Source organism: Corynebacterium pseudokroppenstedtii (assembly GCF_019754945.1).
Classification (GTDB): domain Bacteria; phylum Actinomycetota; class Actinomycetes; order Mycobacteriales; family Mycobacteriaceae; genus Corynebacterium; species Corynebacterium pseudokroppenstedtii.
This window is the reverse complement of sequence record NZ_JAEUWU010000002.1, coordinates 461,373-515,291: the sequence shown is the minus strand read 5'-3', so window position 1 is coordinate 515,291 and position 53,919 is coordinate 461,373. Positions and strand designations below refer to the sequence as shown.

Genomic DNA, 53,919 nt, shown 5'->3' with positions numbered 1-53,919 from the left:
CCACCAACACAACCAACAACCGGCTACAAATCTTTCCAGCTGCCGGGCGGCTGCCTCGGCGACGACAAAAAACACTACACACCCCACCCACACACCACAAACCCCCAGCACACACCCACAAAACACAACAACAAACACCCCCGATGGACATGGTTCATCACAAAAGAACACCGAACACTCACCAAGCGAAACCACCGTCGAAAATAAAACGACAAGTCCACGGGTTCAGGCGGTGAGCTAAAGCAGGAGGGCTACCAACAAAATGCAGATAACTGGCAAAGTGGCAAAAACAGTTACCCCGCGATCGACACCGCGGTGATGGAGAAGAGGACAGCTATCCACACTGCCTGACCGACGGCGAGGACTGAGTTCTTTCTCCACATGATGGCTCGCGGGATACCGAAGCTACTGGCGTTCCGGGCGATGGAAACAAGAGCGAAGCCCACAAGTGCGCAGGTCACAAGCAGGCCGACAACTAGAACAATCATTGATTCAGTCACGAAACTGACGCCACATAGGAGCAGGGCTACAGCGAAAACTCCCCACCAGGTTTCGCGGGTAGGTAGGAAGTGCCAGGTCAAGTTGTGCTGTTCTTCCTCTGTACGCGGCGTTTCTGCCGAGGATCTTCCACCGCACAGCTCCACCATCAGATCCGACAAGCCGGCGCCTTCGCCTACAAATGCTGATTCTGCATAGTGGTCGCCATCGAACTTTTGGGCGCTACCGAGTCCCGAATACTGCCGCACCGACATCGACCGCGACCCCGCAAAGGCGTTAAAACCGAGCCCCAAAACGACGCCGGCAAACGCCACGACCAGCAGGTACATGATAAATGGAGTCACAGATTCCGCACGGGAAGAGCCCAGAAAAGGCGGCAAACTCCACCCTGCGATGCCACGTCGGACAAGGACACCGATCAGACCCCCAACCGCGACCAACGCCACTGAACGAGCCACGGCAACCAGCACATAATCGCGAACATAGCGGACAATGGTCAGGCCGAACGCTCGATAAGCCAACAAGCGTGGATTTCCGTACGGCGTGAGGATGCACCACACCATTGCCGTCGTCGCACCGAACACGGGCTGCGACGCATCCATCCACAATGCCAGGACAACCATCAGGTCCACTAACCAGCGACTACCGGTTGACACATCGGCCAAGGACAGACGGTCACGAACTGGCATCACACACCCCCTACGCGTCATCCGTCGGAAAGTCCCCGACAACCGTGCTGCCAGAGACGACGAAGAGACGATCCGCGGAAGCATGCACCAGCTTGTCGGCGCAACGATCAGCCTGATTCATCACCACAGTCCTCGGGTGTGCAGCACAATCAGCCACGAGAGTCTGCATCACTAACTTTCGACGTTCCGGGCTCAGCCCCTCGCACGGCCTATCCCATAACGTCAAGGGTGCGCGTGCCGCCACGGCTACCACCGCCGATAACAGCGTCCTGGCCTGCGTCGATAGTTGGTTAACCTTTGTGGAGAGATCCAGCTGGAAAGCGCGAGACACCATTTCCGCGTAATCGTCGTCCCAGTTTGGGTAACGACGGGCGGCAGTGCGAAGCACCCGGTCAGCACGCCACTGAGCAGGGTACCGAACCGACACCCCGGCCAGAACGGTGCTGTCCATTGTGCGGGCGTTGTCATAGGGGGACTCGCCAAACACAGAGACGATTCCGCCCGAGATGCGCTCTTGACCAGCGAGAACCTGCAAAATTCTGGCCGCCGACGCCGACGGGCTAGAAGTAGCCACGTTCGGAGTGGCGGTGGTAGGGGTGGAGGTAGCAGCAGTGGTAGCGGTCCGGCTACCAGTGGATTCAGGCGCTGATTCCCCCACAAATGAATAAATCAAGCCCTCGTGCAGCGCTAAGTTGCAATCGCGGACGAGAATCGAAGCATCCTTGCGGCGCCGACTCCCCCACGGCACGGACCACACACGGCGAGCCTCCGCCACCGTAGCCTTCCGCATCCACGCGATCGGAGCGTCGGCGGGATCCCATTCCCGCCACTCTTCAGCAGAGCGGTCGCGCGCAGCAGCAGAACGATCACGCGGGTCCGCCGTCGGATCCGTCGAATGCAAGTCCATACCCTCTATTCTTTACCACCTTGTCCTCTACGAGCGCGCGGTGAAACCCCGACATTGAGCGTCGACAAGCCCCCGTTAAGGTTATACATAGCGAACTACTCTTGGATAGTTGGGGGAACCAATACAGTGGGGGCTCCCCGCAAAATGCACTAGAATGCGGGCGCGTGAGTCGGCGTTAGTGACTAGAAATCGCTAACCTGAACCCCAGAACCTTTTACAAAAAGTTAGATAAATTTTAGTTAGGAAACCGTGAACGATGCTCGAACGCACCTTAGTTTTCGTCGATACCTCTTATCTTCTAGCAAGCTTTTACAACTCATGGGAAGAAGGTGCCCGAACACAGCTCGAAATTGATCTACCCGAAGTCTGTTCAGTGCTCGACCGAATGATTACGCAACATGTTGGCCAGCCTGTACAGCGACAAAACTGGTACGACGGCATCCCGGATTCCGGGCCTCACCGGTACCAACGCGCACTCCGGACAGTCGACGGGGTTCAACTGCGCGCGGGGTTGCTAATCGAGACTGGGCAACGGCGCACACAAAAAGCGGTCGATACCAGGCTCGTTGCCGATATGATTCTGGCGGCGGTCCGCCAACAGTGCTCCGACATGGTGCTCGTGTCCGGCGACCAAGACATGATCCCCGGTGTTGTCGAAGCGTCCGCGATGGGAGTGCGGGTTCACCTCTACGGGTTCAGCTGGGACTCGATGTCCAACGCCCTCCGGCACAAATGCGACTCGATCACCGTGCTAGATCCACGCGAAGACTTCGCCGATACCATGCAGATCCAGCCACTTGAGGGGCCCATTCCGCCGTCCATTCCCCCGCGTCCGCTGGAGGCACAGGATCCCATTGTCGACGGCCAAGCAGGCGACAATGTGGCCTCCGGTGACGCACCGACTGGGGATGTTTCATCTGACAAGACCGCCCCGGGCGATGGCGACTCTGATGCTGGTAAATCCGGTGGTGATGGTTCCGAGGGTGGCGCTTCGGGCGCTTCCGTTGGTGGAACCGGCGTGGCTGATTCCCCCGCCTCATCGGCTGACAAGCGGACAGCGTCCCCAGCTGGAGACAGCGTCGACAACGATCAGCCGACGCAAAATAAGGGTGGCGACGACCATTCCTCACGTGCGGATTCCGCCCATGCCCATGAGGCGAACGCTCATGAGGCGGATCGGCATGGAGCGGCCAGCCAACCCGGGAACACCAGCGAAGACACGTGGGCATCCCGGCGTGTCCGCGGGAACAACAATGCCGCCGATGGTGAGCATGGCGGGCAATCAACGTCCGCCCACGAATCTCACTCAGCGGAGTCAACTCCATCACGCCCTACGCCGGCCGACATGATGGCCTGCGCCCGACGGAGCGCTAACGCAGCGGATCGTCGGCACAGTGGGGATCGCGATGGGAACCGAGATGGGAGTCGCGGACCCGAGGCCAGCACCACGACAGCGCAGACCCGTCCCGCCGATGCTGACCAGGCGGTACCAGGGCAGACGGAGCATTCGCCGTCGGGAGGATCACCCGCGACACGAATTCCGGAGTCCAGCGTCGGCAAGCAACGAGCCACTCAACCGGCTGAAGCAGTCGGAGGAGCTCTGGCGGCAAATGAAGGCTCCACGACGGAGGCGGCCGATAACCCGGCACCGAAGGACGACAGCAAGCCCGAGGACCCACGCTCGGCGGATCGGCCGACCACTGTGGCGACCCCGAGGAATGTTGCGGCGCGCCATCAAGCAGCGCAACTGGCGGCATCACAGCAGGCATCGGATGGGGGTTCCGACGAGACCGCGTCGGGCGATGACTCGAGCGATAACAACGCCCCCGAGGCTGTAACGCCCACGCCACAACCCAAACCCGCGCCCAAGCCATCAATGATGGCGCCACGGCGGAAGCTCCGGTCTCGGTACGTGCCCCTGCCCAACGAGATTTGGACTACCACGGGATTCCAAACCCCGTTTGACGTCGGCCAACAGTATGCGACCTGGTGGTTCCATCACGTCGCGACCGAGGAACAACGTGACAGCGCGCACGTTCTCTCCGGCGGAGGGCTCCCGCCGAATGTGGATCGTCCGCTCCTGCAATTCGCGTGCGAATCGTTGCACGAATACACACTGAACGAATCGCAGCGCGTCAGTCTGCGCGACGGATTCCACACCGGGATCCGCGCGATCCTGATCACTGGCGACGAGTAATCGCCGACGAGGAGGGGGCATGGCGATGTCCCCTCTGTCCCACCGATATGCCATGATCTACCCCATGGCATCGAACAAGGGGAGCGATACGTCGCACAAGGATCCAGCATCCACACCGGTTGCGGATTCCATCACGACAACCCATGACGCGAGCAGTGTCGATAATGCTGACGCAGCCGCATCCGCAGATCCCGTCCTGCCTTCCCTGGGTCGCACCGGAGACCACATTGGACTCAGGCGAACCATCGTGAACATGGTCCTGGCGGTGGTCGGGGGCGGAATCATGGCGTTGGTCTTCTGGCGCCTCATGAAGGCCACGCACTTTCCGGCTTTTAGCAACTCCAACGTTCTCAAGGCGCTCTCCACGCTGACGTCGGCCATTCTCATTGTGGTCGTGGCTGCACTCCTTATTTGGTGGGTTCACGACGGGAAACAAGCCGGATATGGCAGCGTCGGAAAGAACAGCGGTGCGAAGAACTCCGATGCAAAAAAGGAAGCCGCCGCCCCCGCTGTTCGTCGTCCCCGATGGCGAGTCTGGTTGACATACATCGTCACCTACATGTCCCCCGCCGGACTAGTAGGCACAGTGCTCACCATCCCCCTGTCCGCCACTCGCCTGTACCTCGACGGAATCTCGGTAGACCAGGCATTTCGGACGCAATTCCTCACTCGGATGACCGCGCAATTTGGCCTCCATGACATGGCCTACCCGGACATCCCCACCTTCTACCCCGCCGGCTGGTTCATCACCGGCGGGCGATTCGCCCACTACACGGGACTCGCGGGATGGGCCGCATTCCAACCGTGGGCCATCATCACACTCAGCGCAGCAGCGTGCATGCTCGTGCCCGTATGGCAACGCATCACCGGCAGTCTGCCGCTCGCTACCACCATTGCGCTCACCACCACGGCCATCATGTTGTCTATGTCGTCGTTCGAGCCCTACGCGGCCATCGTCGGCATGGGGATCCCCGCTGCAGCTGTGTTCGCGTGGCGTGCCATCAACGGAGCCCGCTGGTCGGCACTCGCAACAGCGATCTTCCTCGGCGCATCGGCAACCCTTTACACCCTGTTCACCGGTGTTAATGCTCTCGCCATTGTCGTCATTGGGCTCGTCATAGCCATCCGTCGGAAATCGTTCTTACCGATCATCCGGCTCGCGGGCATTGGTATCGGCTCCCTCCTGATCGCAGCGACTGTCTGGGCTCCCTATATCAAGGACCTGCTGACCAAGCCACATGGAAGCACGGATACAGCGCAGCACTACCTACCTGCCGACGGGACACAAATCCCGACACCCATGTTCCACATGACCGTCCTCGGGTTCCTCTGCCTCGTCGGTGTTATCTGGCTCATTGTGCGGTTCACGCATCCCATCGCGATGCCGATCGCCATCGCTGTGCTGACCTACTACGCCTGGGTGCTACTCTCCATGGCCGCCACACTCCACGGGACAACGCTGCTGGGGTTCCGCCTGGAACCGCCGATCACCATGCTGCTCGCCACCGCCGGTGTGCTCGGACTGCGTGATGCCCTCGCGCACGGGATACCTGCCCTGTACCCCGAGAGGTTTGCCACGGCGGCACCCACGATCACACTGGTCATCGGCGTACTCGTTGGGATTGCGGCCACCGAATTCGCGGCGACAATCCCCTGGTCCATCTCCCACTCGATCAATTCCGCTTACTCCGACACCGACGGCGACGGACATCGCAACGACGGAGTCCCCGCAGATTCTGGCACCTATTACCAGAAAGTCGCCGACACCATCGGGCGCGAACCCACTGACACTGTTCTTCTTGCCGACGAACAGGCCTTCATGGCGTACCGTCCCTACCTCGAGTTCCAGGCGCTGACCGCCCACTACGCCAACCCGCTCGGCAAATTTGTGCAACGGAACGCCGCCATCGAGAAGTGGTCAGAGGCGGAAACCCCCGAGGAACTCAACTCCGCTATGGACGACATGCCCTGGCGGAAACCCGACGCCATCCTCTTCCGTGGCTCCGTCGACGATGACGACTGGGCCCTGAACGTCGCTGATGATGTGTACCCCAGCGACCCGAATGTGCATTTCCGTTCCATCCGCTTCAACCCCGAAGCATTCAGCGACTGGACAGTGACGCAGGTTGGACCATTTATTGTCGCTGTTAGACCCCAATAGATGTCAGGTGATGTAACCAGAATGGTCTCCTCACAGGAACGTGACGTAGACTCCCAACACGTGTCACGGGTGAAAACTGACGGCAATAAAGGAAGCAGTCCCGCCCCGCAACAGCCCCACAATGAAGGCTCGGGCGGAGACTCCCGCATTCGACGTACCAAAATAGTGGCGGCAGTCACCGGTATTGCCGCCTTCTTGCTGTTCATTCTCACCCCCCTCTTGCCCGTCAAACAGACACAATCGTCCATTGACTGGCCGCAAAACGACAACATCAATTCCGTTGTCGCACCCCTGATTTCTTATTCCCCCGAGTCACTCGACTTCACGGTCCCGCTATCCCTGGCTGACAACCTCAACGACAACCAGACGGACCTTCTTTCCACCCTCCCGCACGATTCACGGTTCGTCGCATCCCGAGGGCTCATTGTTCGTGCCACTGACGACGGTGTCGACGTCATTAACCGCAGCCAGGTCATTCTGCAGATCACGAACTCGACGCTTGACTCACTGCCGGACGGCGCCACACTCAAGGTTCACTCCGACGCAACGTCGACCACCATTGATGTACCTGGTCAGACCGACAAGAGTGGGAAAAAACTCTCGGCCACTGTCGAAGGAGACAGGCGCCCGCAGATGACCGGTGTCTACACCGAGGTCGCGTCGAGCGCCAAGGACGACGCGATTAATGCCGGCTTTCAGGCGCACGCAACTATCGACTCGCGGTTTACGTCGCGGCCAACCCTGGTGAAGTATGTCGTGATGATCGCCGGGCTCATCTTGGCGGTGGTCTCCCTTGTCGCGCTCTGGAGATTAGACAAGGTTGGCACCCGCCAACGTGTGCCGCTGCTGCCGAAGAACTGGAAGAAGTTCACCGTCCTCGACGGCATCGTCAGCACTGTACTGATCTACTGGTATTTCTTCGGCGCGAACACGTCGGACGATGGCTACCTGCTTACGATGGCGAGGGCCTCCAAACACTCCGGCTACATGGCCAACTACTACCGGTGGTTCGGCGTACCCGAATCTCCTTTCGGTGCCCCCTACTATGACCTCCTCGGCCTCATGGCCCGGGTTGGGACGACATCCACGTGGATGCGTCTGCCCGAAATCATCGCCGCATTCCTCACTTGGTTCTTGCTTTCACGGTGTGTCATCCCACGCTTTGGCCCAGAAATCGCGAGACGAAAAGTCCCTTACTGGACCGCGGGCTTCGTGTTCCTCGCCGTCTGGATGGCCTACAACAACGGCCTGCGCCCCGAACCAGTTATCGCCCTCGGCGCGATCTTGACATGGGTCCTTCTGGAACGGGCCATTTGCACGGACCGACTGGCCCCGGCAGCCCTCGCAGTCATCGTGGCGTCGATATCGCTCGCGGCGGGACCAACCGGACTCATGGCTGTGGCTGCACTCCTAGCAGCGCTGTCCGGCATTTTCCGGATTGTCATCCACCGCCTCGACGCATTGGGCACCCCGAAATCATCAAGCAAGAAAGCGGTTGTTGGGGGTGTTACTGCACTACTAGCACCATTCCTCGCAGTGGGCACCGCAATCCTCGTCGCGGTCTTCGGAGATCAAACTCTCTCCACTGTGATGCAGTCGATCAAACTGCGCGGATTTATCGGCCCATCACTCCACTGGTATGAGGAGTCGGTTCGCTACGAAGCGCTCTTCTCCGCGACAGAAAACGGGTCCTTCGCGCGTCGATTCCCCATCTTCATGGTGATTCTGGCCCTGGGCACCGTGCTCGCCGCGATGCTGCGCCATAAAACTGTGCTGGGCGCTCGACCTGGGCCGACGCAGCGACTCGTGCTCGTCGTTATCGGAACGGCGTTCTTCATGGCATTCACGCCGACGAAGTGGACCCACCACTTCGGCGTCTACGCAGGTGTGGGAGCTGCTGTTGCTGCTCTAGCCTCGGTTGCCGCGTCGCAGTTTGCCGCGCGATCCGTCCGTAACCGGTTCCTCTACCTCGGTATCACCATCTTCCTGGGAGCTTTAGCGCTGGCAGGGATTAACGGCTGGTGGTACGTCTCCTCGCTGGGCGTCCCGTGGTATGACAAACCCATCTCGATCAAAGACACCCAAGTGTCCACCATTGTGTTGGTCATCGCGCTGCTCATCATGGTGTGGGGAGTTATCCAATCCTTCCGGTTGGACATTCAAGAGACGCTGGCCGAAACCAACTCAGAGAGCGAAGCGCTGGAAAAACGTGAACGCGCGCGAGCACAACGGTTCGCTGCTTTGACGTCATCGCCCATTGCTGTTCTCTGCGCGCTCGTCGTCGTCTTTAACTGTGCAGCCATGGGGAAAGCGTTTATTAAGCAATACCCCGCGTACTCCGTCGGGCTGGGAAATATCCGCACCCTAGCAGGGAAAACCTGCCAGATGGCGGATTATGTTGAGGTAGAAAAACACCCGTCGAGCAACATGCTCTCTACTGCCGACGGCAGCAAGTTCAAGGATTCATTGACCGCCGATAACAACCAAAACTTCGGCGCGAATAATATCCCAGCAGCCATCTACCCTGACATCGACTTCAACACGGTCGACACTGTTGATGCTGCGGAACAAGAAAGGGCGGAGAACAACAAGTCACGGAACTCGACTAACAACTCGTCCGATACTGACAGCTCCGATCAAAGCACGAACAACTCGACCAGCGGGCCACAAACATCAGGGACGAACCGCGGGGAAGCCGGGGCCGGTGACTCTGAAAAAGCGAATGCCCGGGGAACGAGCAATTCGAGTTCGAGCTCCACGAGCTCCGCTGGAACAAAGGGTGGTACCCAGCACACGCGCGGGATTAACGATTCTGCGGCTGCGCTTCCGTTCGGGCTTAACCCCAAGAAAGTGCCGGTTGTCGGCTCATACAGCAGCGGCATTCAGGTACCTGCTGAGACTAAAACGTCGTGGTACAAGCTGGACCAGCGCACATCGCCGCTGATCGTGGTGTCGGCTGCGGGATCTATTAAACACATCGACAGCAATGGAGTTGTCCAGCCGGGTCTCGACTTGGTGCTGGAGTACGGCCATAGAGATGACAGTGGCAAAGTCACCAACACGGGTGAACTTCTCCCCATTGATCCCGGCCCCGCACCCATGTGGCGAAACCTCCGGTTCCTCACTTCAGACATTCCCGACGACGCTAACGTGCTCCGCCTGCACGCTAAAGATAAAGAGCTAGCGCGGCGGGACTGGTTAGCGTTCACGCCGCCACGGATGCCACAACTTGAGACCCTCAATTCCTATGTGGGCCGCAAGGACCCGGTATTCCTCGAGTGGGAGACGCCGCTGCAGTTCCCCTGCCAGCGTCAATACGATCACTGGGCCGGAGTTGCAGAGCTGCCGAAGTACCGAATAGCGCCCAGCTATGACTCGCAACGCGCCAATAGCGGATGGATGGACTACAGCGGCGGCGGATCCCTCGGCCTGGTCGAAACGACCACCGTCCCCATGGCTCTGCCCACCTACTTCAGGGATGACTGGGGACGTGACTGGGGTGAACTCGACTTACTCCTGCCCCCTGCTAACTCGAAGAAGAAAGAGATTAAACCCGGGCATATTACCGAAAAGACCGAAACTCGTTCCGGTCTATGGAACCCTGGCCCAATGAATTACAAAGACCAGGGGTCGTCCGCCTAGGCCGGTTGGGGCTAGGCCGGGTGCGTCTCGCCTGACTGGAACCGTCGGACAAGCTTTTCGGTAGCACCTTCGACATACTCGGCGGCGTGCTGAATGGTGTCATCCTTGTCACCCGCTCGGTCTGACACCTCAGCGAGCCCAATGACATCCGATATTCCGGCGTCCCCGAGCTCGTCATTCTGAACGTTGACTGCTCCTGCAACAGCCACGGCCGGAATGCCACGAGTCCCAGCCCGGCGCGCTGCTGCGACGGGTACCTTCCCGGACAACGTCTGTTGATCTAAAGAGCCTTCGCCGACGATCAGCAGATCGGCTCCGGCTTCTAAAGCTTCGTCAAAGCCGTTGAGCTGGGCAACGGCATCAAAGCCGGGAACGGTCACAGCGGAACACGTCGCCGTCAAGCCAGAGGCGAAACCGCCCGCTGCGCCCATTCCTCCATTGCCTGGATCAAAGTCTGCGTTGAGACGAGATAAACACGCTGCCCATTGGGATAGTCCTTTCTCCAGTACGTCTATTTCCTGGAGACCTGCACCTTTTTGAGGTGCATAAACGGCGGCCGCGCCGTCTGATCCGAGGAGGGGGTTGGAAACATCCGTGGCGATGATGATGCGGGCACAATCAGATTCGGAGTCAGAATGATGGAGACGAAGGGAGGGCATGAGATCCGACGTGTCAATCGCGCGGGCGTGGCACAGGCCTTTGCCTCCGGGCGCAACGTCATTGCCATCGGCGTCGAGGATGCGGGCTCCGAGTGCGCGAAGTGCCCCACTTCCGCCATCGGTGCAGGCAGAACCGCCAATCCCGCAGATAATAGTTGTTGCGCCGGCGTCCACCGCCGCCCGAATTAATTGCCCCGTACCGTAGCTGTCCGCTCGCAGGGACGCGTCTGGCCCCGGGGTGATCCACGCCAACCCACTGGCTTCCGCCATTTCGATGACGGCAATGGAATCGTGGTCCTCGTCCCTGTTGTGGCCATCAGAGCGCTTAGTGAATTCATCCATTCGACTCGTGTGAGAGCCACTGGGGTCGCGGGCCTTCATGAGGACCCACCGTGCGTCATGGTCGTCGCCAAGGGGGCCGCATACCCTCGTTACACGCAGGTCAGCATCATAATCCCCACCAATACGACGACCTCGACGGGACGCTGACAAAGCAACCTCGACAAGGCCTTCGCCACCGTCGGACACGGGAATTGTCATGCATTCGGCGCGCGGGAGAGCACGCTTCACACCACGCTCCATAGCCTCCGCTGCCTCCGCGGCGGTGAGCGATCCCTTGAACTTGTCCGGGGCTATCAGTACGCGCATAAGTGCCGTCCCTGTGTTAACCGGGTGCTACCGAGTATCGGGTGCTACCGGGTTCTACCGAATGCTGCTGGTGCGGCTATGAATTCGAATCTGGAACGGACTGAACCTGCTGTCCCTGGTCAAGCTGGGTCGAACCAGTCGATCCGCTCGCGCTACCCGAGCTGGAGCTTTGGCTGCTCCCCGAAGCGTTTGTACTTCCCGCGCTCGAACCGTTGGAACTCGTTCCCGCACTTCCCGAAGCATCCGCACTTCCCGACGATCCCGACGGTACCGCATCGGAACCGTCACTACCAGGCGCTCCACCACTGCCCAGAGCAACCATCGCATCTGACAGTGCCTTTTCCAGCTGCCCTAAGGTGGTCCCAGCGTTCTCACCCAAAAGCCCTTGGAGCTGGTCTTTCGGAAGCCCGCCGTTCTGAGACACTTCGCTCACGGCCCGGACAAGCTGGTCAGCCAATTGACCACCGAAGCCCTCTTCACGGATCGTGTCCCACAGCTGAGACAGCGACACCGTTCCGGCCGCCACGCCCAACGTCGCCACCAGAACCGAATCCGGAATGGGGACGTTGAACGAATTCCCAATGGTCTTGAGAACAGGGTTTGAGCTAGTCTGCAGCTGATGCTGGATGTCGTTGGACACGCTTGCCGACGCCACATCAGCGTCCACGGCTGGTTTCACCGTGGTGGCCACACCGCCAACCGGGGTGTCTTCCTTCATGCTCTTCGCCAGCGAGGCGAGCTCGGAGTCCGATCCGTCGTACTTGTTCAAGTCGACTTCGGTGTTAACACCGTCAACGGACCCTGAACCGGAGTGCTGCCAGAATGTGACGTGGTTCCAGCCACCGGGGATGGTCGATGGCAAGGAATCCTCGTAATACGCCAGCCACAGCGGCATGTCGGAGAACTCCGTGGTGTTCCCCATGTTGTTAATCCAGAAGCTGTAGTAGGTGTACATGATCGGCGTGCGGCCGGTCTGCTTCTCGACCTCATCAACCCAGTCACGGACCCACTTTTGCAACTGGGATGGGCTTAAACCGCCGGTCTCCTCCAGGTCCAGAGCTGGGGGTAGCGACGGCTGCGGCTGGTTGGCTAGTTCTTTCGTGTAGAACTGTGCCTCTTGGCGCGGATCTCCACCGGGCCGGGCGTAGTGATACGAACCAATCGTCAGGCCAGCGGCTTTGGCTTTCTTCGAATCGGATGAGAAGTATGGGTTGGTGTAACTCGTACCTTCCGTGGCCTTAATGAACGCGAACGACTGGTTGTCGTTGGCCACTGAATCCCAGTCGATCGCCTGCCCACCGAAGTGGTTGTTGCTCGAGACGTCGATGCCGTTGAGGGCATCGGCTGGCGTAAACCCGGTCGCCGTGGACACGAGGGCGGCCGTCGTCAGTAATGAGCCTGTCATAAGGGCTGCGCCGGCGAATTTCCGGTGTTTCATCGTTTTCGGGAACGGATTGAGCCCCGGGATGATTCGACGGAACCGGGTACGCGAACGTGCGGCGGAGGGCTTACGCAAGTCAGACATGGCCACACTTTAACTCATTAGACACATAAACAACAGGCGAAACACGCTACTCATGCGATTACTTGTGTATCATCGCTTTCTCTACCTGGCACAGCGGGGGTCGACATGACATGACAATTGCCGACGAAAGCACTGCACGGGACAAGATGGCCGCCTCATTGCGCAGCGGTCGTCGGCACTGATGGATACTGAGTGTCACGCACGGGGATCAGATCCCAGGCTTCTTTATGGCTAGGCAGGGGACGTTTCTTATCTCTCTTCGCCTTCGACCAGTTTTTAACCAGAAGGACGATGGTCACAGCGAGCAGAGCAAGCCAGTCGACGATGACGGCAACCAGCTGGAGTGAACTCGGCCATTGGAAATTCCACCATCCATGGAACACAATCGCGCCGAGCACGCTACCGATGCCCACCATCAACCGCCACAGCATAGATTTGTTGGTCAGCATGAGGGCGCTGGCAATTCCGAAACCGGCCAGACCTGCACACATGGGATGTAAACCGAACCCCAACCCGGTGCGGAGGATCCACATTTCGGTGGCCCCTTGCACGTCTGAGGTGGCGTTATAAAGGGCGCCACCACCGCTGTACACAAAGTTCTCCATGACCTCGAACCCCATGCCGACGGAAAGACCGGCCAACAGCCCGTGCCACGGCCTATCCCACACGCGTCGCGCCATGAACAAGATGACAAAAATGCCGAGCGCCTTGGCGAGCTCCTCCGGAATCGCGCCCGTTGCGGAGGCTTCGAACCGCCCCAAGCCCGCTTCCTTCAGGATGTCGGAGAACGCGAGCTCCGTGATCATGACCGTAGAGATGACCATGAATGCCCCCCAGTAGAGGCTCACGATCACCCAGATCAGGCTGCCTTTTCTCCAGATCGGCAGGAATCGCATGATGGCGAAGAACACGGTGAGGTAGATCACGGCACCCACCACGCCTACTGCAACAGCGTCGGGTGTTTCCGCAAGAGTCATGGCAGACATGAGACCGCCAACGACCAGGCATACCACCGCCAGAACGATGTATGTCCAGGTGAATACGTCTTTTCGCATTACGCCTCCCCCGTGTTTGGTAGGTGTTCGTCGGACTCTCCGCGAGAGTCATTGTCACTGGTGGCCGACTTCGTCAGGGCCATGCGCACGGCATCGGTTTTCAGGCCACGCGCGGAAACAATTTTGCTCATTGTGGTAGCTAGGGCGTCATCGTCGGTGCTGCTCACGGTGGCGATAATGGTTGTTGACTTATCGTCCTTCTTGGTGAAAGCCGCCGACACCACTTTCTTCGCGTCCGGTTTGGTGACGGATTCCTTCGGTTCCAGGGCCGTCACAAGCGCGTCCCATTCACCATTGGATGCCTCCGTGGTGGGCAGGTCACCGTTGATTTTGACGTGGGCGGTAGCCCGGATGCCACGACGGAACACGTGGTCGACATCGTCGTTGCCTGTCATCGTGGCCGTATCGATCTTGACATTGCCGCACTTGTAGGTGGATCCGTACGGGTTGTCGTCCGACTGGTCGTAGCATTCTCCCAGGTTAGGCCCGGTAAAGTTCGTGCTATCTTTCATTCCGACGGTGATATCCCCGCCGTGTTTATCGCCGGGATAGTCGCCCGGCGCGCCCTTATCGACAATGACCGGTGCGGCTAGTAGGCCTCCAACGACGATTAACGACGTGGCCCAAATCGCGGTTTTCTTTGACCCTTGCGGAAGGGGTTGATAACGGGATGCGTCGGCGTCGAGTTCCCGAGCCGTGTTAAGGTCGCCGGCTGCGTCAGGATTTTGACCTCCCCCGACGCCTCCGTCGACGCCTGCGACGGTGCTGTGCGTGGGTGGCTGCCCCTCTTGTGGTGCGTCCCCCCACGGCGGTATGTCGTGTGTTTTCTCGCCACTCATGACGAAGGACAATAGCAGCACAGTGAGACATCAGGCTGCCTGCGCGCGTAGTTTTTGTATGGAAAGCACCACAGAATGACGACCGGTGGGTAGTATCTGGGTGATGACCTGCCCATTTACCCGCTTCTTATAGCTAATAAAATTCTATTTTGTAACCAAAATCACCTGGGCTGTGCAGCCCACACATCACCACAAGCGCGTGCCCGCAACCCCAAACCGGCCCCGCTACCCACTATGGTTGCGTGACTACATGTCCCACCCGCCCGCTATCATTCCTCACACATGAAAGGAAGGTCATAACCGTGAACAATCCCGAGCCCACCACACCATCGGATGACAAATCATCACAGAACACGCCAGCGCAGAACAATCACTCAGGCGAAACTTCAATCCCTGACAATATTTCCGAGGCCCCAGCTACTCGCCCTTCACCCAGCGACGATCTCTACCGGTACGTGTCCGGATCGTGGCTATCGCACCACCCCATCCCCGACGATCGCCCCGTCGACGGCACCTTCCACACACTCCGCGACCAAGCAGAAGAGGATGTCAACGCGATTATCAAAGACGCCGACCCCACCACACGGATCGGCGCGGGTTTCGCAAGCTTCATGGACGTCGACGGCGACAAGGGTGTCAACCAGGCCGGTTTTGCTCCGCTGAAGGACGATCTCGCACGCATCAACGTCGATAATCTTGAGGATTTTGCGCGGGCGCTCGGCGCGTTAGACGTCGTCGGGATTGGCGGTTTGGCCGGTTATTACGTGGCGAAGGCGTCGGATTCCCCCATCGACGCGGCCTATTTGAATCAGGGCGGGCTCAGCCTTCCCGATGAGGCCTACTACCGCGAAGAGGCTCACCGGCCCATCGTCGAGAAGCTCAAAGAGCACATTGCGACGATGTTCACGATGGCTCGCGATGCCACCAGCGGCCCGGAGTGGCAGGACTCTCCCCTGGTCCCGGCAGAATTCGCCGACGCGTCGAATGAGAAGTTGGCGGAGGCCATCATTGAGTTCGAAACGCGCCTCGCGAAGGGCCACTGGAATGTGGAGGACACTCGCGACGCGCTCAAGACGTATAACCCCACCTCCGTGGACGATCTGCCCACCGGTTTCCCGTGGAAAACATGGCTGGAAGCGACTGAGTTGTCGACGGACACGATCGTGGTTAGCGAACCGAGTTACCTGGAGCATGTGGCGACGCTGGCCCAGGAAACGGATCTGTCCGTGCTGAAACTGTGGGCGGGGTGGCAGATCTTGACGCAGCGTGCGTCCTTGCTGGCCGAGGACGTGAGCCGCGAGTCGTTTAACTTCTACGGGCGCGTGTTGTCGGGCTCGACCGAGCAGCGTGCCTGCTGGAAACGCGCGGTGTCGTTCCTTGATGGCAGCATTTCCGACGATATCGGCCGGGAGTTCGTGGCACGCCATTTCCCGCCAGAGCACAAGCAGAAAATGCTGTCCCTCGTGGACTACCTGCTGAAGGCATACCGCCAGCGGATTAGCAACCTCGATTGGATGACGCCAGATACGCGGGATCGCGCGCTGGAGAAGCTCGGCACTTTCCGCGCCAAAATTGCCTACCCGGATCAGTGGAAGACCTACGACGGCCTGGAGTTTTCCCCTCATGGCGAGGATCTAGTAGCTAATTCCCGACGTGCGGCGGCGTGGCGGCACCGGTATGAGATCGCCAAGGTGGGGAACCCGACGGACCGGTCCGAATGGGTGGCTCCAGCCCAAATGGTCAACGCTTTCTATAACCCGGTAGTCAATGACATCACTTTCCCCGCCGCGATCCTTCGCCCCCCATTCTTTAATCCTGACGCGGATATGGCCCAGAACTTCGGTGGCATTGGTGCGGTGATCGGCCATGAGATTGGCCATGGTTTCGATGATCAAGGCTCCCAGTTCGACGGCGAGGGCAATTTGAACTCGTGGTGGACGTCGGAGGATCGAGAAGCCTTTGAGAAACTAACGGGTAAGTTGGTGGATCAATTCAACCCGCTCATCCCGAAGGGCCTCGAGCAACGCGGGTTGACTGCCCAGCACGTCAATGGCCGTTTTACCCTCGGCGAGAACATCGGCGATCTCGGTGGCTTAGGCATCGCTGTGGTTGCCTACCGCCTGTACCTCGAGGACCAAGGGCTTACCCCCGAGACATCCCCGGAGATGCCGTTCCTTCTTACCGACGGCACCGCCTTGGCACCGCTGGGTAAAGAGTCGGACGCGGACACTGGCATGAGCTATGACGACGCGCCCACGTTTACGGCCATGCAGCGATTGTTCTTGGCCTGGGCAAATGTGTGGCGTACAGCAATCCGCCCGCAGCTCAGTGCTCAGTTTTTGGCGATCGATCCGCATTCGCCCTCAGAGTTCCGGTGTAATGTGATCGCCCGAAATATCAACGAATTTGCTGAGGCTTTTGACGTCCGCCCAGGTGATGGAATGTGGCTGGAACCGAAAGACCGTGTTCAGATTTGGTAGCCGTACCACTGTGAGCTCACTCGTTGTCGATGGTGAGTGAAGAAATAATGAGGTGACAGATGGGGAACGCCTTTGAGCGTCTTCGGCGACTATATTCACGCTTCGGCCCAGCCCTGATCGGCCAGGCGCTGAACTTTGTGGCCATGGTGATACCGGTGGTGGCAAAACAGCCGGGGATGGTGGCGTACATGCTGTTTCCGGTCTCCTTAGGCATGATTGTGTCCCGCACGATGACGTTGAGTTACCACAGTGTGTATCTCCGGCTTCCCGACGAACGCCTGTCTTTTTCGACGGCGGCGTCGGGTTTTATGGCTTTGGTGGGCACCGCCGCGCTGGCTGTTGTCGGTGTTGCACTGATATGGATCCATCCTGCGTGGTCAGCGCGGGTGCTGTGGGCAATGCTCGCGACAGTGGCGATCACTGTGTACAACATGTACGTGGCGATCACGATCCGCGAGGACAGAATGGATGTGTATTCGCGGGTTCGTTTTCTCTATGGCGTGGTGAACATTGTGGCAACGTGCGTGGTTGTGTTTGCCATCCCCGTCCGTGAGGGCCTCATTTATGTCGCTGCGCTGAACTACGTCGTGGGTGCGATGTTGTTGGCCCGGGCAACGAGCCAGCGGGTAGGGACAGCCATCAAGCAGGAATGGTCGTCATTAGTGTCGTTTCCGGCGGTCTTTGCGTCCCCGTTGCGTTCCTACATCCGAGAGCACAAGGAAGCGACGACGGGCACATTTTTCGGCGATATTGGCTTCCAGATTCAAGGAATGGTCACCCCGGTCCTGGGCTCCTATGCCAACGCATGGGCAATTGTCGTTCGTCTCTACGGTGGTTTTTTGACTCTGGCACAGCAGGTGGTGTCCCCCAGCTTTGAGGCTCCTGCCTCAAAGGCAATCCGTAACGACGATCTAGATGGTTACCGCGTACAGCTGCGCATTGCGACGATTGTAGCTGTGATCCTCGGAGTGGGAACGGCATTGATCCAGTATGCGGCGATTGTGTGGAACGATCGTGCGTATATTGGGGCGGAATACCTTCCGCTGTTTGTTGCGCTCTCGCTCTACGCGACCACGGGTATGGTCTCCGCGATGCTCTCGAAATACCCGGTCATTGTGGGCAAACAGCGGGGGTACATGGTGTGGAGTGGCGCCCGCGCATTGCTATTCATGCTCGTCCCGCTCGTTTTCCATGGGGGACCAGTCGTGTACCTGTTCTGTGCGATTATGACGGTGAGCATTGTTGCGGTGCCATACCTATGTTCCCCAGTTTCGACACAGGGACGGCACGCTAAGGTCTGACGGGTGGCGGCACGCCCAGGTCTGGTTGGACGCGTACCATGCCGTGCGTAGGTACGCGGGCTGATCCTGCACCACGTCTTTAACTGCGCGTATATCCTGCGTCTTTCACAACACGATCCAGCGCCTCTACCCCAGCGTGGTGTACTCTCTGGGACACGAATCCGGAAATAATGACGCGGTACGTACGGCCTTCTTCGAAACTGCCAACTAGTAAGGTTCCTAACCCTTGTGTTCCAACGGCGATTTCTTGGGGTTCATCAGCATCTAGGCGGTTATAGGTCCACATGGTGGTGATAGAGGAAGGGCTAGTGGCGGATCGGATAGCCATCGTAGGCAGAGGAACGGCGCGTGGCAGGTGAAGGAGTTGCTTTACCAATTGCGGCGCGGCGCTCAGAGCTGCACGTGTTACCGCGAATGGTGATTTTAAGCGTTCTTTTGTCGCGGCGATGTCGGATTCACGCGAGCCCCCAACGGTAATGCGCGACCTCACGAGAAGATTTCCGCCACGGTTGGCCACGATTTTACTGTTGCGACGCAGTCCGACAATGAGCCAAAAACCATTAGGGTCTAGATAACCAGTGCCGTCATCAAGCCGGCTGTTGAGCTCATTCCACCAATCCCACGCCAAAGGAATAGCCCGTGGCTTCTTTTCCTCCGGGCCTTCCCATGTGTACATCATGGTTGTGGTGAGTAACTCAGCCGGGGCAGTTTCCATGGGCTGCCGGTGGTCTATGTGATGATCCGGGGACACTTTTTCAGCGCTGAGAACATCTTTTACACTGCACAGAGTTGCTCGTGGGTGCCTGATGAGCGTTTCTACCCAGGCACCGAACTGCATGAGGAATGTGGCGTCGCTACGGGCGAGTTTTCGCGGCGCGACTGTGGTTCGACCGTTTTCTTGCTTGTCGTAAGCATCGTCGGCGAACCGTCCACATGGCCACGTGGATCCCATGTATGCGTACACGCTTCCGAGGCGATCTCGCATCGTGGGACCGTCGCCCCACATGTGATGAATAGCGAATCCCCGCCACGCTCCACGTTGATAAATAAAAATATGTGTTAGTGGCCGTTTATCCTTGTTGGCTAGATCGTGACACATCAGAGTGATGAGACGAGCTGGGGCTGCTGGGTCATCAGAAGCGTTCCACTCCGTGACTGAATTGTCTAAGTTGACAAAGTGGACTTCACTTCCCGGAAAGCCTTCCGCAAGCATGTCGACGATGATGCGACGGTGGCGTTGACACTGCGTGTCATCACTGCCGAATAAGGGTGCACGTCCGTCGGTGGGAATCGTACGCAAGGACCATGTCCCATCCCAGCGCCAGTCCTGAAATAGACCCTTTAGGCGACGGCGAAATGTCGTTCTATCTGGGAGAATGGTCATTTTTATCCGTTTCTTTGACTCAGCTCCGGGCATAACTTATGCAGCTTTAGCTACTGCTGTCATTGTGTCGCACCGCTCTACTTTTCCTGCCGTTTCCCGTGTCGACGCTGGACTAGTCCACTTTCCCTCGACTGGCAGCTACTACTTTAGAGATAACCCTAGGTGCCTTATTTTCCAAAGTCAGTACAGCCGGTGATAACCCCGCATTCTCCCGGCGGTGCCCCCACACCGTGCACGGAGCGTTTTGGTGTACGGGACTGGTGTGAATGTGTTGTACGGCTACTTCTGCACCGGATCCCGGCGGCCAAGCCGTACCTTCTTGACTTCACGACCATTCTCGACATCGCTGTCTTTGAAGCCAAAGAAATACGTGAGCACAAAGGATACGACGAGGGCTGTGGCCGAGGCGATGAGGTAGCCCCAGAAGTTAGCGCCGATCCCCACTCCTGACGGGAGGAACGACGGGAAACCAACGAGCGAGCCGGTGAATGCGTACATGGTGACGTTAAATGCTCCAGTGAGGATTCCGCCTGCTGCTCCACCTATTGATGCCATGATGAACACGCGCCCGTATTTGAGGTTGATACCGTACATGGCTGGCTCGGTGATGCCACAGAATGCGGAGATCGCTGCGGGACCTGCGAGCTCTTTGATCTTGAGAAGTTTGGTCTTCAGGAAGATGGCTAGCACAGCACCGCCCTGGGCAACCATGGTCGCGGAGATGATCGCATTGATGGGGGAATCTCCACCGGGGCCGGATACTTGGTCCGTAACAATAGGGATAACAGCCCAGTGCAGGCCGAAAATAACGAGGCACTGGTAGAAACCACCGATAATGAGCCCTGAGATTGTGGGTGAGATGTGGTAGATCCACATCAGGCTGGACGCAATACCTTCCGAGACAAACATGACGGCTGGCCCCAGGACCAGCATGATGGCCAGCGATACGATGACGACTTCACACAGCGGGACGAAAATCATGCGGAGCACCGTGGGGATGACTTTCTTCAGCCACGGTTCCACAACGGATGCTAGCCACGCAGCCACGATCATCGGGAAAATGGAGTAGCTATACGACGCCATGTGGAATGGCAAACCGAAGAATTCGGCGTTAAGCGACATGCCAAGCAACGACTTGTCCCCCGATTTTGAGGCCATGTCAACCAAAGTGGGGTAGGCCAAGACTCCACCGACAATCGAGACAATAATAGGATCGGATCCGAGTCTTCGGGCGGCCGTGAATCCGACAAAGATGGGCAGGAAGTAAAAGACAGCGTCACCCATGGCGGCAATGATGATGTAGGTCTGGGTGCTATCATCTACCCATCCTGCCTGCACTAATAGGGCGAGGATTCCTTTTAAGATACCGGCGGCGGCCAGCAGGCCGATAACGGGGATCATCGACCCTGTAATCACGCCGATCAGAGAGCTAAATCCCAGTTTGGCCCAGCCCCACAGAGTAGTAGGACGTTCTTTAGGTTCCGCATCAGCTGCATCTGTTGTGTCGACGTCGCCGAGCTGTTTAGTCACGGCGTCGTACACATCTTCGACGGCGGGGCCGATGACAACTTGGTACTGCCCACCTGCTTTGACAACGTCGATCACACCGTCGGTGTCACGGACAGCCTCATCGTTGGCTTTGGATTCGTCTTTGAGGTAGAAGCGCACGCGGGTGATGCAATGTGTGAGCGAACTGATGTTGTCTTTGCCACCGATGTTGTTGATGACGTCCCATGCGGTGGCGTCGTAACCAGAAAGATCGGCTGGACGTTCGGCAGCGCCACTTCCCTGATCAGTAGCGTTGCCTTGTCCTGCGTTGGCGCCCTCGTCAGAGGCTACGGGTACGGACGCCGGTGTGGACCCCGCCGTAGCTCCCCCGGTTACACCGGCCGCACTACCCCCCTGTGCACTGCTCGTCGTCGATTTCTCTGCGGACTTGGGCTTTTTCAGAGTGGCAGCCGCTACGGGGTCACCCGATGTGACGGCCTTGTGCGTAACTTTGAGGTTGTCGAGCTTCTTCGCCGTGTTGGTAATCGCGACAATGACTGTGGTGCCTTTGCCCGCCGATTTAATGACGTCGACGTCCATGATGCCGACTTTGTCCCCGGCGTGGATCTGGTCTCCGCGGGAAATCGTCATGTCGAAGGGCTCACCTTTGAGCTCGACGGTGTCGATCCCTAGGTGGACCAGGACTTCAAGCCCGTTTTCGGTTTTGAGCGCGAATGCGTGGCCGGTTTTGGCGACCATCATGACTTTGCCCGATACCGGCGCTAGGATCTTCCCGCTTTTTGGTTTAGATATTCCTAGTCCGTCTCCAACGACTTTTTCGGAGAACATGGGATCGGGGACGTCTTCAATGGGGATGACCCGTCCGGACACGGGAGCGACGATTTCAACGACATTGTCTTTCCCCGTCGCGGTTTTATGCGGCGCGGTCTGCGATGTCGTGACGTCCTCGGAGGGGCGCTCGGAAGGAGTATCGGTCATGTGTCTACTTCCTGAATAAGTGAGCCTTCTTAGACTTGTCTCTGTCAGCTTACCCATAGACAACGTGGCACTATGACCTCGCATCCGGTCTTGGGGCGACATCGGGCGGGATCAGTGCGGCATCGGTTCAGCATCGGTGCAGTATCGATCGTGCAACCACGGCGCGGTAAGCACAGCAGTGTGCCGTCGTCACACATTCTGGCGGTGTCCATCAGCGCGCATTAGCACCCTCGTTGGACAAGCACTTTCGCGACGCCCCCGGTTTGATATGCCCATTCCCATATCGTGTCTTTCCAGCTCAGCGGGGTTTTATGATATCCGACGTCAAGATCGCCGCTGTAGCAGCGTCCGATGATCATCCGGGCGCGGGCGACGTGATATTTCCCGGTCGCGTACACCATGATGTGTGACCATCCGTGTTCCTCGGCGAGCTTTCCGATGGCCTGCGCTTCGCCTCGCGTCGTGCTTGGGTCGGGGTGGATGCAGTACACGGCGACGCCGGGTTCGGGTGCGCAGATCCGTGCGCCGAGTTCAGGTTTCTCGGTGTAGGGGTCTGAAATGACGAGGTTTGTGGTGTGGTCGCTCGCTAGACTTCGTGTTGCCTCGTAAGTATCGACGCCACCATGGGGGCCACCGAGTTGCACGATGGCGTCCACGTGGGCGGGTTGTTTATCGACGTGGGGAAACCATAAAAAGCGCGCTGCAAAAATGCACCATGCGAGGACAACGATCGCAGCGATAACCGCGATAGCGCGGCGTACAGGGTGGTGCCGTCGTATGTGGGAACGGTGAGACGGGCGCATTCAACCTCGGCTTGGTGTTTGGGCGGGCATGAAACGGCTGGCGTGAAACAGCGGGCGTGGAACTAGGCATCCTGGGCATTAATAATGGCCTTGACCAGTGCTTTAACGTTGTCGCGGACTTCACGGCTGATGCGCATGAAGTCGTCATCGTTTTCTGTCACTGGGTCGGGGATGTCCGGGCCGTGGGCGTCGAGTATTTCTTTGCCGGCACGGGTAGCGCGAAGGTGCGCAATGTCGTCCGGGAAGTGGACTGAATCGATCGTTGACCAGGCTGCGAGTTGCCTTAGTGTGGCTGCTTTCTTGAGGAGGGCGGGTGCGATGCGGAGTGCCTGTTCGACGTGGGCGGTTTCCATACCGACGACGATGTCCGCGCCCGCGAGGGCTGCCCTGTTGAGGCGTGTTGAGGAGAAGCCGTCGGCGTTTATGCCCTCTTCGGCGAGGAAGCGCAATGCCCGTGGGTCCATGGGTGTTCCGCGGTGAGCGTGTGTTCCTGCGCTGGAGAATTCGAGTGCCGGGGAGGACGAATTGGCTGCTTGTTGGCCTTTTGTCTTCGCCTGGGCGGCGAGTTCATTGGCATACGAACGCGCGACATATTCGGCCACGGGCGACCGGCATTGGTTGCCGGTGCAGACGAAGACGATCTTCATAGGCCTCTACCCTAGTCAGTCGTCCTTCTCGTCGCCCTTTTTAGCTTCCTCGGTGTCATCCGTGGCTGTGCTCTCGTCGGTGTCGGCAGGCGTTGTGTCCTCGACAGCATCGCTCCCGGTGGCTTCGGCCTCTGCGGTGTCCTCACTGGTGTTCTCGTCGACATCGGTACTCGTGGAATCTCCGGTCGCGTCGTCCTCGGAGGTACTGACCTCGTCGACATCCTTCTGCTCATCGACGTCGGCCTTGTTCAGACCGGCATCATCCTGCCCAGACTTATCCTTTTCAGTCTTCTCTTCATCACCGACGCTCGTCGTCGAACCCGCGCTCGTCGCCGAAGATGCAGGAGCCGCAGCCACAGCCGCAGCCTTATGTTCGCTTTCCGATTCATACCTGGAGTAGGACCCCACGTATCGCCCTTCGTCGGACTTTTGTGGCACGGCCGTCAGAACAGTACCGATGATCGGCGCGTGCACCGCCCGCAGTGATGCAAGCGTGCGGGTGACGTCATCGTAGTTACGCTTCCCGTATCGAACAGCAACGATAACGGCGTCGACAGTGGTAGCGACCAACGCACCGTCAGTCACGGGCAGGATCGGTGGCGTATCCACGATCACCCAGTCGTAGCGCTCTTGGAGTTCGTCGAGAATGTGGCGGAATGCTTGGCTTCCCAGGAGCTCACCAGGGTTCGGGGGTGTCACACCTGCAGCAAGGACGTCCAGCCCTGCGATCTCGGTTTCCTGCAGAACATCGGCCACGTCGGCGTCGCCAGCCAGCGCTGTCGACAGGCCCACGGAACTGTGGATGGCACCGCCAAAGTAGGTCGTCATCTTGGACCGCCGCATGTCCGCATCGACCAGGCACACGGTGTCGCCGTCGGCGGCCAGGGCTCCGGCGAGGTTCAGACTGGTCATGGACTTGCCGTCAGCGATCCGCGCACTCGTCACGGAAATAACGCGCGGGGGGTTATCCACGTTGACGAAGCGCAGGTTAACGCGCAGCTCGCGGAATGCCTCGGCCGGCCGGACGCGGTCATCGTTAAAGTCCAGGGGCTTGGTGCGCTGAACCTCCGGTATCACCGGCACGCTCCCCAGCTTCGGCAGCCCCGTGCGCCGCTCAAGTTCCTCACTCGACCGCACCGAGCGATCCAAGAAGAACCGCAGCGCAACAAGCATGCACGCCACCAAGAACCCGAGCACACCACCGAGAATCAGATTCATCGCCATTTTTGGCGACGACGGCTCCGCCGCTTTTTCCGGGCTATTGATCAAAGAAATCCTGGGGGCCGTCGTGGACTGCTGGTTCGAAGTCGTGCGCGACCTCGAGTTGCCGTTGTCGTTGTTGTCGGTGCGCGCTTCTAGTTGCTCGGCCTGGTTGGAAAGAACCTTCACAGCATCCGACGCTATTTTTTGCGCCTGAGCAGCGTCGGTATCCGTGGCGGAAATCTCCATGACCACGGTGTCTTGAACGACGGTCGCCTCAAGTTCCTTCGTGAGATCCCGCGGCGTCATGTCTAAGTTGAGGTCTTTGATGACCTGCTCGGCAAGGACGTCGCCGCTGACGAGCTGCGCATAGGACTGCATCCTTTGCTCAGCGAACTGGGTGCTTTGGTAGGCGTCGGAAATAGATCCGTCGCTTTCTACTGAGACGAAAACCGACGCTGTCGACGTGTATTTCGTCGGCATCAGCATGGAGACACCCCATGCGCCGGCGACACCCAGAACGATAAACAGCGCAAGGATCCACGCGTTACGGCGGATTACTGCCCAAATTCGTCGGACAATCTGAGTCCGATCCTCTTCAGGAGGCATAGCGATACCCGCGGGGTGTGGGTAGGCATCGACGTTGTCACTGTACTGCGGGTAAGTCATTTAGCTCTCACTTTGACGGGCTGAAGGGTGGTCACTCGGTCGGTTGGATGCTGAAGGAGGATGGGATGGTGGCGATAGCTGAGTTGGCGTCGGCAATGGTGGACTTGCCACACCGCGCCCGGCACCACTTCCCCCTGCCACACCGCGCTCTGCCGCACGTTCAGCACCTCGCTCCCCTGCCGCAACAATGAAGAACAACGGGATCAGCGGCGTGAGGTGGCGAAGCGCGGACCCGTAGTCTGGTTCGAAAAGTCCTTGTACAACAGCAAATGCAGCGATCAAGCATATTGCTCGCGCCACGAGCGGGGGTCGATGGTCGCTGCGCAGCCACTGCCGGACCGCGTGGAAGTAGCTCGCCCAAAAACTGGCGATCACTACGAAAATCACCAGGTAATAGGGCGATAGTTTGGCGGCCAGGGTGACGGGGAACATCAGCATGACCGTCGAGAGCACAACATTGACTATTCCCGCGATCGGTTCGGGGTGCTCGACAAAACGGCCGATCAGGGACCCCGTGTCGGCTCCTCGGCCCGCGTTGACCAAGGTGCGGTAGTGGTCCGCGGGGAAACCACGGGCCACGATAACTAACGACGCCACCAACGAACACGCCAGCATCAGCAGGATGAACCGGCGGGTCGTGATCCACTGACGGGACAGCGCGGTGTTAGAGACGAAGAGTCGGAGCCCAAAGAAAAAGACGGCGATGAGCACCCAATACGGGCGGAAATAATGGCCCAATGCAGCCATGACGACCGCGAGAACACAGTCCCATATCCACGCTGATTGCATCCCCGTCGGCACGGCCGCGACGACGATGACCACGGCGCTGATAATGATTTCCTTGGTATAAACCCCCTGGTAGACGCCTACAAGGAGCGAGTAGAGAACGAGCGCGCCGACGCTAAAGGCGGTCACGCGGATTGGTCTCATTCGCCAGAGAACGACGGCTAAAGCGCAGTGCGCAATAATGACGCCGAAGAATCCGGCCAGCGTCGGAGAGTGCGCTAACCCGAGCGCGTGATACACCGACGTGATGGTGGCGAACGATCCGTAGTCTTCGTATCTCACGAGGCCTGGTTTCGCCAGAAGATTCTGAATGACTTGTGCGTCGCGGTCGAATTTCGGCGGTAATAAATGTGAATGCAAACCACTGATGGCCAAGGAGCACAAAAGCCCGAGGAACCAGAACACAATGATGTCCTCGGGCGAAAAAAACGTGTGATTGTCGCGAACCTGACTTCGGGGCGTAGAGCTGCGGCGACCACTTGCATTAGTGGAGGGAGCAGCCCGCATTCTCGTGTCCTTCGGTTATTAGTGAATATCTATTAGTGGGTATCGCGCGTCGTACTCGTGCGTAGGTTCGGATCGCGGCGGATATTGGGGGTGAATTGGGTCGGTAGCGTCGGTACGCGGTAATTAATAAGTTTTATTTACCTGAAAACCGACGGTAATTCTATCCTTATTCTCCCCCCGCTTTCGAATAGCACTCATGGAGCGCATCCGTGAGAGTCGCCACGCTGTGATTGTCCTGGACCTTTTCCCACGCATTCCGAAGTGCCTCGGGTTCGTCGATCGCCCTGATAACTTTGCGCGCAGCGTCGTCAACCCCATCGAAACGCGCCTCCGCCGGACACTCCCGAAGAGCAGGGATGTTTTGGACCAGCACAGGCACGCCGATGTCGTTCATCTCGAGCACGGCCATGGGGTACCCGTCCCACAAAGCCGTATGAAGACCGACGTTAACCCCCGCCAAGCGCGAATACAGATCGTTTTTGTCCAGCCAGCCCGTGACGTGAACCCCGGCGCGCTGCAGCGACGCGGTGAGGTCAGCGTCCCCACCACCAAGCCACTGGAACTCGACGTCGGGCCGCTCCCGATGCACCCGGCGCGCAATGGCAGCGAAGAGTTCCGGGCTGCGCTGAGGGGTGACTCGCCCTGAAATCGCAACGCTGGGCGGTTCGGTAGGGTTCCATGTCACCCCGGTCGACATCGTGGCGTTGGGTATCACTACCTGCGGTATTCGACGGTTGAGCCGTCGGAGAACGTCGCCTTCCCACTGTCCACATGGCGCGAAGACGGAGGTTCCCCACGACAATGCCCATTCGGCGGAATAGAACACCGCACGGTGTAGCGCCGAGATGTCTTTCCGCGCAAAGGCCACACCGTGGGGTGTGTACACCGTGGGTGTGCGGCGCTTACTCCCACGCAAACGAGCGAGGCGTACGTACGCGCCAGCAAAGCTGGAATGGGCGTGGATCACATCCGGTGCGACCTCGTCGCGCACGCGGCGGACAGTGTCGATGGCTGCCCGGTGGTGGTCCGGAAGGCGCCACGACTGACTGAATAGTTCGGGGTCGGGTTCATCTGGGGAATTCGCGCGCCGGGCGGTGTAGAGCACCATGTGTTCGTGTTCGGGCACGAGTGAGGCGTACATATTGATGGCCGTGGCAACGCCTCCGGCGAAGCACTCTGTGACGTGGAGTATTTTCATGTTCTCTGGTTCGTGGGGGTCTCGTTACGGTCTCGGCAGCTGGCGGGGGTGGTTCCCGCGTTCATGGCGGGGGTTGATGTCAGTATTAATTGTTGCGGTTGTGTGGTGCGTACTCAGTATGATCCTCGATATGTTCATCTTCCAGGATGCGCCAGCACGCAGGGCCGAAAATGGGTTGCACGGCCTGCTCAATGTCGGTTTTCTTGCCGTCGTGATATTTCGGCTTTCTCAGATTGCGGGGAAGCGTCTGCCTCTTTTGGGGTCTTTGGTTAAGCAAGTTAATCATGTAGTGACAGGGGCTGATCTGGCGTGGGAGGTGTCCGTCGGACCTGGTTTTATGTTGTACCACCCCACCGGCGTTGTGATGGGGCGTCGGGTGAAGGCTGGTGCCAATGTGAAGGTGCAGTCCTCGGTGACTATCTCCGAGGCACCACGCGGGCAAGAGACGATACTGGGCAATAATGTTCGTTTAGGTGCAGGTTGTCGGATTATTAAGCCTCTTTCACTTGCCGACGATGTGTCCGTCGGAGCAAATGCTGTGGTGACAAAGTCATGCGAGCGGCCTGGTGCTGTGCTGGTGGGCATTCCCGCGCGCGAGTTACCTGCGAAGTAAATCCAGCAAGTAGGAACCATACCCGGATTTAACTAGAGCTTCTCCCCGGTGGCGGAGTTGATCGTCGGTCAGGTGACCCATGCGCCACGAGACTTCTTCTGGGCTGCCGATCTTCAAGCCCTGTCGAGATTCAATGGTGCGCACAAAGTTTCCCGCGTCCAAGAGTGAATCGTGCGTTCCCGTGTCGAGCCACGCCGTTCCTCGGGGGAGGACTTCCACCGTGAGTTTCCCACTATCTAGGTAGCGCTGGTTGATATCGCTGATCTCAAGCTCACCACGGGTGGACGGAGAAAGGTCTTTGGCCATGTCAACAACGTCGTTGTCATAGAAATAGAGGCCGGGGACGGCATAATGAGATTTCGGATGTGCTGGTTTTTCTTCGATTCCAAGGGCGCGGAATTGCGTGGCAGACGGCTTCTGGTGGCGTGCGGTACCTTGGTGCTCGAATTCGACAACGCCGTATGCGGTGGGGTCTTTTACCCAATAGGCGAAGATAACGCCACCGTCCGGTGCGGTGTGGCGCCGGAGTTGAGTGCCCATACCAGGCCCGTAAAAGATGTTATCTCCCAAAATGAGGCAGACGGGCTCATTTCCGATGTGCTTTTCTCCTAGCACAAATGCTTGGGCAATTCCTTCTGGAGAGGGTTGTACCGCATAGGAAATCGAGATACCGAAGGCGGATCCATCGCCCAAGAGTCGGTGAAACGCAGTGACGTCATGGGGGGTAGTGATGACAAGGACATCGGTAATACCCGCCAGAATAAGGGTGGATAGCGGGTAGTAGATCATAGGTTTGTCGTAGACGGGGGTCAGCTGTTTGCTGGTACCCAATGTAATTGGATGTAAGCGGGTTCCGGTCCCGCCCGCCAAAATGATGCCCTTCACGCTTACCAGCGTACCTAGCTTCCGGCTATCTATCCGATAACACCCTGGGCCCGTCTGCCCAATGGGGCTCATCGGTGTGATGTCGTCGGCAGGATACTGCGATGATCTTCGTAGATTCTGGTGCCATTGCGGCGAAGTAGTGGATGTTTCACGTACATCCCACGTAGACAAAACGCAGAGTGCTCAATTTCACAAAAGCGTGATTAGAATTTATAGAAATATCCTAACAAAGCTTCGGAGGGCTTATACGACTCGCTGAATTGCATCTAAAAATTAACGCTAGCAGCACCAATCACACAAGACACAACGTCGCAAAAACAGCCCTCGACATGCACTTGAACCGTGAAACTCGCTATTCCTTGTTTCCTATGTAACGGGCTGGTTAAAAACAGCACCAGTCACATGAAAACTCAACCAACAGGTCTTATTATATGGGCGTTATCAAATTGTTATGAGGATCAAACGTCCGCCCCATAGCAGTTAACTTGACCCCTACTCTCCCTATCGGCGGTGCCCATGAGCCTGTTACATATCACTGGCCTTCGTCTAGCGGAATTACCCAACCGCAACGGAGAACACCACACTGAAGAGCATCCCGTTAGCCCTGCGCTACATGATGTAAGCCAACAAGAAATTCCAGTTTCTAGCACCGATACTCCTGTCGAGCGAGCGTCGATACGTTGTGCGCATGCGTCCCGGATCCGCACATTTATCCTGGTGAGCGAAGCGGTCGCTATGGCATTGCTTATCCTGGCAGCCGATTACCTGCCTGTTGCAGCTCACGGTGCACGCACTTTCACTCTCGGGACGTATAGCGGCGTTGCCTCCATGTTCGTACCTGGGCTCATCCTTTTCGTGCTGTGGACAGTCGTTATGCGCGTCATGCGCACAACGGACTCAGCGATTCTTGGCCAAGGCGCATTGGAGTATTCCCGGATAGCACGGGCTACGACATTCGCATTCGGCCTCTTCGCCATCATCTGCGAGTTAACTCAATATACCTGTGGTTTTAGGTATTTAATCTTTACCTATCCCGTCGGCTTAGTAACGCTATTATTAATCCGTTATGGGTGGCGTCGGTTTTACTGCTGGCAATTGGATACCAAAAAATTAAGTCAGCGCGCCATCTTCATCGGCGATCCTCATTCCATTTCGGAGGTGTATGGCGCACTTCACCAACAATTAGACAATCAGTTCGATATTGTCGGCTTCTGCAGCACACAGACGGATAACCACAGTGAAGAGCAGCTTGCGGAACTCAAGCGTCGTTTCCCCGAGGCGGAAATTCACGACAACTGGCACCAAATCGATATCATGGTGTCATTACTCCAGGCAGATGCAGTTATCGTCACGGTGAGTAACCAGATCGGTATGAACGATATGCGTGAACTCATTTGGCGTTTGGACGGACTCCACGTTGAGCTACTTGTAGCCCCCTCTGTTGCCAATGTGACCGGACGTCGGGTTCAGATGTTGCCTATCGCCGGAATCCCACTCTTAAAATTGGAACAACCGCAGCACGCACGAACCCACTGCATCTCTAAAGTTGTGTTTGATCGTGTGGTCGCGTCTCTGCTCATTCTCCTGGCGTCGCCCTTGCTGTTGGTCTGTGCGTTAGCTATCAAGCTTGACGACGGAGGCCCTGTCTTTTACACCGCAGAACGGATGGGTAAGAACAATAAACCGTTCGGGATGATTAAATTCCGGTCGATGGTCAAAGACGCGGATCAAATGGTTGCACAACTGAAAGACCAAAGTGATGGCAACGGCGTGTTATTCAAGATGAAGGACGATCCTCGCGTCACACGGATCGGTTCGTTTTTGCGCTGCTACAGCATCGACGAATTACCACAGTTGTTTAACGTGGTGAAGGGCAATATGAGCCTCGTAGGGCCTCGCCCTCCACTGCGTCACGAAGTCGAACAGTATACCGGGCTAGTAGGTAACCGTATGCTCGTTCTTCCTGGTATGACTGGTCTATGGCAGGTCTCGGGACGCTCTAACCTCTCATGGGAAGAATCTGTTTCTCTGGATCTCAATTACGTGGAGAACTGGAGCTTCATGGCCGACCTCATGATCTTATGGAAGACAGGCCGCGCAGTGCTGACCTCTGACGGGGCATATTAAGAAACAACTAAGTTTCGTCCATGAGGCGGCGGCGACGTGAGAGCACTATCACCGCTGCCTCTGACTTGAGTCTCAGCACGGCGTCTTTTTAGCTAAAAATGTTGTCTCCTTCATGCGGTTCCTCAACGTGTTCCGGGGCTTCGCATACCGTGACCGGAGCACCAGTAGGGTCAGCAAGAATCGCGATCCGGCCAAATTCGGTGTTTTGCGGCTGGACGATAATGTCCCCACCGTGTTCCTGGGCATACTCGGCGGCGTTGACAATGTTTGCGACCCCAAAATACGTCGTCCACCGGGACTCTGACGCGTTCACTTCGGCGGCTCCTTGCTCCCCGGGGAACCACACCCCGGCGTAGGCGCCACCCTCGCTCACAGCAGTAATGACCGTGTGGGCCCCCTCCCCGTGACGCATCGTGCTCCACTGCGTCACCTGTGTGTAATACGTGGCGACGTCGTCAATACTCACTCCCTCAGGGAGAATGGCAGCCAGTTCATGCCACACGGGCGTGCCCGGCTCCCCACCAGCAATGAATGGCTCCGACGCAGGATGGATGAACCCAAGCTGTGCGCCGACGATGTCCGTCGCGGCCACCATCGGTCCCCGAGGCCCGTCTACAGGCTCACCAGCTGTTCCGCCGTATTCCCGAGATCGGTGCGCTACCGCGCGAACGTCGTCAGTAAGAAAAGACAACATCCATTGGTTCGGTTGATGCGAAGCGGTATCGTCCGTCACAGGAATGATGCCTGCGATGGGCATTCCCTGCTTGCGCGCGTAGTAGTAGCCGCTGTTATCCGCACTATCGATGTCCCAGCCGAACAAGCCTTGATAAAAGTCTGAAGAACGATCGAGGTCATAGGTGCGCAGTTCATTCCAGAAGGGCATGCCTTCACTAGCGAAAAAGGCCGGCATTACATGTTCCTCCACTTCTCCGGGTCGAAATCGTCGTCGGCGGTGGCTTCATCGAAATAGTCGTCCTCGTCATCGGGGCCACCTACTTCTGCCCCTACGGAGCCGATAGTAACGACGTCGCCGTGGTGCAGCGTGTGTCCTCTGTGGGTTTCAACCTGGCCATTGACCTCGACGCGCCCCGCGGAAATCACTTCCTTTGCCTCACCACCGGTTTCAACGAGGCTGGCCAGTTTAATGAATTGACCGAGCTTAATTGATGAATCGCGAATAGCCGTCACCGGAAAAGAACTCATGCCGCTAGTGTATGCGAGCACGTGCGCGTGGCGGGGATGATGCCGTGCCGAACTACGGCATGAGTGTGTTTAAGCTTTTTCTTTCTGCCACCGTTTCCGAGTCCACTGCCCTATAACGGATCCAATCGCTACAGAGGTAATAGCCGCCACGATGACGAAAACCGTGACGCGGGTCCCGACGTTAAGCGCACTGAGCAACAACCACTCAATGACCATAACGCCCACGGCGATGACCAGGGCTAAGAGCATTGCTCGAGTAATCCGCTGCGCGGGTGGATGGTTGGATTGGTAGCTCATAGTACGCATCCTTTCCTGTCCGTCTCTCTTATGTGTGGTGAGGCCGGAAACCCCGTTGGGTGATATTTAAGACAGTAGCCAAATCTGATGTACATGCTAACCAAAAAACCTTTCGCAAACTATACTAGTTTAACTTTGAGTAACCTATCCTGGATTTATTAAGCTGCTGACTGCCACCAACCGGTTAACGCCCCCACGGGAAACTAGGGAAAGTAGAAACCGTACAAGCGTGCGGGAATTAACAAACGATAATATACGTCGGTTCGTATTCGTTCTAGCCTTGGTGTGCCTTGTATTCGCGACCGTTTTTTCACAATCCGGATGGGTCCATGACAATTATCTTAAAATTGTGTATCCGGCCATGGCAGTGGCATTAATTAGCCTCTTTACATCAAAAGACCGGCTGAATGTTAAAAATGTAACTGTGGCACTTATTGTTGTCGTCGCCGTTATTGTGGCTGTTTCTCTGGCTGTTTAGTTTTATGGTTTTAACTTACGCAACCGACGTCTGATGACGTCGGATAGCGTTCAACACCAAGATGCAGTGTCCCCGTCAGACATAGGTGGCTAGCCCATCTGCCTTTTACAGTCACCGCGACTAAACCGTGCCGGATCTTGTTTTCGTCCTGTTTTAGATCTATTCACCAGGATAACCCCTATCGCAGCAAGGACAAGGAATATCACCGGTTCCACAACTGAATGATGGGAAAGCCCTAGATAAAAAGATATAGCTACTCCACAAAGCAGAGCAACAATGACATTCGGCGAAATCTTTCCTCGTTTCATAATTTCCTTCCAATACATTTCCTATAAATCCACCATAGCGGTCCACGCTGGATCCAATAACATCAAAGTCCGTGAAAATAAGGGCTTCCGCAATTAACTTAGCGCGGGAGCAAGTAGCCATAATCCGTACGATCCTGCAATATCCGAAAACTTTTTAGTAGATAAGACGATAATCTTCTGAAAAAAGTTTCAATAAACGAAACGGATATTAATAAAAACTCAATGGCGTCGCGAGAGCTACGACACGCCACTGAGGTGGTTATCCGCTCTGAATTTTTTGCGATACCGCGCGATGTAAGAGGGTTGAAGACGGCAGAACTTTAGGTCCACTGATCGTTAACTAATAATTTCAAATAAACTTATTAGAGTACGGTACGGGTCTACTCTGGAATTTACCGTATAAAACCATTGCATGCGCATGCTATCCAATATCGCCAGAACTAATGAATATAAACCCGCTATCTCCGGAAAAACATCCCACTTGTGTAAATTCCAACGTAGTAGAAAAAATATTTATACCCTACAGACGTCTTTTCTAGTGATTGAACTCCTTGCTGCATTGTTGACTACAAGAAGAAGACAACATAGCCCACCAATACTCACGGCATAGCCAAGCACTCCGCAAGTGATGACCACGACACTCAACTCACCCCAAAGAAAGGGGAAAGGAGAAGTAATGGTGTAAAAATTAACGTGGCGATCCCCATTTTTTCAGAATCGGCGCGGCAATGCCCCAACTTTCGCTAGATTTTTCCGTTTTCGCCGTTCTGATACCGATAGCTGAGTTTCTCGGAAGACCTCCTGACGCGGCAGCCTCACGGAGGGTGAAACACACAGCACTCGCGAAAACAACAACGACTGACGCGATCAAAGCTGCGACCACTAGCATATTATTTTTATACTTAGCTATAGAATACCGATACCCTTTAAGGCGCTTATCTGGATTCGATTGCGGAGAATAGGGACGCGGCTGTCGGCGAAACTAAATTCCCAACAAGCTTTCCATCGGAGATGACGACTGCCCTATCTGCCCGAGCCGCAATTTCCAGGTCGTGAGTAACCATGATCACCGTTGTACCCCGCGACGAAAGCCGGGACAGTTCGCCGATCACCACACCGGTGGACGATGAGTCGAGCGCGCCAGTGGGTTCATCAGCAAAAAGAACGCGCGGTCTGACAAGGAGAGCTCGAACAATCGCCACTCGCTGCCGCTGCCCGCCCGATAACTGCGCTGGATAAAATTTCAGCTTGTCGCCAATCCCAAACCGCTCGAATTCTCGCCGGATATCTCTCTTAGAGACTCGTTTCTTCGAAAACTTTAGACTTAACTCGACATTTTCGAGAGCGGTCATAGAATCGATGAGATTGTAATCCTGGAATACGAAACTAGCGTTTTGTCGCCGTGCACGACTTCGGTCGTTCCTCGACATCAAGCCAAGGTCATTACCACAAAGGATTGATCTTCCGGAGTCAAACGTTTCCAGTCCGGATATGCAATACAAAAACGTGGACTTTCCTGAACCCGATGGGCCAACTATTGATACAAATTCTCCCTCCGCCGCAGAAAAATCGATTCCCTTGAGTATTTCGTCGGAATCCCGCCGATTAATCCGGAAGGATTTCTTGAGATTTGAAACCTCTACAAGTCTTTTCGTCATAAACCTTACCTCGTTAATGTCGCCGTACTAAGCTCTGAAGAACTTCGCATGGTCGGTACAATTATTGAAATCGACAAGAGTATAAAACTTGCGGTGAGTAAGATAAACGTCTCGCTGCCAAACCAGACTGGCGACGCATGCGGAACAGGGCCTGCAGCGAGTACTTTACCCATAACAAACGCGTTAACCGCGAGTATGAGCAATGCTATGACAGTCGCCGATAAATAGTATATTAGCGATTCACAGACTGCTGCAGCGCGGATTGTTGACGGCTGAGCTCCGAGGACCTCTAGAAGAGTAATGTCATGATTTCTCAAACGGCTCGTCAAATACACAGAAACAATCGCGGATGACGCAGCAATAATTACCGGAAGACCGAAAACTAAAATAATTTGTCCCGGCGGGCTAACTTGTAACTCCTCCTCGCTTTGGCCAAGAGCAACTGAAACATTCTTGGTCTGGGCAACCATGCCAAAGACAGACCCAACAGAGGAAGCAGCAACAACCAATGGAGTAATCACGGACGTTGAGACAATCGAACGTCGACAAGCGGATGTCTTAGCAATAAACCACGAATCAGACTTCGTAAAAGAAAACAACGCGCCGACAAGTCTCACAACAGGGCGAACTAAAACCTTGTCAGAGATTCCATACGCTAAAAGTAGTCCAAGAGCCGCTCCCCAATATGCGGAGATAAGGCCACTTAGAGTATCTGGCTTACTCACCGGTGAAGTATTCGCGATGGCTATATAGCCGATAGCTATACCACCGACGATCGCTATCGAAACGAGTAAGCGCAGAAACCCAGTTTTGCCTCGTTGCTCAGGGATTTCTGCAACAGCTTGGACGGGATCGATCTTAGACATGCCTGCCGATCCAAAAAATGTTGCTAAAAGCACAACGCCGAAAGAACTTAGAGGACCAGAAAGGAGAGCACCGATGTTGATCGACTCTGACCCTAACCCCGGCGTGAGCAAAAAACCGGTCCGTCTCACTAAATCAGTGAAGACAGGCCACGAGATATACCCCAGAAATGCGCCCAGTAACGATCCTAACAAGGATGAGAGAGAAGCCAACAGAACATAACGCCACCGGGCCTGACGCGGTGACGCGCCGATCACCTGCCACAACGCCACTCGCCGGGAATCTTGACGAATAGCGAGGCGAACTACACTCGGCGCACACAAGATGACTGACAAACACGTTAAGGCAATCTGCAAACCACCGATTGCCGCGAATTGTTCACCAGCATCAGTCCCTGAGGCTTGAGCACCAACAATCGTGAGACCCAATGACAGCGTGAGCATCCACGAGGACACAGCAGTCACGATCAGAATTGAAACCGCCATCGGATGCAGGTCTCTAAGCTCTTTAAACACAGTGAAATCTTTCTGAGGATACTGGGGATAATTATTTTAGTTGATCGAGTATGAATCTAGCACATCTAAGCATATAGTGGGTTAATTTAGAACCAACTCGACTATGATTCCTCTAAACTCGGTTATCTTGGTAAAGAAGCGGCGTACCTGCACAGTACGTCGGATCTGGACGCGAGCAGTCCTCCATATGTGATGGAAAGTCCACAGTAGTTCAGCACAGATCTATCATCTGTCTGATATAGATGGTCACAAAACCGGAAATGCACATTTTCAATGGTGGGCTGACATTGGAACGAATAATAATTCTTATTTAATTTCTGGACAATTAATATAGGATATATCGCTTTCTTACCCACTATTTAGGAATTATCCCCAGAAGCTGATCAACAGAAGATTCAACAAAGGCTGGCCATAAGTCGAGCTGAACCCTAACAGAAAAGATAGACGACCTAACCGGCTACGAAGTACACAGGAGTGACCACTGAAGCACGTTACAGTTGACACGGTCCCCTTACCCGCGTAGTCATAAATGACATGTCAATTACCGCACCATTCATCGTTAATGACGAAGCCCTCGATGTCCTCTTCCGCGATGCCCACACCACCAGTGTTTTTGAGGACACCAGCATCGCTCCCGAGGTAATCAAGTCCGTGCGCGACCTCGTCAAATGGGGTCCTACCTCCATGAACAGCCAACCGCTGCGTATCATCGAGGTCCCCAAAGACAAGCGTTCCCGCCTTGTACCCCACATGATGGGCAACAACCAAGCCAAGACAGAAGCTGCACCTCTCGCCTTCATCATGGCCGCGGACACAAATTTCCACAACAACCTACCGCAGCAGTTCCCGGCCGGTGGCAACGGCCCCCGAGACATGTACGAAAAGAACGAAGAAGCGCGCACTGCCGTCGCTCTTCAATCCGCCAATCTGCAAGCGGCCTATTTCATCCTGGGCCTCCGTGCGGTCGGATTAGGTGTTGGCCCAATGGGCGGTTTTGACGCCAATGCCGTCACGAAAGAATTTCTTCGCGACGGTGAACAAGCCATCATGGTCATTATCGCCGGGGTCCCCGCAGGCACAGACTCTTACCACCCGCGGGGTCCGCGCATGGATGACGCCGACGTTTTCCGCGTCGCAGACTAACCGCCGGCTGCCGGGTCAATCTAAGCACCGGCGCCCGGCTTAAGCACCGAACAGCTAGCAGCCCCCTTTAACGCCAGAAACTCGGTCGCAGCTACGCTCGCATCGGCACGTCCGTCGGCACAATAGCCGCCGGCAAACTGGACTCACCCATGAGCTGACGATCCACCGCAGCGGCGGCCGAGCGGCCCTCCGAAATCCCCCACACGATGAGGGACTGTCCGCGACCCGCGTCGCCAGCAACAAACACAGGCGCCCGGAACCCGGCTGACAATGGCACCTCCGCCCGGAAATGCTCATCACGAACAATCCGTCCGCGACCGTCAATCTCCAACCCCAGTTCGTCAACAATCCCGGTGCGATCCACAGAGGCGAACCCCATAGCGAGCAACACAAGGTCCGCATCAATCTCGAAATCGGAACCCTCGATGGGGATAGTCCCCTCCGGGGTGCGGTCCACCAGGGTGCCCTTCAATCCAGTGATCTTTCCGTCGGTGCCGATGAACTCCACCGTGTTCGTTTTCCACTGGCGGTTACCTAACGGGTGCCCTTTCACGCGGGCGTCCAGGCCGAGCTTCTCCACGAGCTCCTTTTCTTCCTCGCCGGAGACCTCGTACTCGCCCTCTTCGTGGGCAGTTGCGACGCGAAGCTTACGGGGGAAGGTTGGCCACGGCGTCGATGCCGCCCGTGTCCGCGGTGGCTTCGGGCCGATATCGAACTGCACGACGCTCTTCGCGCCCTGGCGCAACGCCGTCCCAAAGCAGTCTGTCCCCGTGTCGCCACCGCCGACGATGACGACGTTCTTTCCGCGGGCGTCGATCGTCGATACGTCCCTGTCCCCTTCCTGGACCTTATTGGCCTCCGGAAGGTACTCCATCGCTTGGTAGACGCCCTCCAAGTCGCGCCCCTCAATGGGCAAATCGCGGCCGATTGTCGAGCCGATCGCCAACACCACGGCGTCGAAGCCGTGCAGGTCGCTCGCGGACGGAGAGATGTTGGTCCGGAATTGGGTACCCTCGGCCACCATCTGTTCCAGGCGGCGATTGATCCACTTTTTCTCCATCTTGTATTCGGGCACCCCGTAGCGCATCAGACCACCCAGGCGGTCGTGACGCTCAAATACGGTGACGTCGTGGCCCGCGCGGGTCAGCTGCTGGGCAGCCGCCAAGCCGGCAGGGCCGGAGCCCACTACGGCCACCGACTGGCCCGTCGAGAATGAAGGGCGAATTGGCTTCACAAAGTCATGTTCAAAGCCGTATTCGACAATTTCCAACTCGACATTCTTGATCGTGACGGGGTCATCGTTGATGCCCAGAACGCATGCTCCTTCGCACGGCGCGGGGCACAAACGGCCCGTGAACTCCGGGAAGTTGTTGGTTGCATGGAGGCGGTCAAACGCTTCACGCCACCGGCCCAAACGAACCAGGTCGTTCCACTCCGGGATGATGTTTCCCAGCGGGCAACCGTCGTGGCAGAAAGGAATCCCGCAGTCCATACACCGTGTTGCTTGCTGGCGCAGATCCGTCAGGTCCTGCTTCTCGTACACCTCGTGCCAGTCCAACAGCCGAAGCGGAACTGGCCGGTGGGCTTTGTCGTGACGGGAATACTTTTGAAATCCATGTGGGTCAGCCATCAGTGCACAGCCTCCATAATCGCCTCGGCAGTTGCTGCCTCATCTCGTCCTTGAGCCTGACAACTTTCCATAATCGTGAGCACACGGCGGTAATCCCGCGGCATCACCTTCACAAAAGTGCCGACTGGTGTCGTCGAACCAGTCCACTCCCGATAACTAGCAATAGTCTGATCCAGCCAGGCCACGTCCTCCGCCGTGGGCTCCTCAATATCAGCCAACGCCGTATCAATACGGTCGCGGATACCGCCCTGACCAGCAGGGATACCGTCGTCGGGGAGGAAAGCGATACCACCCGACATACCAGCACCAAAGTTGCGACCCACATGGCCAAGGACAACCACACGGCCACCTGTCATGTACTCGCACCCATGGTTACCGATCCCCTCAACGACGGCGGTCGCGCCCGAATTACGGACACAGAACCGCTCCCCCACCGTGCCGCGAACGAACAACTCGCCCGAGGTCGCACCATAACCAATGACATTGCCAGCGATGATGTCGCCCGACACGTCACGGCCTGCCTTTTCCACGGCCGAGACATAGCGCGGATCGGGGCGCACCACAATGCGTCCGCCCGACAATCCCTTACCGACGTAGTCGTTCGCGTCACCGGTCAGGGCCAGCGTGACACCGTGGGGCAAGAATGCGCCGAAGGAGTTACCTGCCGATCCCTCAAATTCCACGGTCAATGCGCCTTCGCGCAGGCCATCGGCACCGCCCATGCGGGAAATTTCCGATCCAACCATGGCGCCCACGGAGCGGTCCACGTTCGAGATCCGATACGACAATTCGAGGGGCTCGCACTCGCCCTTCGCGTCGATCACCTCGCGCGCGTCGCGAATGATGTGGTTATCCAACGCCTTGTCCAACGAGTGGTCCTGCGTCTTCGTGCAGTGCTTGTCCTGGTACATGAACGGGCTATCTGGCTGCGCGAAGATCGGCGAGAGGTCGAGCTTCGCCGCATCTGGGTGCCTATCTGCCACTTCACGGTTGACACCCAGGATCTCGGAGTGGCCCACCATCTCGTCAATCGTGCGGAAACCGAGCTGCGCCATGTACTCACGGATTTCCTCCGCAATGAATTGGAAGAAATTCACCACATATTCGGCGCGGCCGCTGAACTTCGCCCGGAGGTCCGGATTCTGCGTGGCCACGCCCACCGGGCAGGTGTCCAAGTGGCACACACGCATCATGATGCAGCCCTCAACCACCAGAGGAGCCGTCGCAAAACCAAACTCTTCTGCCCCTAACAGAGCAGCGATGACGACGTCACGCCCAGTTTTCAGCTGGCCATCACACTGCACGGTGATCCGGTCACGAAGACCATTCATCAGCAACGTCTGCTGTGTCTCCGCCAAGCCCAACTCCCATGGCGCGCCCGCATGCTTCAAAGAACCGAGAGGAGAGGCGCCTGTGCCACCATCATGGCCGGAAATCAACACCACATCCGCGTGTGCCTTGGACACACCCGCAGCGACCGTCCCGACGCCCTGTTCGGACACCAACTTCACATGGATGCGCGCATCCGGATTAGCACACTTCAAGTCGTGAATAAGCTGGGCAAGGTCCTCAATCGAATAAATATCGTGGTGTGGTGGCGGCGAAATCAACCCCACGCCGGGAGTGGTAATGCGCACCTCTGCAATCCACGGGTACACCTTGTGCGGAGGCAGCTGGCCGCCCTCACCGGGCTTAGCGCCCTGGGCCATCTTGATCTGGATGTCGGTGCAGTTGTTCAGATAATGGCTTGTCACACCGAACCGGCCTGACGCCACCTGTTTGATGGCTGACCTGCGCCAATCACCATTCGCGTCCTTCGTGAAGCGGTCGGAATCTTCGCCGCCTTCGCCAGAATTAGACATGCCTCCCAGGCGATTCATTGCGATAGCTAACGTCTGGTGGGCTTCGGCGGAAATTGAGCCATACGACATCGCACCCGTCGAAAATCGCTTCACAATCGAACTAACGGGTTCCACCTCGTCAATATCTATTGGAGGGCGGTTGGGGTTGAATTTAAATAACCCGCGGATCGTTGCCAACCGCTTGGCCTGATTATTGACTTTCTCGGTGTACCGCTTGAAGACCTCATAACGGCCAGTTCGCGTCGCATGTTGGAGGGTGAAAATCGTCTCCGGGTTAAACAGATGGTATTCACCCTCACGACGCCACTTGTACTCACCGCCCAATTCCAGCTCGCGGTGCGCTTGCTCCTCAGGGCGGGGCAGGAACGCTTCGCGGTGGCGGTCCCCGACTGCCTCTGCAATGGCCTCCAAGCCAACGCCGCCGATCGGGGCAAAACTACCCGTGAAGTATTCGTCTAAGAACTCTTGGTTCAGGCCCACGACATCGGCCAACTGTGCGCCGCGATACGACGCCACCGCGGCGATGCCCATCTTCGACATCACTTTCAGTAGTCCCTTGACCGCCGCTTTCGTGTAGTTATCGAACGCGGTCTCGAGATCCATATCGCCCAAGGAGCCCTGTTTGCGCAACTCGTCGATTGTTTCGTAACCCATGTAGGGGTTAATGGCATCCGCGCCGAAAGTGATCAGCATGGCGATATCGTGGACCTCGCGGACATCACCTGCCTCCACGATCAAGGAGGCCCGCGTACGCGTCCGCTCACGCACCAAGTGCTGGTGGACAGCAGAGGTCAACAGGAGCGACGGAATAGGCGCAAACCGCTCATCCGACTCGCGGTCGCTCAGCACGATCAACGTTTTACCGTCGGCAATCGCATCCGACACCTCGCGGCGGATGCGTCGCAAGGATTCCTGGATTCCACGACCACCATGCGCCACGGCATACAAACCGGAGATAATGGCGACGTCGAACTGCGGGAACTCTCCACCATCGTTGGCGTGAACAAGCCGCGCTAAATCACGGTTACGCAAAATGGGGTCATCAAGATGGATGAGCTTCGCAGCATTCGCATCCGGGTGCATGATGTCTCGCTGAGCACCCAGGTGAGTGAACAGTGAGGTCATGAGTTTCTCACGGATTGAGTCCAACGGAGGGTTCGTGACCTGGGCAAACCGCTGCTTGAAGAAGTCGAACAGATACGACGGGTGGTCGGATAGCGCTGCAATCGGCGTATCGGTGCCCATCGAACCAATGGCCTCTGCACCATTCAGGGCCATTGGTTTCACGATGATATCTACGATCTCCTGCGTAAAACCGAATACACGCTGGCGCAACACAGCCCGGTGGTGAGGCATCCAGTGATAATCCGCATCTGGAAGATCAGTCTTGCGCACAAGATTTTGTGAGACCCACTCACCATAAGGCGCTTGGGACGCAAGGTCAGCTTTGATCTCCTCATCCGGCACCACGCGACCTTGGGAGGTGTCCACCAAGAACATCTCGCCCGGCTTCACGCGGGTGCGTTCCGTCACGTGCTCTGGGTCGATGGGCAGGACTCCCGCTTCGGACGCGCCGACGACCAGCCCGTCGTCGGTAATCCAAATACGACCAGGACGTAGACCATTTCGATCTAGGACAGCGCCGATGACTGTTCCATCTGTGAACACGACGTCGGCGGGGCCGTCCCACGGTTCCATCAAACACGAGTTGTACTCATAAAAGGCCCGGACATCGTCGGATAAATCGGCGTTATGCTCCCAGGCTTCTGGAATCATCATGAGCACTGCGTGGGGCAGGGAACGTCCACCGAGGTGCAGAAGCTCCAGGGCTTCGTCGAAACGAGCCGTGTCGGAACCGCCTGGATCACAGATCGGGAGGACCCGGTCAATGGGGCCCAGCACCTCGGAATCGATCACCGCTTCGCGGGCGCGCATCCAGTTCTCATTACCGCGAACCGTGTTGATCTCGCCGTTGTGGGCGACCATGCGGTAGGGGTGGGCCAGTGGCCACGACGGGAAGGTGTTCGTCGAAAAACGGGAGTGGACCACCGCAATGGCGGACTCCACCTCGGGATCCTGCAGGTCAAGGTAGAATTCCCGCAACTGCGGGGTGGTCAGCATGCCTTTGTACACAACGGTCCGGGCGGACAATGAGGGGAAATACACGGTGTCCTCGCCCGATCCGGCGCCAGCACCCTTGCTGCCGAGTTCGCGTTCGGCACGCTTGCGGACGAACCACACGGCGCGGTCCAGGTCAATGCCCTCGAGGGGGGTGCCGTCGTCCTTGGTTCCCGAAATAAAGACCTGGTGGAATAGCGGCATCGCGTCCCTGGCCATGGCGCCGATTGATGAATCGTCGACGGGGCAATCGCGCCACCCGATGAGCGTCAGGCCTTCTTCTTTAATGATGTCCTCGACGTAGCGCACTGCGTCGAGCGCCGCCATGCGGGCAGCTGGCAGCATGGCGATGCCGGTGGCGTATTGGCCGGCGGGTGGGAGTTCAATGTCCTGCTTGGCCATTTCACGGCGGTAAAAAGCGTCCGGAATCTGAATCAGAATCCCGGCACCGTCACCGGTGTTTTTCTCGGCACCTGCGGCACCGCGGTGCTCGAGATTAACAAGTGCTTGAATTCCTTTGTCGACGATGTCGCGGCTTTTGTCACCGTGCATGTTGGCAACGAACGCGACGCCACAAGCGTCATGCTCAAAGGATGGGTCGTAGAGACCCTGGCGTGAGGGAACAGTCGTCATCTGGTCGCCTTTTCGTTCACATGGCTGTAACGAGCCTGGTTAGCCGTGGTCTGTCGGTGAGATCTACCACGTGCGGGGTTGTGCACAGTGAATAGGATCAGGGGGCTCGCACGGGGTCAACCGTGAGAGACCGAGCCCAGTGCTAATGCGAGGTGGGCCTTCTCGTTTATTTCAGGGGTGGATTGTTACTTTATCGCAGGAGGCTCACATGGGTGGTGAACTCCACGTTCTGCCCTACTACCTGTACATCATGAATGTTTCAGCAATGTTTCCTAGACGTTTCATGGATGTAGTGGGGCAGATTTAACTGTTATCGGGCTTAACAAGCGGGAAGGCCAGTGACTGGCGGATTGTCGACCCCGTAATCAGCATGACTATGCGGTCCACGCCGATACCCAGGCCACCGGTCGGGGGCATACCGAATTCCAAAGCGCGGAGGAATTCCTCATCCAACTCCATAGCTTCGGGGTCGCCGCCGGCGGCAAGAAGCGATTGCTCCTCCAACCGCTGACGCTGATCAATAGGATCGGTCAGTTCCGAGTACGCGGTACCCAGTTCGACACCCCACGCCACGAGATCCCAGCGCTCCGTTAACCCCGGCTTACTGCGGTGCCGACGCGTCAACGGGGAGACGGACACCGGAAAGTCCTTATAAAACGTGGGGAATGTCGTCCGTGACTCCACGAATTCGTCGTAGAGCTCTTCGATAATGGTGCCATCGTCAGCATCTGGGCGCAGTGGCATGCCTGCCCGTTCCATCAGGGCATCTAATTCTTCGCGTGGCGTATCCACCGAAATAACCGGGCCATCCCAAATTCCGTCCGCTCGCGCGCCTTCGGTAATAGCGTCAAGCACGGATTTCACGGGCCACTCGCCAGAAATGTCGACCATGCTGCCGTCGGGTGCCGTCACGACGGGCTTCCCATGCACCGCGGTGGCCGCGTTCACAATGAGCTCATGGGTCAGGGTCATCATCGTTTCGTAGTCACCGTGAGCGTCGTACGCTTCCAATGATGTGAACTCCGGGTTGTGCGTGGCATCGACGCCTTCGTTGCGGAACTCGCGGCCCAGCTCAAAGACACGATCCACTCCGCCACACATGAGCCGCTTCAAGAACAGCTCGGGGGCGATACGCAGATACAAATTCATGTTGTACGCGTTGATGTGCGTAATAAATGGCCGTGCATTCGCGCCACCATGAATAGGTTGCAAAATGGGAGTTTCTGCCTCCAAATACCCCGAACTATGCAGGTCGCACCGCATCGAGTGCAGCACCGCGGACCTCGCCGTCAACGCCCGGCGCGACTCAGCATTCACGGTCAGGTCGATATGCCGGGACCGCACCCGCGCTTCAGGGTCGGTGAGCCCGTCGGTTTTGTTGGGCAGCGGGTGCAGGGATTTCGCTTCAAATCGGATGCTGTCGGCCAGAAGCGACGGCTCGCCCTTCCGCGAGACACCGTTTTCGCCCTCAACGCGGATAATGTCGGCAAGGTCAAGATCCTTGCGCCAGGCCTCATAATCGCTGCACCGAGCTTGTTCGACGATCACCTGTGTGTCGCCCGACCAGTCATGGAGCTGGAGGAACATGACGCCACCGAAGTCGCGCCGGGCAATGATACGGCCGGAAATTGAGGCGGCAACACCATCGTCCATGTCGGCAATCTGCGCGCAGGTATGCGTCGGGCGGATGGCAGTGGGCCATGGACTCACCCCTTCATCGCGCAAACGCTGGGCTTTTTCCAGGCGCACTTTCACTTGTTCCGAGCGACGGTGGTGCACTGCGCGCCCGGCGCGAGCCTCCTCCATGAGGCGGGGTGCGAGCTCGAGTGCTTCGGCCGCGCCTTCTCGTTTCACGGATCCGACGGGGGTCACTGGAGGTTTGCGTCGCGACAGGGGCGCGGGCACGAACCCTTCAACGATGCCGGACACCAGTCCGACGCGGGCGATGGCGCGGTTGTCTTTGAAGCAGATGTACCGGGGTGCCCAGGTGGGGTTGTATTTTTCATTGGATCGGTAGAGCGCTTCCATCTGCCACCATCGCGACAGGAAGACCAGGAGGCTCCTCCACAGGCGCATGACGGGGCCGGTGCCGAGTTCGTGGGCCGTCGCAAAAACCTGTCGGAACATGGCGAAGTTCAGCGAGATTCGTGTGACTCCGACGTCCAACCCGGCGTTGCAGAGCTCCGACACCATGATTTCCACGGTGCCATTGGGTGAGTCGGGTGATCGACGCATGAGGTCCAGCGACACTCCGGTGCGCCCCCACGGGGAGAAGGAGAGTTCGCCGACGCGTCGGGCCACGCCGGTGGGTGAATGGTGGGCGTCTTGGATGGCTTCGACCAGGAGGTTGTTTGCATCGGCCGGGTCTCCCAGGCGCGAGAGTGCCATCGAGAAGCCGCGCTCGTTGTTGGTGTCACGCCATGCGTCGGCGTCGCGCTGGACGCTGGCCATCTCTTCATCGGTGAGTTCACCGTGGCGACGGATCCGCACGGTCACGCCTGCTCGCCGAGCCCGGGCGACGGCCTGACGCACTGCCTTAAATTCGGGCTGGCTCAGGGAAAAGCTATCGGTGTAGATGATGGCTTCGTCACCCAACCGGAGGGTTTGTAGTCCGTGGGATGAATAACAGTGCGCGCCCCGATCGGATGCCCCCATCACCGCCGGGGTCCACCCGTACATCACGGCCTGGTGAAGCCACGCGTCCACGGCTTGATCCCAGGCAGCGGGATTGCCGATGGGATCTCCCGACGCGATACAAACACCCAGTTCGACGCGATACGTGACCGCTGCCCGCCCGTCGGGAGAATAAATGACCGATTTGTCGCGGCGCGTCGCGAAGTATGCCAGGGAATCGTCCTCTCCCCACCGGGCGATCATGGCGCGAATGGCCGTCTCGTCGTCGGGAGTAAGTGCGTTATTGTCGCGCTGGCTGCGGAAAAGGGTCCACACCGACAGGAGGAACACAATCGCGCTGGCCAGGGTGATGACAAATGACACGATCCATTCCGGGTGGCCGCCGAAGAACTTTTGATCGACCAAAGAGAAGGCAAAGGACTTGTTGAGAACCCATTGCAACCGATTACCGCGGGACAGGGTGTGCGGGAAAAGCTCGACGAGTAACCAACCACTAGCGGTGACCAGACCTTCCCCGATGACATAGACCGCGAGGGCTTTTCTGATGGCCGCGTGCCGTGTCCGCGCCGGGAAGGCGGAGCGGGTAGACAGAAGGCCGATCAGCATGACTGCCTGGACGATGAATCCCACGTTGAGCTCAACCGTCGTGACCGTGCTGCCGGTGTCGTAACCGTTGACCCCCAGCACGAAGAGCAGGATGTTCTCGATGTTCAGGATCACAAGGAGAATAACGCTGACCCACCAGGCCAGGCGTTTGCGGGCGAGAATCGCTCCTGCCAGCAGGCCCAGGGCGAGGGCCCATGATATTGAGACCTCTGGCATGGGGAGGATCACGTAGTCGAAGAATTCCCGGATGCTCTGCAGCTGATGCCGGACCGGCCTGACCGCGCTGAACAGAAGCGCGATGAAGGAATACACAGCGAGCAAGGTGCCAAAAAACGGCGGGAATCTTTTGATAAACGTGGCGAACACAGTCTTATCTTGCACCCGCCCTGAACCTGTAGCCATAGAATTGTCCCCTAATATCCTGTGATTTCCTTGTGAGACTACCAGTCGTTGGCGCGTACCTATGATTGGTCAGTGAAACTGCGTTTATTGCCGACGCCCGAGTTCCTGGAAGTCGACCTTCCCATTGGCAGTAAAGGGGACGCCTTCCCTTTCGAGTAGCTGTTGTTTGAGGACGAGCCCGCGAGCCCCTCCCATGTACCCGCCGAGAGAACCCCCAGCTGCCACGACCCGGTGGCAGGGAATGAAGAGCTGAATGGGGTTTGTTCTGCATAGTGATCCGACTGCGCGCGCTGCTCGCGGCCGGCCAGCGGCTTCTGCCAACTCACCGTATGTGAGCACGTCACCGGGCGAAATCTGGGCCATCTCTTCGCGCACGGATTTCATGAACTCGGTGGGATCGTCCTCGACGTCGAGCGGGAGGGTGAACGCCTGCCTTGTTCCGCTGAAGTACGCGTCGAGCTGCTCGCCGATCTGTGTGAAGAGGTGGCGTTGGGCTTCGCTCATGTCCGACGTGGCAGCGGAATCAGTGATGTCGGGACCAGTGGCATCGGGATCTGTGGTGCCCGGATCCATGATGTAGTGCGATGCCACGATGGCGTGGTCGTTGATCGTGACGTCGATATTGCCGAATGGCGTGGGGAAACGTTGTGTCCGATAGGCCCGATCGTCGGGTGCGTCGCGACGTTCAGCGGGGTCGTCGCTGTATTCGGCGGGCATGGATGTGCTCCGGTGGCTCATAGGGACAACGATAGCGGGTATTAAAAAACCGGGTTACCAGCGCATCTGCGCTCATAACCCGGCTCTGAAATCGGTTAGGACCTCAAAGGGTAAGTCCCCGACTTACTTGTCTTTGTTGAGGAACTCGGAGGCCTTGTCTTTCAGGTCCTCGATGCCCTGCTTGATCTTGGACTCGGCCTGATCGCCTTTGCCTTCAGCCTTGAGGTCTTTGTTGTCAGTAACGTCACCGGCAGCTTCTTTGGCCTTTCCGCCAAATTCGTCTGCCTTGTTCTTAATGTCGTCAGAAATACCCATAGGCTTCTCCTTCTGTTCTAGCTTTGCGACGCAACGAGCGGCATCCATGTCGGGTAACCCGCGCTCATAAGACTCGGGTTGTGATATCGCAACGTGGCCACCGTCGCCAGTTATCTGCGTGGATAACTCCCGCAGGCGGGCGACAGTGATGACACGCTCGTGTGCACATCGCCTAACACCATGACACTTTACTACGGATTTCGCACCACTGGTGGTTGCCAGACATTTCCTACGAACTTGTGACCATTTCGGTACCTAAGCAGGTGGCGCAACGTTCCGGCAACCGGAGGCGACCGGGACAACCGTGTCTGCCGAGAGGCAGGTTTTAGTCCCCGATCTCCAGCAGAGACTGTCCACCCTGAACGGCGTCGCCGGGTTGCACGTGAAGTGCGGTGACGGTGCCGTCGTTGGGGGCTGTAATTTCGGTTTCCATCTTCATGGCTTCAAGAACGACGATCACTTCGCCGGCCGTAATGGCTTGGCCTTCCTCAACAAGCACTTTGCTGACGGAACCAGCCAGAGGTGCCGTAACCGAATTGGCGCTGACACCCTGGACAGACGACGTGGTCGGCGCGGTGGGGGTTGGCCCGTTGCTGTTGCCACCAGTGATGATGGTGCCGAGTGTGGGGCGTTCTTCGTGTTCAACTTCTACGTCCACGGAATAGGGGACGCCGTTGACGGTAACTGTCAGTTTCATTCTTTCGGGTTCCTTCTATTCGTGGCTTATTGCCATTTCGCCTTGTGCTGAACTGCCTGCCGACCTTGCTGTGACCAGCTGCGATGGCGCAAGAAGTGAACTGCGCGCACGGTTCCGCGGTTACCCATGTAGGCGGATACGGCCGCACTGATCGCAATCAAGACATCTTCAGGAATTTCCTCGTCAGAGCGTTGCTTCAGTGCCGCAACTTCGTTTTCCAGCTTGGTGACGTTGCGGGAGAGCTTCTCCACCTGGTTGGACAGGCGAGCCAACAACTGACTGAGTTCAGCAGAGGATGCATTGTCTGTATTCATGCTTCTCCGATCAGTTGGGGGCCAGGCCGTGCTTCTTGGACGGCCGGTTCTCACGCTTGTTGGTCAGCAGCTCCAGGGCCAGGGCAACTTCGCGACGTGTGTCCGCGGGGTCGATGATGTCATCGACGAGGCCTCGGGACGCCGCCATGTATGGCGTCGAGAAGGTGTCTTTGTACAGCTGAACTAGTTCGTTCTTCTTTGCTGCTGCGGCTTCATCGCCTCCCTCTTCTTGGGCTTTCTTAATTTCCTTACGGAAGACGACGTTCACCGCGCCGTCGGCGCCCATGACCGCGATTTCAGCGGTGGGCCATGCCCAAACGCGATCTGCACCCAGGTCTTTAGAGCACATAGCCAGGTACGATCCGCCATAGGATTTGCGGAGTACCACAGTCAGCTTCGGCACGGTGGCCGCCGAGTAGGCGAACAGCATCTTCGCACCGTGGCGAATGATTCCGCCATGTTCTTGTGCAACGCCTGGCATAAAGCCGGGGACATCCACGAGGGTGAGCAGCGGAATGTTGAAGGAGTCGCAGAAGCGGACGAAGCTTGCGCCTTTGTCCGACGAGTTGATGTCCAGGACACCGGACATCACTTGCGACTGGTTAGCGACGATACCGACTGTCCGGCCAACGACGCGGGCAAATCCGACCACAAGGTTTTGGGCGTATCCGGCCTGGACCTCGAGGAAGTCGCCGTAGTCGACGATCTTGCGGATGATATCGCGGACGTCGTATCCCTTGCGGCCGTCGACGGGGACGATATCGCGGAGGGATTCGTCGGGTTCGACAACCTCGTCCGGATCAACGATGGGCGGCTCTTCAGTGTTGTTTTGCGGCAGGAAGCTCAGGAGTTTCTGCGCGATCAGGATGGCTTGCTCGTCATCGTCGGCGACGAAGTGGATGTTGCCCGCTGTGCTCATGTGGGCATCGGCACCACCAAGTTCGTCAGCGGTGACTTTTTCGCCGGTCACGGACTCGATGACCTTGGGGCCGGTGATAAACATGTTGGCCTTGCGGGTCTGGATAATGAAGTCCGTCAGTGCCGGCGAGTAAGCGGCACCACCAGCGCAGGGACCGGCGATGATGGAGACTTGCGGTACGAGCCCGGAGAGCAGCACGTTGTTGTAGAACACGCGGCCGTATCCGGAGAGGGAGTCGATGCCTTCCTGCACTCGAGCTCCGCCGGAGTCGTTGATAAAGACGAAGGGGGTGCCGGTGGTGGCGGACGCTTTCATCATGGCGACCACTTTGTTGGATTGCATTTCGCCAGCGGATCCACCCATGACGCTGAAGTCCTGGGACGCGATGTGCACTGGCCGTCCGTATACTGCGCCGGATCCGGTGACGACGCCGTCGGCGGGGGCGTCGGCCTTGTCCATGCCGAAGTGCGTGGTCCGGTGCTTGGCGAACATTCCGGTTTCCTGGAACGTGTCTTCGTCGACAAGCTTGGTGATGCGCTCCCGGGCGGTCATCTTGCCGCGGTCGTGCTGCTTGTCCAGGCGTGCCTGTCCGCCGCCGAGGCGGATGCGGTTCTTTTCTTCTTCCAGCTGTTCGAGGCGCTCAGGCATGCTGGGATCGTGAGGTTGCTCACTCATTTATTTGCTCCGTTTCTGCTGTCTTTCGCGGTGATCAACTGGTTTATGCGGGTTCCACGGAGACAGTGTGGCTGCGGCCGCCTGTGGTGACTTTGTACGTAATCGGTTCGCGGATGGCAGTGGCGTCGCCGGAGGCCTTCGCCTCTTCGCGCTCGAGCTGCTCCTTGGTCTTGCCGACGTTCTTCGGGCCGTCGGGGCGAGTCTTGAAGAATCCCGGCGCGACCTGCGGGAACAGGGCATTGGTGAGGACGTCTTCGTCGGACCCGTCGGTGCCGTCGAGTTTGTCAGCTTCCTCAACGAGGTTGTCCCATTCGGGTTCAAGGAGGTCAGCGGGGCGCTCGGTGATGGGCTCTTTGCCGGTCTGCTTCTTGGCTTGCTCGATGAGGTCTTTATCCCTCTCACCTGGGGCTTCGCCATAGTATCCGAGGAGGAGGTCGGCGAATTCAGCCGTGAGCACTTTGTAGCGGCCCATCAGCACGTTGAACACGGCCTGAGTGCCGACGATCTGTGACGATGGCGTCACCAACGGCGGGTATCCGGCTGCCTTCCGAACGACGGGGACTTCTTTCATCACCTCGTCGATACGGTCGCCCGCGCCCTGGGCTTTGAGCTGCGATTCCATGTTGGAGAGCATTCCGCCCGGAATCTGCGATTGGAAAATATTGGTGTTGACCAGTGTTTTCGACTCAAACTCCGCGTACTTCGGGCGCACTGTCTTGAAGTGGTCGCGGATGTTAATGAGCCGATCCATGTCAAGCCCGGTCTCGTAGTCGGTTCCTTCGAGCATTTCGACGAGAGACTCGGTGGGGTTATGCCCTGGCCCGAGTGACATGGAGGAAATGGCGGTGTCGACGACATCCGCACCGGCTTCAATGGCCTTCATGAGGGTGACCATCGTGACGCCGGTGGTGGAGTGGCAGTGGACGTTGATCTGTGTATCTTCGCCGTAGGTGTCCTTGATGCCACGGATGATGTCGTAGGCGGGCTGCGGTTTGAGCAGCGCGGCCATGTCTTTGAGCGCGATCGAATCCGCGCCCATATCCAGCAAACGCCCTGCTAGATCAATGTAGCCCTGCACGTCGTGTAGCGGGGACACGGTGTAGCAGATGGTGCCCTGCGCGTGCTTGCCTACTTTCTTCACGGCTTGCATGGCGTGCTCGAGGTTGCGGGGGTCGTTGAGCGCGTCGAAAACCCTGAAGACATCCATGCCGTTTTCAGCGGATTTTTCAACAAACTTATCGACGACGCCGTCCTCGTAGTGACGGTATCCCAGAAGGTTCTGGCCACGAAGCAGCATCTGAAGGCGTGAGTTGGGCATGAGCTTGCGGAAGGTGCGCAGTCTCTCCCACGGGTCTTCGTTCAGGAAGCGGATGCAGGCGTCGAAGGTTGCGCCGCCCCAGCATTCCACGCTCCAGTACCCGGCTTTATCTATATCCTCACAGGCATCGACCATGTCTTCGAGGGCCATGCGTGTTGCCATGAGGCTCTGGTGAGCATCACGCAGAGCCAGTTCGGTCACTCCAATTTTTCGCGTGGTCATGGCCACTACGTTAAGCCGATTTGTTGGCTGTTGCACCACAGCTCACCGTCGTGACTTACCGCACTCTTGGACTTGAACAGTGATTAACCCAACTTGGAGGGGAGCGTCGCGTCCTTTCTCGTCATAATTATTCAGGTTTGCGACGGTGCGTTGCTGTTTTTATGCGACAACGGTACCCCGTTCCGGGGGCGATACGCACCGGAAACAGGCATTGTGCTTATCTTCAATCACGTTCGGGAGCAATTGATCACATTCCGGCATATACACCCGCTGTTTTCTGCGTGTCTGATTCCTCCGCGGGGAATTTGCGATTCCCATGCGGTTGATTATTACGGAGCGCACGTGGTTTTACTAGGGTATGGCTATGCCATCTTTGTCGTCGATGTGGTCGCATGCCAGTGATTTGACGTCGTTGCGCAAGTTGTCTTCCCGCACACCGCGGGAAAAGCGGATCGATAACACATTCTTCCTGCTGGCGGGTTTA

The 53,919-nt window shown here is 57.5% G+C and carries 37 protein-coding genes (1 of these 37 cut by a window edge); 9 read left to right on the top strand and 28 right to left on the bottom strand.

Annotation, left to right across the window (positions count from 1 at the left end; all coding sequences use genetic code 11):
* Nucleotides 1–293: 293 nt before the first annotated feature.
* Together JMN36_RS05220 and JMN36_RS05215 are read right to left on the bottom strand one after the other, a co-directional pair.
* The gene (locus JMN36_RS05220) at nucleotides 294–1,187 is read right to left on the bottom strand and encodes a hypothetical protein (protein ID WP_221923963.1); all 894 of its coding nucleotides are present in this window, start codon (nucleotides 1,185–1,187) and stop codon (nucleotides 294–296) included.
* 10 nt (nucleotides 1,188–1,197) lie between these two features.
* Nucleotides 1,198–2,094 (bottom strand): hypothetical protein, encoded by an 897-nt coding sequence (locus JMN36_RS05215; protein WP_221923962.1) that lies wholly within the window; start codon nucleotides 2,092–2,094, stop codon nucleotides 1,198–1,200.
* Between the two features lie 256 nt (nucleotides 2,095–2,350).
* Between JMN36_RS05215 and JMN36_RS11085 the strand changes: the two genes are divergently transcribed.
* From JMN36_RS11085 to JMN36_RS05195, 3 genes are read left to right on the top strand one after another with little or no spacing between them, the layout of a single operon-like run.
* On the top strand, nucleotides 2,351–4,291 hold the full coding sequence (locus JMN36_RS11085; protein WP_412728557.1) for an NYN domain-containing protein: 1,941 nt from the start codon (nucleotides 2,351–2,353) through the stop codon (nucleotides 4,289–4,291).
* Nucleotides 4,292–4,310: 19 nt separating this feature from the next.
* Nucleotides 4,311–6,452: a galactan 5-O-arabinofuranosyltransferase gene (locus JMN36_RS05200; protein WP_221923961.1), complete on the top strand. Its 2,142-nt coding sequence runs from the start codon at nucleotides 4,311–4,313 to the stop codon at nucleotides 6,450–6,452.
* Between the two features lie 60 nt (nucleotides 6,453–6,512).
* Entirely contained in the window at nucleotides 6,513–10,094 is a 3,582-nt protein-coding gene (locus JMN36_RS05195; protein ID WP_236881958.1) for an arabinosyltransferase domain-containing protein, read from the top strand.
* A gap of 11 nt (nucleotides 10,095–10,105) precedes the next feature.
* Here JMN36_RS05195 and JMN36_RS05190 read toward each other — a convergent pair whose 3' ends face one another.
* From JMN36_RS05190 to JMN36_RS05175, 4 genes are all read right to left on the bottom strand, one after another.
* Entirely contained in the window at nucleotides 10,106–11,401 is a 1,296-nt protein-coding gene (locus JMN36_RS05190) for a glycerate kinase (RefSeq protein WP_204087806.1), read from the bottom strand.
* Between the two features lie 76 nt (nucleotides 11,402–11,477).
* Nucleotides 11,478–12,926, bottom strand: coding sequence for a glycoside hydrolase family 25 protein (locus tag JMN36_RS05185; protein WP_204087805.1), 1,449 nt, complete (start codon nucleotides 12,924–12,926; stop codon nucleotides 11,478–11,480).
* Nucleotides 12,927–13,081: 155 nt separating this feature from the next.
* A complete protein-coding gene (locus JMN36_RS05180) occupies nucleotides 13,082–13,981 on the bottom strand; it encodes a PrsW family intramembrane metalloprotease (RefSeq protein ID WP_221923960.1) in 900 nt (299 codons plus the stop codon).
* A complete protein-coding gene (locus JMN36_RS05175) occupies nucleotides 13,981–14,820 on the bottom strand; it encodes a hypothetical protein (RefSeq protein ID WP_204087803.1) in 840 nt (279 codons plus the stop codon). The genes JMN36_RS05180 and JMN36_RS05175 overlap by 1 nt, the downstream gene beginning before the upstream one ends.
* A 302-nt stretch (nucleotides 14,821–15,122) precedes the next feature.
* Between JMN36_RS05175 and JMN36_RS05170 the strand changes: the two genes are divergently transcribed.
* Complete coding sequence (locus JMN36_RS05170; protein WP_236883002.1) at nucleotides 15,123–17,300, top strand: M13 family metallopeptidase; 2,178 nt, start codon at nucleotides 15,123–15,125, stop codon at nucleotides 17,298–17,300.
* Nucleotides 17,301–17,359: 59 nt separating this feature from the next.
* Nucleotides 17,360–18,601, top strand: coding sequence for a hypothetical protein (locus JMN36_RS05165; RefSeq protein WP_204087802.1), 1,242 nt, complete (start codon nucleotides 17,360–17,362; stop codon nucleotides 18,599–18,601).
* A gap of 79 nt (nucleotides 18,602–18,680) precedes the next feature.
* On the opposite strand, the gene JMN36_RS05160 is transcribed toward JMN36_RS05165, so the two are convergent.
* The 7 genes from JMN36_RS05160 to JMN36_RS05130 form a co-directional block, all read right to left on the bottom strand.
* Nucleotides 18,681–19,985, bottom strand: coding sequence for a hypothetical protein (locus tag JMN36_RS05160; RefSeq protein ID WP_204087801.1), 1,305 nt, complete (start codon nucleotides 19,983–19,985; stop codon nucleotides 18,681–18,683).
* 279 nt (nucleotides 19,986–20,264) lie between these two features.
* Complete coding sequence (locus JMN36_RS05155; protein ID WP_221923959.1) at nucleotides 20,265–22,472, bottom strand: PTS sugar transporter subunit IIABC; 2,208 nt, start codon at nucleotides 22,470–22,472, stop codon at nucleotides 20,265–20,267.
* 221 nt (nucleotides 22,473–22,693) lie between these two features.
* The gene (locus tag JMN36_RS05150; RefSeq protein WP_204087799.1) at nucleotides 22,694–23,275 is read right to left on the bottom strand and encodes a YdcF family protein; all 582 of its coding nucleotides are present in this window, start codon (nucleotides 23,273–23,275) and stop codon (nucleotides 22,694–22,696) included.
* Nucleotides 23,276–23,337: 62 nt separating this feature from the next.
* Nucleotides 23,338–23,922 carry an arsenate-mycothiol transferase ArsC gene (locus JMN36_RS05145; RefSeq protein ID WP_204087798.1) on the bottom strand — a complete coding sequence of 195 codons (585 nt, stop codon included), beginning with the start codon at nucleotides 23,920–23,922 and terminating at the stop codon, nucleotides 23,338–23,340.
* Nucleotides 23,923–23,937: 15 nt separating this feature from the next.
* Entirely contained in the window at nucleotides 23,938–25,791 is a 1,854-nt protein-coding gene (locus tag JMN36_RS05140) for a tyrosine-protein kinase domain-containing protein (protein ID WP_204087797.1), read from the bottom strand.
* Entirely contained in the window at nucleotides 25,792–27,084 is a 1,293-nt protein-coding gene (locus JMN36_RS05135) for a hypothetical protein (protein WP_221923958.1), read from the bottom strand.
* A 166-nt stretch (nucleotides 27,085–27,250) separates the two neighbouring features.
* Nucleotides 27,251–28,282, bottom strand: a complete 1,032-nt coding sequence (locus JMN36_RS05130) for a glycosyltransferase family 4 protein (RefSeq protein ID WP_221923957.1) — start codon at nucleotides 28,280–28,282, stop codon at nucleotides 27,251–27,253.
* Between the two features lie 130 nt (nucleotides 28,283–28,412).
* Between JMN36_RS05130 and JMN36_RS05125 the strand changes: the two genes are divergently transcribed.
* Nucleotides 28,413–28,895: a serine O-acetyltransferase gene (locus tag JMN36_RS05125; protein WP_204087794.1), complete on the top strand. Its 483-nt coding sequence runs from the start codon at nucleotides 28,413–28,415 to the stop codon at nucleotides 28,893–28,895.
* Here the strand turns inward: JMN36_RS05125 and rfbA are convergent.
* Nucleotides 28,881–29,780 carry a glucose-1-phosphate thymidylyltransferase RfbA gene (gene rfbA / locus JMN36_RS05120; RefSeq protein ID WP_204087793.1) on the bottom strand — a complete coding sequence of 300 codons (900 nt, stop codon included), beginning with the start codon at nucleotides 29,778–29,780 and terminating at the stop codon, nucleotides 28,881–28,883. The two genes, JMN36_RS05125 and rfbA, sit on opposite strands and share 15 nt — an antisense overlap.
* Nucleotides 29,781–30,296: 516 nt before the next feature.
* Between rfbA and JMN36_RS05115 the strand changes: the two genes are divergently transcribed.
* Nucleotides 30,297–31,907, top strand: coding sequence for a sugar transferase (locus tag JMN36_RS05115; RefSeq protein WP_221923956.1), 1,611 nt, complete (start codon nucleotides 30,297–30,299; stop codon nucleotides 31,905–31,907).
* 88 nt (nucleotides 31,908–31,995) lie between these two features.
* Here JMN36_RS05115 and JMN36_RS05110 read toward each other — a convergent pair whose 3' ends face one another.
* From JMN36_RS05110 to JMN36_RS05090, 5 genes are all read right to left on the bottom strand, one after another.
* A complete protein-coding gene (locus JMN36_RS05110; protein WP_204087791.1) occupies nucleotides 31,996–32,817 on the bottom strand; it encodes a VOC family protein in 822 nt (273 codons plus the stop codon).
* The gene (locus JMN36_RS05105; protein ID WP_204087790.1) at nucleotides 32,817–33,110 is read right to left on the bottom strand and encodes an RNA-binding S4 domain-containing protein; all 294 of its coding nucleotides are present in this window, start codon (nucleotides 33,108–33,110) and stop codon (nucleotides 32,817–32,819) included. Before JMN36_RS05105 ends, JMN36_RS05110 begins: the two co-directional genes overlap by 1 nt.
* Before the next feature lie 69 nt (nucleotides 33,111–33,179).
* Nucleotides 33,180–33,407, bottom strand: coding sequence for a hypothetical protein (locus tag JMN36_RS05100; RefSeq protein ID WP_221923955.1), 228 nt, complete (start codon nucleotides 33,405–33,407; stop codon nucleotides 33,180–33,182).
* Nucleotides 33,408–35,128: 1,721 nt separating this feature from the next.
* The gene (locus JMN36_RS05095; protein ID WP_204087788.1) at nucleotides 35,129–35,851 is read right to left on the bottom strand and encodes an ABC transporter ATP-binding protein; all 723 of its coding nucleotides are present in this window, start codon (nucleotides 35,849–35,851) and stop codon (nucleotides 35,129–35,131) included.
* A 5-nt stretch (nucleotides 35,852–35,856) separates the two neighbouring features.
* Nucleotides 35,857–37,230, bottom strand: a complete 1,374-nt coding sequence (locus JMN36_RS05090) for an FtsX-like permease family protein (protein ID WP_236881670.1) — start codon at nucleotides 37,228–37,230, stop codon at nucleotides 35,857–35,859.
* A 534-nt stretch (nucleotides 37,231–37,764) separates the two neighbouring features.
* Here JMN36_RS05090 and JMN36_RS05085 point away from each other — a divergent pair.
* Nucleotides 37,765–38,373, top strand: a complete 609-nt coding sequence (locus JMN36_RS05085; RefSeq protein WP_204087787.1) for a malonic semialdehyde reductase — start codon at nucleotides 37,765–37,767, stop codon at nucleotides 38,371–38,373.
* A 91-nt stretch (nucleotides 38,374–38,464) separates the two neighbouring features.
* Here JMN36_RS05085 and JMN36_RS05080 read toward each other — a convergent pair whose 3' ends face one another.
* From JMN36_RS05080 to JMN36_RS05040, 9 genes are all read right to left on the bottom strand, one after another.
* Nucleotides 38,465–40,003, bottom strand: coding sequence for a glutamate synthase subunit beta (locus JMN36_RS05080; protein ID WP_221923954.1), 1,539 nt, complete (start codon nucleotides 40,001–40,003; stop codon nucleotides 38,465–38,467).
* A complete protein-coding gene (gene gltB / locus JMN36_RS05075) occupies nucleotides 40,003–44,616 on the bottom strand; it encodes a glutamate synthase large subunit (protein ID WP_221923953.1) in 4,614 nt (1,537 codons plus the stop codon). The genes JMN36_RS05080 and gltB overlap by 1 nt, the downstream gene beginning before the upstream one ends.
* Nucleotides 44,617–44,919: 303 nt before the next feature.
* A complete protein-coding gene (gene lysX, locus JMN36_RS05070; protein ID WP_221923952.1) occupies nucleotides 44,920–48,258 on the bottom strand; it encodes a bifunctional lysylphosphatidylglycerol synthetase/lysine--tRNA ligase LysX in 3,339 nt (1,112 codons plus the stop codon).
* Between the two features lie 84 nt (nucleotides 48,259–48,342).
* Complete coding sequence (locus JMN36_RS05065; protein ID WP_204087783.1) at nucleotides 48,343–48,996, bottom strand: methylated-DNA--[protein]-cysteine S-methyltransferase; 654 nt, start codon at nucleotides 48,994–48,996, stop codon at nucleotides 48,343–48,345.
* Between the two features lie 102 nt (nucleotides 48,997–49,098).
* Nucleotides 49,099–49,290 carry a CsbD family protein gene (locus JMN36_RS05060; protein WP_041628701.1) on the bottom strand — a complete coding sequence of 64 codons (192 nt, stop codon included), beginning with the start codon at nucleotides 49,288–49,290 and terminating at the stop codon, nucleotides 49,099–49,101.
* Between the two features lie 325 nt (nucleotides 49,291–49,615).
* Nucleotides 49,616–49,987: a biotin/lipoyl-containing protein gene (locus tag JMN36_RS05055; protein WP_012730732.1), complete on the bottom strand. Its 372-nt coding sequence runs from the start codon at nucleotides 49,985–49,987 to the stop codon at nucleotides 49,616–49,618.
* A 26-nt stretch (nucleotides 49,988–50,013) separates the two neighbouring features.
* Nucleotides 50,014–50,301: a methylmalonyl-CoA carboxyltransferase gene (locus JMN36_RS05050; protein WP_012730731.1), complete on the bottom strand. Its 288-nt coding sequence runs from the start codon at nucleotides 50,299–50,301 to the stop codon at nucleotides 50,014–50,016.
* A 10-nt stretch (nucleotides 50,302–50,311) separates the two neighbouring features.
* A complete protein-coding gene (locus tag JMN36_RS05045) occupies nucleotides 50,312–51,895 on the bottom strand; it encodes an acyl-CoA carboxylase subunit beta (protein WP_204087782.1) in 1,584 nt (527 codons plus the stop codon).
* A gap of 43 nt (nucleotides 51,896–51,938) precedes the next feature.
* Nucleotides 51,939–53,435, bottom strand: a complete 1,497-nt coding sequence (locus JMN36_RS05040) for a methylmalonyl-CoA carboxytransferase subunit 5S (protein WP_204087781.1) — start codon at nucleotides 53,433–53,435, stop codon at nucleotides 51,939–51,941.
* Between the two features lie 358 nt (nucleotides 53,436–53,793).
* Here JMN36_RS05040 and JMN36_RS05035 point away from each other — a divergent pair, with 358 nt between their 5' ends.
* Nucleotides 53,794–53,919: the beginning of an LssY C-terminal domain-containing protein gene (locus JMN36_RS05035; protein WP_204087780.1), read on the top strand. It continues 1,521 nt past the right edge of the window; only the first 126 of its 1,647 coding nucleotides appear in the window; it begins with the start codon at nucleotides 53,794–53,796; the stop codon falls past the right edge of the window.

Coding starts and splice junctions, on each gene's coding strand:
- JMN36_RS05220 (WP_221923963.1), bottom strand. CDS start 1,187: ATGCCAGTTCGTGACCGTCTGTCCTTGGCCGATGTGTCAACCGGTAGT.
- JMN36_RS05215 (WP_221923962.1), bottom strand. CDS start 2,094: ATGGACTTGCATTCGACGGATCCGACGGCGGACCCGCGTGATCGTTCT.
- JMN36_RS11085 (WP_412728557.1), top strand. CDS start 2,351: ATGCTCGAACGCACCTTAGTTTTCGTCGATACCTCTTATCTTCTAGCA.
- JMN36_RS05200 (WP_221923961.1), top strand. CDS start 4,311: ATGGCGATGTCCCCTCTGTCCCACCGATATGCCATGATCTACCCCATG.
- JMN36_RS05190 (WP_204087806.1), bottom strand. CDS start 11,401: ATGCGCGTACTGATAGCCCCGGACAAGTTCAAGGGATCGCTCACCGCC.
- JMN36_RS05185 (WP_204087805.1), bottom strand. CDS start 12,926: ATGTCTGACTTGCGTAAGCCCTCCGCCGCACGTTCGCGTACCCGGTTC.
- JMN36_RS05180 (WP_221923960.1), bottom strand. CDS start 13,981: ATGCGAAAAGACGTATTCACCTGGACATACATCGTTCTGGCGGTGGTA.
- JMN36_RS05175 (WP_204087803.1), bottom strand. CDS start 14,820: ATGAGTGGCGAGAAAACACACGACATACCGCCGTGGGGGGACGCACCA.
- JMN36_RS05165 (WP_204087802.1), top strand. CDS start 17,360: ATGGGGAACGCCTTTGAGCGTCTTCGGCGACTATATTCACGCTTCGGC.
- JMN36_RS05160 (WP_204087801.1), bottom strand. CDS start 19,985: ATGACCATTCTCCCAGATAGAACGACATTTCGCCGTCGCCTAAAGGGT.
- JMN36_RS05155 (WP_221923959.1), bottom strand. CDS start 22,472: ATGACCGATACTCCTTCCGAGCGCCCCTCCGAGGACGTCACGACATCG.
- JMN36_RS05150 (WP_204087799.1), bottom strand. CDS start 23,275: ATGCGCCCGTCTCACCGTTCCCACATACGACGGCACCACCCTGTACGC.
- JMN36_RS05145 (WP_204087798.1), bottom strand. CDS start 23,922: ATGAAGATCGTCTTCGTCTGCACCGGCAACCAATGCCGGTCGCCCGTG.
- JMN36_RS05140 (WP_204087797.1), bottom strand. CDS start 25,791: ATGACTTACCCGCAGTACAGTGACAACGTCGATGCCTACCCACACCCC.
- JMN36_RS05135 (WP_221923958.1), bottom strand. CDS start 27,084: ATGCGGGCTGCTCCCTCCACTAATGCAAGTGGTCGCCGCAGCTCTACG.
- JMN36_RS05130 (WP_221923957.1), bottom strand. CDS start 28,282: ATGAAAATACTCCACGTCACAGAGTGCTTCGCCGGAGGCGTTGCCACG.
- JMN36_RS05125 (WP_204087794.1), top strand. CDS start 28,413: ATGTTCATCTTCCAGGATGCGCCAGCACGCAGGGCCGAAAATGGGTTG.
- JMN36_RS05115 (WP_221923956.1), top strand. CDS start 30,297: ATGAGCCTGTTACATATCACTGGCCTTCGTCTAGCGGAATTACCCAAC.
- JMN36_RS05110 (WP_204087791.1), bottom strand. CDS start 32,817: ATGCCGGCCTTTTTCGCTAGTGAAGGCATGCCCTTCTGGAATGAACTG.
- JMN36_RS05105 (WP_204087790.1), bottom strand. CDS start 33,110: ATGAGTTCTTTTCCGGTGACGGCTATTCGCGATTCATCAATTAAGCTC.
- JMN36_RS05100 (WP_221923955.1), bottom strand. CDS start 33,407: ATGAGCTACCAATCCAACCATCCACCCGCGCAGCGGATTACTCGAGCA.
- JMN36_RS05095 (WP_204087788.1), bottom strand. CDS start 35,851: ATGACGAAAAGACTTGTAGAGGTTTCAAATCTCAAGAAATCCTTCCGG.
- JMN36_RS05085 (WP_204087787.1), top strand. CDS start 37,765: ATGTCAATTACCGCACCATTCATCGTTAATGACGAAGCCCTCGATGTC.
- JMN36_RS05080 (WP_221923954.1), bottom strand. CDS start 40,003: ATGGCTGACCCACATGGATTTCAAAAGTATTCCCGTCACGACAAAGCC.
- gltB (WP_221923953.1), bottom strand. CDS start 44,616: ATGACGACTGTTCCCTCACGCCAGGGTCTCTACGACCCATCCTTTGAG.
- lysX (WP_221923952.1), bottom strand. CDS start 48,258: ATGGCTACAGGTTCAGGGCGGGTGCAAGATAAGACTGTGTTCGCCACG.
- JMN36_RS05065 (WP_204087783.1), bottom strand. CDS start 48,996: ATGAGCCACCGGAGCACATCCATGCCCGCCGAATACAGCGACGACCCC.
- JMN36_RS05060 (WP_041628701.1), bottom strand. CDS start 49,290: ATGGGTATTTCTGACGACATTAAGAACAAGGCAGACGAATTTGGCGGA.
- JMN36_RS05055 (WP_012730732.1), bottom strand. CDS start 49,987: ATGAAACTGACAGTTACCGTCAACGGCGTCCCCTATTCCGTGGACGTA.
- JMN36_RS05050 (WP_012730731.1), bottom strand. CDS start 50,301: ATGAATACAGACAATGCATCCTCTGCTGAACTCAGTCAGTTGTTGGCT.
- JMN36_RS05045 (WP_204087782.1), bottom strand. CDS start 51,895: ATGAGTGAGCAACCTCACGATCCCAGCATGCCTGAGCGCCTCGAACAG.
- JMN36_RS05040 (WP_204087781.1), bottom strand. CDS start 53,435: ATGACCACGCGAAAAATTGGAGTGACCGAACTGGCTCTGCGTGATGCT.